The following is a 51007-nucleotide window of genomic DNA, read 5'->3' as shown; positions in this document are numbered from 1 at the left end:
CGAACTGCAGGGCCGGCACCATCGCCATCGCGACGACCGGGACGGCGAGCACCACGGCCGTGACCAGCCGCTGCCGCAGCGGCCGCAGCTCGTCGGCCTCCCCGGTCTTCCCGGCCGGCCCGGCGGGGCGCTCGGGCGGCGCGGGCTCCCGCGCGGTGTACCCGGTCGCCTCGACGGTGGCGATCAGGTCCCGCACGGAGACGTCTTCCCGGTGGCTGATCCTGGCCTTCTCGGTGGCGTAGTTGACGGTGGCGCTGACGCCGTCCATCCGGTTGAGCTTCTTCTCGACGCGCGCCGCGCACGAGGCGCAGGTCATACCGCCGATCTCAAGTTCCGTCTCGGCGGTGGCACCGGTCGTTCGGGGGGTCACGGCTGCTCCTCTGCGTGCGCGAACGGGGTCAGATCCGGCCGGTCGGCCCGTGGCCCGCCGCGTCGACGGTCCCGGCGGCCAGGGTGCCGTCGGGCTCGCCGACGCGGGTGACGGCGACCCGGCCGGCACCGGGGCCGGCGTCGGCCGGGACGGCTCCACCCGGTCCGCCGGGAGCCTGGGCGGGCCTGGTCCTGCGGTGGCCGCAGGACACGCCGGAGACGGCGTGGGCGGTGACGGGCATGGGTGCCTCCCGTGGTTCGGTCACGACCGGTCAAGTATACGGGTCGGGGGTATCCAGGCGCCGATCCCGTTTATACCCTCAGGGGGTATGGGGTGCAAGTGGGGAAGTACTTGACTTCATACCCCCTAGGGGTATGGTGAGCTGCTATGAGGCCTCATTCCGAGCGCGAGGCCCTGTTCTTGAGGGGAAACGGCCATGAACACCGGACTGAAGATCACCGCGTTCGCCGCCGCACTCGCCGCGACCTTCGGCACCGCCTACGGCGTCGGCCAGGGGCTCGACCCGGTCGTCGCCGCCGGCCCGCCGGAGCACGACGGCGGACACGGCGGCCACGCCGGTCACGGGACACCCCCGGCCGGCGGACTGCAGATCTCCGAGCGGGGCTACACCCTGGACCTGCGGACCCCGCGCGTCACGGCGGGCGAACGCGGCGACCTGCGCTTCACCATCCGCGACAGCGAGGGCCGCGCCGTCACCGCCTACCAGCGCGAACACGACAAGGAACTCCACCTCGTCGTGGCCTCACGCGACCTGACCACCTACCGCCACCTGCACCCCACCCGCTCCCCGGACGGCACCTGGAGCACCCCCGTCGACCTGCCCCGCGCGGGCGGCTACCGCGTCTTCGCCGACTTCACCCCGGCGAGGAAGGACACCGGGAACCTCACCCTCGGCGCGGACCTGGCCGTGGCGGGCCGGTACGACCCGAAGGACCTGCCGGCGCCGGAGGCCACGGCCCGGACCGACGGCTACGAGGTCCGGCTGACCGGAGGGCTGCGTCCCGGCAGGCCGAGCGAGCTGAAGCTGCGGGTCTCCCGCGACGGCGAGCCCGTCACGGACCTCCAGCCCTACCTCGGCGCCTACGGCCACCTGGTGGCCCTGCGCTCCGGCGACCTCGCCTACCTGCACGTCCACCCGAACGGCGAACCCGGCGACGGCACCACCGAGCCGGGTCCGGACATCTCGTTCACGGCCACGGCACCCAGCAGTGGCAGCTACCGCCTGTTCCTCGACTTCCGGCACGACGGAGTCGTCCGCACGGCGGCGTTCACGGTCCGGGCCGGGGGAGCGGCACCCGGGACCACCCCCGGGGCCACGGAGACCACCGGGGACACCGAGGACACCGGGGACACCGGGGAGCACTCCTCCGGCGGCCACGGTGACGGCCACGGTCACTGACCACGGCCGCCGGTCACCCCGTCAGCCGAGCACCCGGTCCAGGTTGACGGCGGCGCTGATGAGCGCGAGATGCGTGAACGCCTGCGGGAAGTTGCCCCGCTGCTCCCCGGTGGGGCCGATCTCCTCGGCGTACAGGCCGAGGTGGTTGGCGTACGTCAGCATCTTCTCGAAGGCCAGGCGTGCCTCGTCGAGCCGGCCGGCCCTGGTCAGGGCCTCGACGTACCAGAACGAGCAGATGGAGAACGTGCCCTCGTCGCCGCGCAGCCCGTCGGGGCTGGCCTGCGGGTCGTACCGGTAGACCAGCGAGTCGGAGACCAGCTCCTGGGTGAGCACGTCGAGGGTGGACAGCCACTTGGGATCGGTGGGGGCGATGAACTTGCTCAGCGGCATCATCAGCACGGCCGCGTCCAGCACGTCGCCGCCCTCGTACTGGACGAAGGCCCGGCGCTCCCGCGACCAGCCCCGGTCCATGATCCGCCGGTAGATCGTGTCCCGGCACTCCCGCCAGCGCAGCAGGTCGGCGGGCAGCCCGCGCCGGTTCGCCATCCGGATGGCCCGCTCGATCGCCACCCAGCACATCAGCCGCGAGTACAGGAAGTTCTTGCGGCCGCCCCGGGTCTCCCAGATGCCCTCGTCGGGCTGGTCCCAGTGCGCGCACACCCAGTCCACCAGCGCGCACACGTCGTCCCACTGGCCGCTGGAGACGGGCTCGGCCCACTTGTCGTAGAGGTAGACGGAGTCGACCAGCGCGCCGTAGATGTCGAGCTGGAGCTGGTCGGCCGCCGCGTTGCCGACCCGGACCGGCGCCGAGCCGTGGTGCCCCTCCAGGTGGCCGAGTTCGCGCTCCGACAGGTCGGTGCGGCCGTCGATGCCGTACATGACCTGCAGGGGGCCGGACGCCCGGCCGTCGCCCGGGCTGATGTGCCGGGTCACGAACGTCATGAACGCCGAGGCCTCCTCGGTGAACCCCAGCCGCAGCAGCGCGTACACGCAGAAGGCCGCGTCGCGCACCCACACGTACCGGTAGTCCCAGTTGCGTTCGCCGCCGAGCTGTTCGGGCAGGCTCGTCGTCGGCGCGGCCACGATCGCCCCGGTGGGCGCGTAGGTGAGGAGCTTCAGGGTGAGCGCGGAGCGGTGCACCATCTCCCGCCAGCGGCCCCGGTACCGGGAGGAGGACAGCCAGCGCCGCCAGTACGCCACCGTGGCGGAGAACTGCTCCTGCGCCTCCGCGCGCGGGCAGCCGCGCGGAGGCACCTCCGCGCCGACCTGGTCCAGCGCGAACACCGCCGACTCGCCCTCGGCGAGCTTGAACTCCGCCCGTACGTCCGCGCCGTCGGCCTCCAGCGGCACGGTCGCGGTGAGCGCCAGCGACAGCCCGTCGGACGCGAAGACCGCCACGCCCCCGGTGATGCGGACGGTGTGCGACCGCGCGCCGTAGTCGAAGCGCGGGGCCACCCGTGCCCGGAACGGAAGGGAGCCGCGGACGCACACCACCCGCCGGATCAGCCGGTGCCGGTCGGCTTCGACCGCCTCCCCGCCGACCGGCATGAAGTCCTGCACCTCGCCGACGCCGTCCTCGGTGAAGAACCGGGTGATCAGCACGTTGGTGTCGGGGAAGTAGAACTGCTTGGTCCGGGCCGGCACCGCCGCCGCCAGCTCGTAGCGGCCGCCGCGCTCCGCGTCCAGGACCGAGGCGAAGACACTCGGCGCGTCGAAGGCGGGGCAGCAGTACCAGTCGATCGTGCCGTCGGTCCCCACCAGGGCCACGGTGCGCAGATCACCGATCAGCCCGTGCTCGGCGATCGGCAGATAGGGCGGGGGGTCGGTGACGCCCTCGCCGCGCGGGGCACCGTTCGTACCGCTCATCGCAGCCTCCTCTGCCTCAGCTTAGGCGCAGTCGCGCGCGAAGGGCGGCGCACGGGCCCGGCAGCGGTGCCGCGGCCCGGCCAGGGCGCCCGGACCGGGGCGACGGTGGGGGCCGCCGAGGGGCCGGCTCGGACCAGGACGCCCCTCAGCCCCGCCCCCTCGAACCGCCGCACCGTCTCCGCTCCGGCCCCTCGTGCCCGTGACCAGCGTGTCCACCGCCCCGGCCGCGCAGATCCGGGCGAACGCCCGCCGGCCCGGCTCGGCTCGCCGCAGCCGACGAGCCGCCCGGCCCGCTCGCTCGCGCGGCAGCCGGTCGATCGCGGCCCCCGCCCCGTCGTGGGCGGCGGCCCCGTGCGGGACGCCGAGGGCCACCGCGTCGAGCACGGTGACACCGGGGGCGATCCGGCCCAGCACCCCGTCCGCGGGCCGCCCGACGAGCTCGTGGGACCGGGCGCGCGCCACCCCGCCCGTCACCACGATCTTGAACGGGGGCCGCCCGGCCGGCTCGTCGGCGATGTCCGGCGTGCTGGCCACCACGGTCGGCGCGGGTGAGCCGGACGCCGGGCCGCCGCGCACCGCCGGCGCCCGGGCCGCCTCGGCGGCGGTCGTGCCGCCGGTCAGCCCCGCCGCCTCGCCGGGCGCGACGAGATCCGCGACCGCCCCGGCGATGCGCTACCGTGCGAAAACGGTCAGCCCGGCGAAGGGGTGCGGCATGACACAGGTCGAGGACGAACTGGACAGCCAGCCCGCGTGCTGGACGCGCGCCGCCTCGGAGGCGGCGGGACACGGCCCACTGCTCCCGGCGCCGGGGGAGAGGGTCGCGCTCACCGGCTGCGGAACCTCCTTCTTCATGGCCCAGGCGGCCGCCGCCCTGCGCGAGGGCGCGGGCCACGGCGAGACGGACGCCTTCGCCGCCTCCGAGTTCCCCCGGGCGCGGGCGTACGACCGTGTGGTCGCCCTGACGCGCTCCGGCACGACCACCGAAGTCCTCGACCTGATGGGTCAGTTGAGGGGCCGGACCCGCACCACCGCGATCACGGCCGACCCGGACGCGCCCGTCGTGACGGCCGCCGACGACGTCGTCGTGCTCGACTTCGCCGACGAACGGTCCGTCGTGCAGACCCGGTTCGCCACCACGGCCCTCACCCTGCTCCGCGCCCACCTGGGACTGCACCGCCCCACGGCCGTCGCCGACGCGCACACCGCCCTGACCACCGCGCTGCCCGAAGGGCTGGCCGACTGCACGCAGTTCACCTTCCTCGGCCGCGGCTGGACCGTCGGGCTGGCGCACGAGGCCGCCCTGAAGATGCGCGAGGCCTCCCTGTCCTGGGCGGAGGCCTACCCGGCGATGGAGTACCGGCACGGCCCCATCAGCGTCACCACCCGCGGCACCGCCACCTGGATGCTCGGCCGGGCCCCGGGAGGACTGGCCCGGCAGGTCCGTGACACCGGCGGGGCGTGGATCGAGGGCACGCTCGACCCGCTCGCCGAACTCGTCCGCGTCCAGCGGCTCGCCGTCGCCGTCGCGGCAGCGCGCGGCCTCGACCCGGACCGGCCGCGCCACCTCACCCGCTCGGTGATCCTCGCGCCCTGAGACCGCCGCGGCCCCCGGATCCCGGACCTCGAACGCCGCAGCCCGGGAACACCCGGAGCCCGGCATCCCGGCATCCCGGCGTCCTGACGCCCCGGCGCCCCGGCAGCCCGGAGGTCGGCACCCCGAAATGCCATCACGCCGTCACATCGTCACATCGCCACGTCGTCACGTCGAAAAGGAGAGGCCGTGCCCCTCGCGAGCACCGGCGAACTCGTCACGCGCGCCGCCGCGGCCCGTTCGGCCGTCGCCTCGTTCAACATCATCACGCTGGAGCACGTCGAGGCGGTCGTCGCCGGAGCCGAGTCCGTGAACGCGCCCGTCGTCCTCCAGGTCAGCGAGAACGCGGTCGGATTCCACCGCGGCCGCCTGCTCCCGCTCGCCCGCGCGGCCGTCGCCGCCGCCGAAAGCGCCACCGTCCCGGTCGCGTTGCACCTCGACCACGTCCGGAGCGAGACGCTGCTGCGCCAGGCGCCGGAGGCGGGCTTCAGCTCCGTGATGTACGACGCCTCCCGGCTGCCCTACGAGGCCAACCTCGCCGCGACCCGGGCGGCCGTCCGGTGGGCGCACGCCCGAGGGCTGTGGATCGAGGCCGAGCTGGGCCGGATCGGCGGGAAGGACGGGCGGGACGGTCCCGCCGGGCCGCCGCCGGACGCCCACGCCCCCGGCGCCCGCACCGACCCCGACGAGGCCCGGGCCTTCGTCGCCGGCTCCGGCGTGGACGCCCTGGCCGTGGCCGTCGGCAGCGCGCACGCCATGACCACCCGCACCGCCGCCCTCGACCACACGCTCCTCAGGCGCCTGTCGGGCGTCCTGGACGTGCCGCTCGTCCTGCACGGCTCCTCCGGGGTCCCGGACGGCGAACTGGCCGCGGCGGTCGCCGGCGGCATCGCCAAGGTCAACGTGGGGACGGCCCTCAACATCGCGATGACCGCCGCGATCAGGGAGTTCCTCGGGGCACACCCCGAGGCGGTCGACCCGCGCCGCTACCTGGCGGCGGGCCGGGAGGCCATGGCGGGCACCGTGGCGGCGTTCGTCCGGGTGCTCGCCCCGGGCGCGGCCGGCGGCCCGGCTAGCGCCTGACGGCCCTGAGCACCACGAACTTCGGGTCGCTCGCGACGAGCCGGCTGTTGCCGAACAGGCGCCGCAGCTTGACGTGGTAGGCCAGGTGCCGGTTGCCGACCACCCACAGCTCGCCGCCCGGCCGCAGCACGCGCCGCGCCCCGGTGAACATCCGCCACGCCGTGGCGTCGGTCGTCGCCTGGTGGGAGTGGAACGGCGGGTTGTTCAGCACCAGGTCGACACTGCCGGAGGCCACACCGGCCAGTCCGTCCCCGACCCGGAACTCCGCGTGCCCCGGCACCCCGTTCGCCCGGTACGTCGCCTGCGCCGAGGCCACGGCCTGGAACGACTCGTCGACGAACAGCACCTCGGCCTCGGGGTTCGCGAGCGCCACCGCCGTACCGACCACGCCGTTGCCGCACCCCAGGTCCACCACCCGCCGGGGGCCGCGGGTGTCCGGCAGGTGCCGCAGGAAGAAGCGGGTGCCGATGTCGAGCCGGTCCGCGCAGAAGACGCCCGCGTGGTTGACGACGGTGCGTCCGGAGACCGGGCCGATGCCGTCGGGCAGCGGGTAGCTGTACGGCCACGGGCGGGCGGGCCGCTCCAGCGCGGTGTCCGGCGTGCAGAAGATCAGCCGGGCCTTCTTCTCGGCGAGCGAGGTGCGGGTCGGGCCGAGGATCCGCTCGAACAGCCGCAGCGTCGAGGTGTGGATCTCCTTGACCATCCCGGTGCCGACGACGACCGTGCCCCCGTGCACCGCGGGGGCCAGCCGCAGCAGCTGGTCCTCCAGCAGCGCCAGGCTCTTCGGCACCCGCACCAGCAGCACGTCGATCCGGTCCGGCGGCGGGTCCTGCGTGGTGAGCAGCCGGACCGTGCCGGGCTCGACACCGGCCCGCGCGAGGTTGGCCCGGGTCGCCTCCTGCGTCAGGTACGAGTCGGTGATCTGCGCCGGCCGGTGCGCCGCGAGGGCCGTGGCCAGCGCGCCCCAGCGGTCCCCGAGCACCACGACCGTGCCCGACAGCGGCACCTCCCGGTCCGCGAGGTGCCGGAGGAGGTACTCGTCGGAGGCGTCCCAGGCGCGCAGCCTCTCACGCGGGTCCTCGGGGAAACGGGTCAGCGCGAACTCGCCCCACGGCGTCGTCATACGGTCGTTCATCGTGCGTCAAGGCTAGCCGAGCCGCAGCTCAGGCCCGGTCGGGCAGGATGGGGCCCATGGACGCGGAGCTGTTCCCCAGAACCCGTACCCGGATCGCGCCCGGCGCGGTGCACGTGCCGGACTGGCTGGACGCCGGGGCCCAGCGCGAGCTGCTGGAGGCCTGCCGGGAGTGGGCCCGCCCGCCGGCGGGCCTGCGCACGGTCCGCACCCCCGGCGGTGGCACCATGAGCGTCCGGCAGGTGTGCCTGGGCCGGCACTGGTACCCGTACGGCTACGCCCGCACCGCCGTCGACGGCGACGGAGCACCCGTCAAGCCCTTCCCGGCCCTGCTCGGCGACCTGGGCCGCCGTGCGGTGGCCGACGCGCTCGGCCGGCGGGCGGACGCGGCCTACGACATCGCCCTGATCAACTTCTACGACGGCGACGCCCGCATGGGCATGCACCGCGACAGCGACGAGAAGTCGGACGCGCCCGTGGTCTCCCTGAGCCTCGGCGACACCTGCGTCTTCCGCTTCGGCAACACCGCCACCCGCGGCAGGCCCTACACGGACGTCGAACTGCGCAGCGGTGACCTGTTCGTCTTCGGCGGGCCGTCCCGGTTCGCCCACCACGGAGTGCCCCGGGTGCACGCGGGCACGGCGCCGCCCGGGCTGGGGCTGACCGGGCGGCTCAACATCACGCTGCGGGTCGGCGGCCTGTAGGGCCCCGGGGAACACCGGTGCAGCCGTCGGCGCCGAGACCGATCACGGCCGGCCGGCACGGATACCGGGTGCCGCGCAGAGGTTCCCGTGAGGAGCGTCGACCACTGCCGAGGGCGGCCGGCGTCCGCCGCGCGCCGGTGCAGTTCCTGATCGGCAGGGGGAGCGGCGGCCCTCCTGGAGACCGGCCCGGCTCCTGATCCGCCGGCGGTAGCCGGTTCGTCGGCCGGGCGCAGGGATGCGGAGGGACTCGGGGATCCGCCCGTGGCGGGCGACGGCGCCGCCGAGCGGGGCGGGGCGGCCGTCACGGGACGGCATCCGGATGACGGCGTACGCGCGCACGGCGCCGGTGCGGATGCCTGAGCGGCTCCGGGATCGACCACCGGCGGCTTCCGGGCTCACCCCGGCGGACCGGCGGTGAGAACGCTCAGGCCCATGACCGATCCCGGCGCCAGCGGCTGTACCGATGTTCCCCGAGGCCGCTGCAGGCGGCGGTACCTGCGGATCATGGGAGACTCACCCTCATGAGCGGGAAGGCGGACCCCCGGCCGGCGGGGGAAGAGACCACCTCCAGGACGCGGCTGGACCGGGGGCGCGGCGCGCTCGGGCCCGCGCTGGAGCTCGTGCACACCGGGCGCGCGCCGACCCGCGCCGTGCTCACCGCCGAACTCGGCGTGACGCGCGCCACGGCCGGCGCGGTCGCCGCCGAGCTGGAGGCGCTCGGCCTGATCCGGGTCGACGCCCGGCCCGGAGCGGCGGCCGGTTCGCAGGGGCGGCCCTCGCACCGGCTCGCGGTCGCCGAGGACGGTCCCGTCGCGCTCGCCGCCCAGGTGCACGCCGACGGCTTCCGGGCGGCGCTGGTCGGACTGGGCGGCCGGATCGTGGCGACCGCGCCCGGCTGCGAGGTCGTCGACGCCGATCCGGCGAAGGTGCTCGGCTCCGTCGTCGAGGCGGGCGCCGAACTGCTGCGGCAGACCGGGCGGCGGTGCGTGGGCGCCGGACTCGCCGTGCCCTCCGCGGTCGCGGAGCCGGACGGCCTGGCGCTGAACCCGCTGCACCTGGCCTGGCCCGCGGGCGCGCCCGTGCGGGAGATCTTCGCCGAGCAGGTGCGCGCGGCCGGCATCGAGGGACCGGCCTTCGCGGCCAACGACGTCAACCTCGCCGCGCTCGCCGAGCACCGGCACGGCGCCGGGCGCGGCGCCCGCGACCTGCTGTGCGTGGCCACCGGCCACCGGGGCGTCGGCGGCGCGCTCGTCCTCGACGGCCGCCTGCACAGCGGAAGTTCCGGTCTCGCCCTGGAGGTCGGCCACCTCACCGTCAACCCCGAGGGCCGTCCGTGCCACTGCGGCAGCCGCGGCTGCCTCGACGTGGAGGCCGACCCGCTGGCGTTCCTCACGGCGGCGGGACGCGAGCCGGGCCCCGAGGTGTCCCTGCTCCAGCAGGCCGTCGACCTGGTCCGCGACCACTACGACGACCCGGCCGTCCGCACCGCCACCGAGGTCCTCATCGACCGGCTCGGCCTCGGCCTCGCGGGCCTGGTGAACATCCTCAACCCGGACCGGATCATCCTCGGCGGCCTGCACCGCACCCTCCTGGACGCCGACCCCGACCGGCTGCGCGCGGTCGTCGCCGACCGCAGCCTGTGGGGCCAGAGCGGCGGCGTCCCCATCCTGGCCTGCACCCTGGACCACAACAGCCTGGTCGGCGCGGCGGAACTGGCCTGGCAGCCGGTGCTGGACGACCCGCTGGGGGCACTCGCCCGGTGAGGCGGGACGCCGCGTCCGGCACGGGCGCCGGCGGGCCCGGCCGGACGGGGCTTGTCCGTGCCGCCCGCGGGAAGACGCGCACTCGAGCGGGCAGGCTCAACACGGTGCACTCCCGCACCCCGAGGATCAGGAAGTCGACGTCATGACCGACGAGCTCACCGTCAGCGTTCTGGGCACCGGCATCATGGGCGCGGCGATGGCCCGCAACCTCGCCCGCGCCGGACACACGGTCCGCGCCTGGAACCGCACCCGCGCCAAGGCCGACCCGCTCGCCGCCGACGGCGCGCACGTCGCCGGCACCCCCGCCGAGGCGGTCCGGGACGCCGACGTCGTCCTGACCGTGCTCCACGACGGCGCCGCCGCCCTGGACGTCATGCGCCGGGCCGCGCCCGCCCTGCGTCCCGGCACCGCCTGGGTGCAGTCCACCACGGTGGGCCTGGAGGACGTCGCAGACCTGGCCGCCTTCGCCCGCGAGCACGGCCTGGTCTTCTACGACGCCCCCGTGCTCGGCACCCGCGAGCCCGCGGAGGCCGGCCGGCTGACCGTCCTGGCCGCCGGCCCGGCGCAGGGCCGGGACGGGGTCGCCCCGGTCTTCGAGGCGATCGGCGCCCGCACCGTGTGGACCGGTGAGGACGGGGCGGCGGGCAGCGCCACCCGCCTGAAGCTGGTGGCCAACAGCTGGGTGCTCGCCGCCACCGCCGCCACCGGCGAGGTCCTGGCGCTGGCCGAGGCCCTCGACGTCGACCCCCACGACTTCTTCGACCTCGTCGCGGGCGGCCCGCTCGACATGGGCTACCTGCGCGCCAAGGCCCGGCTGGTGCTCGAGGGCCGGCTGTCCCCCGCCCAGTTCGCGGTGGACACCGCCGCCAAGGACGCCCGCCTGATCGTGCGGGCCGGGGAGGCGAAGGGCGTCCGCCTCGACGTGGCCGCCGCCGGCGCCGCGCGCCTGGAGCGCGCCGCCGCCCAGGGCCACGGCGACGAGGACATGGCCGCCGCCTACTTCGCCAGCTTCGGCGACCGGCCGACCGCCTGACGGCCGCCCGACAACGGAGAACCTCCCGGAAGGAGCCCCCATGTCCAAGCCCCCGCTGCCCCCCGAGGCCGAGGAGCTGCTGCGCCGCCCCAACCCGTGCGTGATGGCGACCCTGCGGTCCGACGGCACGCCCGTGTCCACCGCCACCTGGTACCTGTGGGACAACGGCCGCGTGCTGATCAACCTGGACCAGGGCCGCGTACGCCTGAAGCACCTGCGCCGCGACCCGCGCGTGACCCTCACCGTGCTCGACGGCGACGACTGGTACACGCACGTCACCCTCATCGGCCGCGTCGTCGACCTGCACGACGACGAGGGCCTGGCCGACATCGACCGCCTCGCCCGGCACTACACCGGCCATCCCTACGCCGAGCGGGGCCGCCCCCGGGTCAGCGCCTGGATCGAGGTCGAGCGGTGGCACGGCTGGGGCGAGATGAAGGACAGCGACCAGTCCTCCACCTGAGGGCGGGCGGCCCGGCCGTCAGCGCCGGTCCACGGCGAAGGCCCGGCCGGGGTTCTCCGTGAGGATCCGCCCCACCAGGTCCTCGCCCAGGTCGAGCGCGAGCCGGGGGCGCACCCGGCGCAGCAGGTACGGCATCCCCGGTCCGCCGTTCACCGACCGGGCCGCGGCCGTCGTGGTGTCGCCGCCCAGCAGCAGGCGGTCGCCGAAACCGGCGTCGGCCAGGGCCCGCACCGCCTCCGGCATCCGCCGGTCGGTGGCGTGGTGCGCGCGTGACGGGCCGTCGAAGGCCAGGTAGCAGCCGGCCCCGGCGGCCTGCCGGTGCGCCACGAGGTCGGGGGAGCGGTTGAGGTGCCCGAGCACCACCCGGTGCGGCGGCACCCCCAACCGGCCGCACAGCAGGTCCAGTACGTCCAGGGCGCCGGTGCCCGCCTCCAGGTGCACGGCGATCGGCGCGCCGGTGGCGCGGTGGGCCTCGGCCGCCGCGGTCATGGTCCAGCGGGCGTGCGCCTCGAGCGCGTGGAAACCGCCGGCGACCTTCACGATCCCCGCTCGGACCCCCGACGTCCCGATGCCCTCGGTCAGTTCGGAGACGAAGACGTCGGCGAGCCCGCCGCGCAGCGCGGCGAGCGTCTCCTCGGGGTAGTGCACGGCCTGGTGCAGACCGGTCGCGGCGACCACGTGCACCCCGTCTCCCGGGACAGCGCCGGCAGATCGGCGGCCCGCCGCCCCGGACCGTACGGAGTCCACTGGGCCACGGCCCCGCCGCCCTGCGCCCGGAAGGCGGTCAGCTCGGCCCGCGCCGCAAGGACGTCCCGCAACTCCTGGCCGGCAGCCGGGGACTGCGGAGGAACAGGTGGTCGTGGGCGTCGCACACGCCCAGGCGCCCGGGAGGCACGTCCCCGAGCACGGTACGGACCGCGCTCACCACTGGCGTCCCCGGGGCAGCCGGTCACGCCCCGGTGCCGACAGGTGCAGCACCTGGAACACGTCGCCGTCCGCCCCGGGCGCGTCGTGCTCCCACAGCGAGAAGTGCACCAGCTCCCAGCGGCCGGTGTCCACGGCGACCGCCGCGAACACCGCCCCGTCCTCGCCCGCCAGCCGCCCGGCCTCCCGTACGGCGTCCTGCGCCACCTCCGCCGGCCGCGTCCCGTCCGGCACCGGCTGCCGCCGCCGCACCGCGACCCGCGCGGGCGAACCGGCCGCGCCGCCCTCCTGGCAGGCCAGCCCCGTCCACTGCCGCACCGGGGGCCGCCCGAAGTCGTCGCTCAGCTTCTCGAAGCCGCCGCCCCACAGGAACCGGTTCATGCCCTCCGTGGTGTTCCACAGGTAGAACGGCGCGTACTGGTTGACCGGCGAGCCGTGCGTGCCGCGCTCACGCATCAGGTACGCCTTGAGGCCGAGCCCGTCCCAGGCGTCGAGCAGGTGCCCGACGCGGGCGACACGGCCGCGGACGACGTCCATGTCGTAGTCGGCGGGCAGCGTGATTTCGTACTGCATGGCGTGCACGGGGGGCCTCCTCGGGCCGGTGTCCTACGCGGTGCGGGAGCGGGGCGGGGCGAGCAGGGAGAGCAGCCCCTGCACGCCGGCGTCGAAGGCGGCGGGGGAGCCGGAGGCGCGGGCGAGGACGTAACCGCCCTGGACGGTGGCGAGGACGGCCGCCGCGATCCGGTCGCCGTCCAGGTCCGGCGCGAACTGGCCCTGCTCCTTGCCCTCCTCGACGATCCCCGCGATCCGCCCGCGCAGCCAGGTGAGCGTCTCCTCGACCGGAGCGCGCAGCTCCGCGCTGGCGATCACGTCCGGGTCCATCGTCAGGCGCCCGACCGGGCAGCCGCGCAGCACGTCCCGTTCGCGCCGCAGATAGGCCTCGATGCGCTCGTACGGCGTCCCCGGCCCGGCGAGAACCGCCTCGGCGGTGGCCCGCATCTCCTCGGCGGTCCGCCGGATCGCGGCCAGGGCGAGGTCCGGCTTGCCCTTGAAGTGGTGGTACATGCTGCCCTGCCCGGCGCCCGCGCGCTCCAGGATCGCCTTGGGGCTGGTGCCCACGTAGCCGCGTTCCCAGAGCAGTTCGCGGGTGGACTCGATCAGTCGCTCGGAGGTGCTCACACACTCACTGTACATACCAGTAGTTACAGAAGTCGAGGGCCGGGGGAGCGGTCGCCGCCGCCCGCCCTCGCGGGTGCGCGCACGGCCGTCGCCCGTACGACGAGCCGGGGCCCCGGCCGGACGACGCCGGGAGGCGCCGCGCCGGGACATCGCGGCGAGGGGCCGAACCGGCGTGCGCGCCCGGTCGTACCGCGCGCCGTCGCCGCGGAGCGACACCGCGCCCCGCGGTGGCACCCCGCCCCCGCGGGGCGCGCCGACCACGGCGCGGCGCCTTCGGATGACGGCTGGTCAGGATGCCCTGTCACAAGGGCCCATGACGACGCGTCACGACACGGTGCAGCGCCAGCGCGTGGTGCCCCGCCCCGCGGGGAAGGGGGTCACCGCCCGGTCAGCCGGCAACGGCGGACCGGGCGGGAGCGTGTTCGGGCCTGAGTGCGTCCGCTGCGTGTCCGACCTCCGCGAACCTGCGCGCGGGCTTGTCCTGGGGCGTGTGCCGCGGCCGGCGCGTCGGTGCCGTCAGCGCCGCGGAAGGCGTCGGGAGCGTGAACCAGACGACCTTGCCGGACTCGCCGTCCGGCCGCGCGCCCCAGCTCTCGCTCATCGCGGCCACCATCGCCAGCCCCCGCCCGCAGGTGGAGAGCGGGGCGGGGTCGTCGTCGGCGCCGATGTCGCCGAGGTCCTCCACGACCGGCAGGCGCGGGTCGTGGTCGCGCACCGAGACCTTGAGCCGGTCGAGCAGCAGCTCTATCTCGACGGTGCACGTCTTGTCGGGCTGGGCGTGCCGGTGGACGTTGGACAACAGCTCCGTCACACCGAGCGACGCCCGGTCGATCAGGGAATCCAGATGCCAGTAGCGCAACTGCGCAGATACGATTCTGCGGACCTGGCCGATCCGCGACGGCAGGGCTTGGAGCTCCACCGTGCAGTGCCTGCTTGGGTGACTGATCACGGCTGCGACTCCCCGACGTGAGGTCCGGAAGAACACGGAGTAGGGGTCCAGCAGGGCGTCCGCGTGACGCTGCCGCCTGCTGTCGTGGCCGGCGGGCTGGTTCGCAGCGTTATCGCCGGTAAACCCAGAGTGACGTGAGACCAGCGTGACGCAAGGGGTGGGGTGGCGCAACTCGCGGACATCTCAGTCGTCGCGCCCCGCCGCCTTGCGTACGGCCTCGATGAAACGGCGTGCCGCGGGCGGGCCCGGTTCGCCCGGTGCCGGGTCGTGGTCGCCGAGGGTGAGGACGTAGCGCTTGCCGTTGAGATCCGCCAGCGCCCGGTCCTCGGGGGCGAACCAGGGCTTGGACGCCCGCACCGCCTGTACCGGCGCGCTGTCGATCTCACTGCCGTAGCTGGTGAGCAACTCCAGCCGGCCGTCGTTGATGCGGACCTGTCCGGCCCGGGTGAGCGAACGCAGCCCCTTGCCGATCCGCACCCCCGTGGCCCTGAATTCCGGCTTCGCCAATGCATCCGCCCCCTTGCGCGTGTCGCCGTGCCGGACCGTGCGGGTGATGGGCCGGTACCGGCTGGTGTGTGGTTCAGCGTGCCCCCGTGGGGACCTTGGTTCCGCCCGGTGCAGTCTGCCCCCACCCGGCGCCGAACACCACCCCGGGTGACGGCCCGGCCGGGGGCGCCCGGAGCACGCCCGCGAATGCGCCCCCGGGACCGCGCGCCCCCTGCCCCGACTCTTGCTCCAGGGGGCGCTTTGGGGGGCTCAAAGATGCGTTTATGCAGGTGAGAAGCGTGTGGCAGGTGTCTATGATCGAGGTGTCGGCCGCGCGACGCGCCGGCGGCGCGCAGCGTAAGGAGCACCGTCGTGACCACCCCACAGCAGACCCGGACCGGCGCCACCCTCGACGTCGACCGCACCGACACCGCTTACCGTGCGTGGCTGAAAGAGGCCGTGCGCAAGGTCCAGGCCGACGCCAACCGCTCGGCCGACACGCACCTGCTCCGCTTCCCGCTGCCCGAGCGGTGGGGCATCGACCTGTACCTCAAGGACGAGTCGACCCACCCGACCGGCAGCCTCAAGCACCGTCTCGCCCGTTCCCTCTTCCTCTACGGCCTGTGCAACGGCTGGATCCGGCCGGACCGTCCGGTCATCGAGGCCTCCAGCGGCTCGACGGCCGTCTCCGAGGCGTACTTCGCGAAGCTGATCGGCGTGCCCTTCATCGCCGTCATGCCGCGCACGACGAGCGCCGAGAAGATCCGCCTCATCGAGTTCCACGGCGGCCGGTGCCACTTCGTGGACGACCCCCGCACCATGTACGAGGAGTCCGCCCGCCTCGCGGCCGAGACCGGCGGCCACTACATGGACCAGTTCACCTACGCCGAGCGGGCCACGGACTGGCGCGGCAACAACAACATCGCCGAATCCGTCTTCCGCCAGCTGAAGCTGGAGCGGTTCCCGGAGCCCGCGTGGATCGTCGCCACGGCCGGCACCGGCGGCACCTCCGCGACCATCGCCCGCTACGTCCACTACATGCAGTACGACACCCGCATCTGTGTGGCCGATCCGGAGAACTCGTGCTTCTTCGAGGGCTGGACCACCGGCGATCCGGACGTCACCTGCGACTGCGGATCGCGCATCGAGGGCATCGGCCGGCCCCGTATGGAACCGAGCTTCGTGCCCGGCGCCGTCGACCGGATGATGAAGGTGCCCGACGCGGCCGCCGTCGCCGCCGTACGGGCCCTGGAGCGGGCCATCGGACGCAAGGCGGGCGGTTCGACCGGCACGGGGCTGTGGAGCGCGCTGAAGATCGTCGCCGAGATGGTGGCCGAGGGCCGGCGGGGCAGTGTGGTGACGCTGCTGTGCGACCCGGGGGACCGGTATCTCGACAAGTACTACTCGGACGCGTGGCTGGCGGAACAGGGCCTGGACATCCAGCCGTACACGGTGGCGATCGACTCGCTGCTGCGCACGGGCGTCTGGCCCGACTGAGCCGGGACCCGCCGGGCGCGGACGGCCGGCCGGGAACGGGCGGCGGACCAGGCGCGGCCCCCTCGCCGGCCCCGGCTCCCGGCGGCGCGGCCCAGGCCGGCGGCCCGTCGGGCGTCGCCGCCGCCGGAGTCAGTCACCGCTGTCCGGCTCGCCCGCCACGATCACCCGCAGGTGCTCCGAGATCTCCTCGCGCGCCGCGGCCTCCAGGCCGGCGTCGGTCACGAGGGTGTCGACCTGCTCCAGCTTCGCGAACGAGCTCAGCCCCACGACGCCCCACTTGGTGTGGTCGGCGACCACCACGACCCGCCGGGCCGACTGCACCAGCCGCCGGTTGGTCTCGGCCTCCGCGAGGTTCGGCGTCGACAGGCCGGCCTCGGGCGATATCCCGTGCACGCCGAGGAACAGCAGGTCGAAGTGGAGCGCCGCGATGGCCTGGTCGGCCACCGGCCCCACCAGCGAGTCGGACGGAGTGCGCACCCCTCCGGTCAGCACGACCGTCGCCGCGCCCTGCCGCGGGCCCGAGGTGCGCTGCGCCGCGTGGAAGACGTCGGCCACCCGCACCGAGTTGGTGACCACCGTCAGGTCCGGCACGTCCAGCAGCTGGTGGGCCAGCGCGTACGTCGTGGTGCCGCCCGACAGCGCGATCGCCGCGCCCGGCGCGACCAGCCCGGCCGCCGCCCGCGCGATGTCCTCCTTGGCGCTCAGCTCCAAGCCCGACTTGGCCTCGAAGCCCGGTTCGTGCGTGCTCGCCTCGACCACCGGGACCGCGCCGCCGTGGACCTTCTCCAGCACGCCCTGGCGGGCGAGCGCGTCGAGGTCGCGGCGCACCGTCATGTCCGACACGCCGAGCTTGCGGGTCAGCTCGTTGACCCGCACACCGCCCCGGCGGCGCACCTCGTCGAGGATCAGGGCGCGCCGCTGCTCCGCGAGGAGGTTCTGATTCTCGCTCACGTACGCTCCGGTCCTTTCGCCTCACTGCCGTCCGACACGCCCTGCGCGGCCTCCCCGGCTCTCGGCTCCGCCCGAGCGGGGACCCGCGTCGGCAAGGGCATTCTCCCTGCCTGTGGTGCGGGGACGCCCCATCCTCGCACGCCGTGCGAGGGGCCGCGCCACCGCCTGCTGGCCGTGTGCATGCCACTTGTGTCGCTTTTGTTACCCGTCCGTCACCCGGACCGGGGAGATTCCGCGACAGGAGGAGTACGCCGCCTCCGCGGCGGAGATCCTGGAGCCCGCACCGCACGGAACGCACCGCACGGAACGCACCGCACGGAACGCACCGCACGGAACGCACCGCACGGAACGCACCGCACCGCACAGCACGTCACACACATGACCGACGGCGCATCACGGGGGAAGTGCCCACAGTGGAACACGCTCAGGAACACGCCCCGGCCGGCGGGCCCGACGACCCCGCCGCGCGGCCCGGCGACACCGGAACCGCCCTGGAACTCCTGGTCCACGGGGTGGGCGGCACCACACCGCAGGAGATGCTGAACGATCCGCGCACCGAGCGGATCACCGGCGACGGCACCGCGGCCGTCTTCCGGCGCGCCGACGACGTCGACGCGGAGACCCGGCCCGGGGCCGGCCGCCGCCGGGACGGCCCGGTGCCGGAGGCCTACGTCTGGTGCAACCTGACCTCCGGCAACGGCACGCGCGCCCTGTGGCTGCTGTTACTGCCGTTCATGGTGGTCAATCTCGCCCACTGGATGCGCCCCACCACCCGGGGCCGCAGGCGGACGGTGCGCCTGTACGGGCTGCTGGTCCGGCTCGCGGGGCTGACCCTGACGGTGCTGCTGGTGGCGGGCGCCTGCGAGGTCGCCCTCGACCTCGCGGCGTGGCAGTGCGCCGGCACGCGCGGGTGCGCCGAGCGGCACTCCTGGCTGGGCTTCCTCTCCCCCACGGTCTCGGACGACGGCTGGTGGAGCCGCCCCGGCCGCCGGCTCGCGGTCGCCGCCCTGGTGCCGACCGCGCTGACCGGCCTGCTGTGGTACCTGTCCCTGCGCACCTGGAGCGCGTACGAGTCGCAGCAGCCGCTCACCCGCGCGCCGCAGCCCGAGGAGGACGGCGCGAACACCGCGCTGGGCCGCCCCGGCTTCTGGTACGGGCGCCGCCTGGTGGCCCGGCTGCGCGCCGCGCACACAGCCGCCGGCCTGCTGACGGTGGCCGCCGCGGTCGGCACCGCCGCCGTCCGGTACGACATCGAGGCCGGCGGCCCGCCCACGCGGACGGCGCTGGGACTGCTGCTGGCGGCGGCGCTCGCCGCCGGGGCCGTCGCCGTGGTGTGGGTCGTCTGCCGCCGGGGCCGCACCGAGAACCGCCTGGACCGGGAGCTCGACGAGCACCTCGTACGACGCCTGCCGCTGGCCGCCCTCCTCCTGCTCGCGCTCACCCTGGTGTACGCCGGGTGGGACCGCCCCGGCTGGCGGTCGGCCGGCCGGCTGCCGGGCGACGCGGCCTTCGGCGCCCTCGCCCTGCTCCAGGGACTAGTCGTGGTCGTCCTCGCCGTGGTGGCGCGCGTCCTGTACCGCACCCGGCCCGACCCGCGTGCCGCGCTGCGCGGCCTGGGCGGGCCCGCGGTCGCGATGCTGGCCTGCGCGCTGGGCGGCGTGATGTCCGGCGGCGTGGCCCAGCGGGTGTCCGACTGGCTGGACGGCACCGGGGCGTCCCTGCCCGGGCCGCCGGTCCTGCTGACCTGGCAGGCCTCGGTGATCCCGCCGCTGCTCGGCGTCCTGCTGGTCCTCTGCGCCCTGCTGGCCCGGCGCGCCTGGCGACTGGCCCGCGCCGAGCGCGCCGCCGTGGCACGCGAGTACCCGGACGAGGCCGGGGACCCCGGGCGCACCCGCCGTATCGCGTCCGCGCGCGCCATGGCCACGCTCACCGACCGGGCCCCCCTCCTCCTCGGCGTCACCTCCGCGGCGACCCTGCTGCTGGGCGCCGGGGCGCTGGTGGGCGCCCTCGCCACCGAGCGGACGCCCGGCGAGGCGACGGACGACGCCCACGACGTCCTGCACGGCGCCGCCGAGACCGCCGAGGCCCTCGGCTCCTGGCTGATCGGACTCGGTTTCATACTGTTCGTCACCTGGGGCAGGCGCGCCTACAAGGACGCCTCCGCCCGGCGCACCATCGGCATCCTGTGGGACGTCGGCACCTTCTGGCCGCGCGCCGCCCACCCCTTCGCACCGCCCTGCTACGCCGAGCGCGCGGTGCCCGACCTGACCTGGCGCATGGCGACCTGGACGCGCGTCACCGGCGGGCGGCTGGTCATCTCCGGGCACTCGCAGGGCAGCGTGCTCGCGGCGGCCGCGGCCTGGCAGCTCCCGCCGGCCGCCCGCAAGCGCGTCGCGCTGCTGACGTACGGTTCCCCGCTGGAACGCCTGTACGGCCGCTGGTTCCCCGCCCACTTCGGGCCCGCCGCGCTCATCTCGCTGCACCACGACGTCGACTGCTGGCGCAACCTGTACCGGCTCACCGACCCCATCGGCGGCCCGGTACGGCTGCCCGGCGACTGCGGCCCCGAGGTGGACCACGAGCCCCTGAAGGACCCGCTGGCCTTCGGCCGCACCGAACTGCACCCGCTGCCCGCGCCGATCCTGGGCCACTCCGACTACCAGGCGGACCCGGCGTTCGCCGAGGAGCGCCGGCGGCTGCTGGCGCGGCTGCGGCCGGACGTACCGACCCCACGCCGCGCGCGGCCGGACTGCGGGCCTCAGGGCAGTTCGGGCAGGTCCTCGGCGTAGAGCAGGGTGAGGTCGTCCGTGTCCGGGTCGTCCAGCTGGGCGACCCGGCTCGCGTGCCGCTCCACCATCGCCTCGAACGTCTGCCGCGCGGTACGGCCGTTGCCGAACGCCGGGCCCTTGGGGATCGCCGTGAAGTACTTCACCAGCGCCTCGGCCGCGCCCGGCGCCAGCCGGTACTCGTGCTCCTCGGCCTGCTGCTCCACGATCCGCAGCAGCTCCTCGGGGCCGTAGTCGCCGAAGGTGATGGTGCGTGAGAAGCGGGAGGCGACACCGGGGTTGACCGACAGGAACCGCTCCATCTCGGCCGTGTAGCCCGCGACGATCACCACCACCGCGTCCCGGTGGTCCTCCATCAGCTTCACCAGCGTGTCGATGGCCTCCTTGCCGAAGTCGCGGCCCGCGTCCTCGGGGGACAGCGCGTAGGCCTCGTCGATGAACAGCACGCCGCCGCGCGCCTTCTCGAAGGCCTCCTGGGTGCGGATCGCCGTGGAGCCGATGTGCTCGCCGACCAGGTCGACCCGGGACACCTCGACCAGGTGGCCCTTGTCCAGCACCCCCAGGGAGGCGAGGATCTCGCCGTACAGGCGGGCGACCGTGGTCTTGCCGGTGCCGGGGGAGCCCGTGAAGACCAGGTGCCGCTTGACCGAGGCCGCCTTCAGGCCCGCCTGCTGCCGGCGCCGCCCCACCTCGATCATGTCGATGAGGGCGCGCACCTCGCGCTTGACGCTCTCCAGGCCCACCAGCGCGTCGAGTTCACCGAGGACGTCCTTGGAGGTGCGCACCGGCCCCGCCGGCTCGGGCACCCGGGCGGCCGGCTCCTGCTCGGCGCGCGGCCCGGGGACCGCTCCCAGCAGACCGGGGGAGTGGCCGGTCGTCTGCACGGCCGTCTCGCGCGGGGCCGGCGGCCTGACGCCCCCGCTCTCGTCGCTGGTGCAGTCCTCCACGACGGGGCCCGTCCCGGACGCCGCGTCCGCGCCGCCGTCCGCGAACTCGTACCCGCCGCGCGCGCAGCGCTCGGTACGGCACTTCCTCAGCGTCGTACGACTGCCGTCGATCACGTGGAAGCCGTAGCCGCCGCTGCCCGTCACCCGGCAGTTCAGGAAGCTGCCGCGGCCCCCCGCCGACACGTACACCCCGGCCTCCGCCGGGGCGTCGACCGTGCAGCGCTCGACGGTCGGGTCGGCGCCCTTGGTGACGATCACCCCGGTCTGGGTGCCGTCCAGGGTGCAGTTGCTGAGGGTGCCGCCGCTGCCGTGGTCCCGGAACCAGGCGCCCGTCGCCGCGTCCCGGATCCGGCAGTCGTCGAGCTGCGCGGTGGCGCCGTCGCTCACCGACACGGCCGTGTTGCGCACCTGGGACAGGTCGCTGTCGACGACGTCCGCGCGCGAGCCGCGGTCGAGGACGAACAGGGCGTCCGGAACGTCGTGCACCCGGCAGGAGTCGAGCACCGCCGTGGCGCCGTCGCTGACCCACACCGCCGGGTAGTCGCCCGTGCTGTCGAAGATCTCGCACTGGTTGGCGTCCACGCGCGTGCCCGGGTCCCACACGGACAGGCCGTTGCGCCCGAACTGCCGCACGCTGGTGCGGGTCAGCGTCAGCACGGAGCGCGAGCGCAGGTCGACCGCGTTCTCCGGGATGTCGTGGATGCGGCAGTCGGCGAGCGTCAGCACGGCGTCCGTGTCGAGCGTGACGCCGTCGGCCGTGGTGCGGTGCACGTCGCAGTCGGTGAGGTGGGCGGTGGCCCGGCCGGTCACCTGCACGCCGCTGCCCCGCACCTCGTAGACCTCGCAACCCACCGCCTCCAGGGCGGAGTTCTCACCGGTGGCCGACAGGCCCGAGCCCGAGGTGTGGTGGATCCGGCAGCGGTCCAGACGGGGGTGGGCGCCGCCGCGCACCGCGACCCCGGACTGCCCGGCCGCCACGACCTCGCACTCCTCGAACACCCCGCCCCCGCCGTCCAGGACGGCGATGCCGACGCCCGCCGGATTGTCGACCGTGCAGCGGCGCACCGTCGGCCGGGCACTGCCGCGCACCTCGATCCCGGCCGCGGAGCGGGTGACGACCCGGACGTCCCGCAGCTCCGGCGTGCCCTCCTCGACGAGCACCGCGGGGGCGGCCGCGTCCTGGCCCTCGACGTGCAGGTCCTGCACCACGGCCGAGGCGCGCACGGTCAGCGGCACCCCGTCCACGGGCGCGATCCGCACCGAACCGGGGGAGCCCTCGGGACCCCGCAGGGTCACCGCCCGCTGCACGACGAGGTTCTCCCGGTAGGTGCCGGGAGCGACGGTGAGCACGTCGCCGTCGGCCGCGGCCTCCAGGGCGGCGGCGAGCGATGCGTACTCACCCGTGCGGCGCCGCCACCGCGATGTGCCGGTGTGCGTCACCTGGACCGTGCCCTGTGCCATGGTGTAGCTGTGCCCCCACCTCGTCGTACTGATGGCTCGTTCGCCTTCGGGGCGCCCTGTGGCTCCCTCACGCGCGGGTCGATGCCGATTGGTTCGGCCGGACCACCGTAGCGTGCGCGGGGGCGGCCGGCTGACCGGAGCCGGAACGCCGTCAACTGCCGGCGCCGGTCCTGCCCCAGTCCGGGCCCGCCCTGTCCCACGCCTGGTCCCAACGGACGTACCGGCGGCGGACCATGCGCCAGACGACCAGCCGTCTGCCGCCCTCCACGAGACCCGCGGTCGCCAGGGCCGCGCCGAACCCGGCGAGGACGGCGTGCGTGGTCGCCGTCGCGGGCTCGAGCGGGCGGGCCGCCGGCCGGCCGTGCCGGTCGGTCCACATCCGGAACCGGTCGCCGGGTTGCGGGGACTTGAGGCCCGCCACGACCGGTCCGCGGCGCTCGGTGCCGTCCGGCGCGGTCCACCGCGCGAGGACGCGGTTGCGCACGTCCCCTGCCGTGGAGGTCTCGGGGTCGGCGTCCAGCGGGGAGCCGTCCAGCCTGCGGACGACGGTGGCCGTCACCAGGCGGCGCGCGTGGTGCTGCTCCCGGACGGACCGCTGCAGGGCGTCCTGGGCGGCGCCGCCGGCGACGGAGCCGGCCAGCGGGGCGGCGAGGACGATCACCAGCAGCGCGAACAGGGCCAGCCAGGCCTCGGCCAGATCGGTCGCGCGGCACAGCGGATTGTGCCGCCAGCGCCAGAGTCCGCTGATCGCCCGCACCGCCCGCACCCCCCTTCCCGCTCCGTGGCGGCCCCCGGCGGAGCCGGCCGCGCGAGAGCCCGGTCGAAGGAGGGTGACATCACCTCTCCCCAGGACTCTCATGAACTTCTCATGAAAGACCAACGGCCGGGCCCGGAACGCGGTTCCCGTCCCGGACGGGCCGCCCGCGGAGGCGGGGAACACCCGCCCCGCGGGCGGGAGCCAGGCTCCTCGCGCGAAGCGGCCGTCCTTGCGCGCGAGGCCTACGCGAGGACCGTGACCGGATCCCCGATCCGGACCGTGCCGCGGGCGAGGGGCACCAGGTTCTGCCCGAAGACGAGCTTGCCGTCGAGGCGGCGGTGCCGTCCGAGCGTGTGCAGGGGCTCCCTGCCGCGCTCGGCGGTGCCCTGGTCGGTCGTGGTCACCACACAGCGTCCGCAGGGCTTGGCGACGCGGAAGACGACCTCGCCGACGGCGATGCGCGACCAGCCGTCCTCGGCCCAGGCGGCGGTCCCCGCCACGACCAGGTTCGGCCGGAAGCGGTTCATGGGCACGGGGCCCTCGCCGGCGTGATCGCCCTGCGCCATCAGGGTGTTGAGAGCGTCGAGCGAGGCGAGCGTGGTGAGCAGCAGCGGGTAGCCGTCGGCGAAGGAGACGGTCTCGCCCGGCAGGGCGTACTGCGGGTCGACGGGCCGGCGCACGGCCGGATCGTCCATGTGCACGAGGCGCACGCCGGTGCCGAGGAAGGCGCTGCACCAGGCGTGCGCGGCCGCGTCCTCGGCGGGGACCGCCTCGACCTTGTCGCGGAAGATCTCCACCGGGACCGTGGCGACCGGCCGGGGGACGCCCACCGTCAGCGGTTCCATGCCGGGCGCGGACAGCCGTACGCCGCCGCCGGGCAGGAGCTCGGCGGCGGCGAGGGCGAGACGTGGCTGCTGGCGCTGGGTGAGGACCTTTCCCCCGTCGTCGATCAGCACCCAGCGCCGGTCCCCGGCCAGCCCCCAGGGCTCCACGACGGCCTCCCGGGGCGCCAGGGCCCGGAACGCCTTGACCGGATGGATGTGGACCGAGTGCAGATGCGCGTCGTTCGCCATGGGGTCATCGTGCCAGGCGGCGCCGACGGCCCCGGGCCGGTTCAGTAACCGCGGTACTGCTGGTTGTTGTACGGATCCTGGTAGGGAGCCGGGGCGGGCCGGGGAGCCGCGGGGCGCATCGCCTCGTAGCCCGCGGCGGTCGCCGGGGCGGGCCGGGGCGGCTGCGGCTGCGGTCCGGGGTAGCCGCGCGGCGCGGTGGCCTGCTGCGGGATGTACGCCGCGGGCGCCTGCTGGAGCGGGGCGGGCTGCGGCGCCTGCGGGTAGCCGTAGGCGGGCTGGGCCGGGGCTGCCGGGAGGGCGGGCAGCGCCGCGGGGAGTGCGGGCAGGTGGCTGCCCGGCGTGTCGTACTGCGCGGGGACCCGGATCGGGGCGATCTGCGGGGTGCCTCGCTCCTTCACGAGCGAGTCGTAGATCGGGGTGTCCGGGAAGGGGGCGGAGTAGTAGCCGCCACCATAGGTGGAACCGGGGGAGGTCATGGCACATAAGTTAAGCCCACGATGTGCTGGTTGGGGAGACCGATAAGAGGGTTGTTTTCCGTGCCCGCGGTGACCTGGCATCCCCAATGCGAGCGAATTTGACAAAAAAGGACACCGGCCAATGGCTTGATCGTGTAAAGGCCGAGTTCCGGGCGGGTTACCGGCGGTTGGCCCCGGGGTTCGCGCGCCCCCCATGGGAGCTCGCCGTGGCGGGGAATAGGTTGTCCGCACGGCACCGGACGAACTGCCGGGGCGCGACCCGGCGCGGTGACGCGTGAAGGGGTGGGCATGCACATGCTGAAAGGGTCGAACACTCCGGTGCCGGCCGCGGCGCTGCGGGTCGAACTGGGCTGGCGTTCCGGCCCGGGGGTGCCCGACGCGGACGCCTCGGCGCTGCTGCTGGCCGGCGGAAAGGTCCGCTCCGACGGCGACCTCGTCTTCTACAACCAGCCCGCGCACTCCTCCGGCGCGGTCCGCCACGAGGGCAAACGGGACACCGGCGGCCGGGTGACCGACACGCTCCTGGTCGACCTCGCGCGCCTGGAGCCCGCGGTCCAGACGGTCGTCGTCGCCGCCTCCGCCGACGGCGGCACGTTCGCTCAGGTCCCGGACCTGTACATCGAGGTGCGGGACACCCGCGACACCGTGGTGGCCCGCTTCGACAACCCCGGCGCCACGGCCGAGACGGCCTTCGTGCTCGGCGAGTTCTACCGCCGCCAGGGCGCCTGGAAGTTCCGCGCCGTCGGCCAGGGCTACAGCAGCGGCCTGGAGGGCCTGGCCACGGACTACGGCATCACGGTGGACGAGCCGCAGCGGGCCGCCCCGGCCGCGCCCCCGACGGCCGCGCCGCCGTCCGCGGCGCCCCCGGTCGCGCGACCGGCCGCCGCGCCCCCGCCGCCGGCCCCTCCCGCCGCACCGGTGCGGCTGACCAAGGTGACGCTCACCAAGGCATCCCCCTCGGTCTCCCTGGCCAAGCAGGGCGGCACCTCCGGCGCCCTGCGCGTGAACCTCAACTGGCAGGTGCGCAAGCAGTTCTCCGGATGGAGCGGCAAGTTCGGCCGCCCGGTCGCCCTGCACGCGGACCTCGACCTCGACCTGTGCGCCCTGTACGAGCTCGCCGACGGCAGCAAGGGGGTCGTCCAGGCCCTCGGCAACGCCTTCGGCTCGCTGCACCGGCCGCCGTACATCCACCTCGACGGCGACGACCGCACCGGCGCCGTGGACACCGGTGAGAACCTCACCGTCAACCTGGACCGCAAGGACGCCTTCCGGCGCATCCTCGTCTTCGTCACCATCTACGAGGGCGCCCGCTCCTTCGCCGACCTGCACGCCACCGTCACCCTCACACCGCAGCACGGGGCCGCGGTCGACTTCTCGCTCGACGACTGCACCCTGCCCTCACCGGTGTGCGCCCTCGCCCTGATCACCAACACCGGCGGCGACCTGGTCGTCCGGCGCGAGGCCCGGTACCTGGTGCCCGAGCGGGGGGTGAGCCCGCAGCGGACCGTCGACCACGCCTACGGGTGGGGCATGAACTGGACCCCGGGCAGGAAGTGACCCGGGCGCCGCGCCCGGCGCGGCTCAGCCCTCGTCGGGCGCGGCACCCGGCCGCGCGTAGGTGCGGCCCTTCCAGGCCGCGCCGCGCCCCCGGTGGTGCCGCACGGCGGAGTCGACCGTCATCAGGAGGTAGAGGAACGCCGTGAACGGCAGCAGGGGAGCGAGCCACAGCGGCTGCCGGTAGTAACGCAGCATCGGGACGTACGTCCCCGTCATCACGAGCCACGCCGACGCGCCGGCGGCCGCGGCGGACGCACTCCCCGCGGCCAGGCCCACGACGACCGCCGCGGGCGGCACCAGATACACCAGCACCAGCCCGGCGACCGTGCCGGCCAGCAGCACCGGATCGTGCCGGAGCTGCGCGTACGCGCTGCGCGCGACCATCCGCCACAGGTCGCGCAGCCGCGGGTAGGGGCGCACGCTGTCCACCCGGTCGGCCAGTCCCAGCCAGACGCGGCCGCCGCCGCGCTTGACGGCCCGCGCGAGCGCCACGTCGTCGATGACGGCGTGCCGGATGGCGTCCGGGATCCGCGCCCGCCCGGCGGCGTCCGCGCGCAGCAGCACACAGCCGCCCGCGGCCGCCGCCGTACGCGTCCCGTCCCTCCCGATCCGGCGGAACGGGTACAGCTGCGCGAAGAAGTACACGAAGGCCGGCACCACGAGCCGCTCCCACGGGCTCGCCACCCGCAGCCGGGCCATCTGGGACACGAGGTCGAACCCTCCCGAGCGCGCCGCCGCCACCAGCTGCCGCAGACTGTCCGGCGCGTGCGCGATGTCGGCGTCGGTCAGGAGCAGGTACTCGGGGGTACGCGCGCGTGCCAGGCCGATCCCGTGGCGCACCGCCCAGAGCTTGCCGGTCCAGCCGGCGGGCGGCTCACCGGGCGAGTCCACGGTGAGCGGCAGCCCGCCGTGCCGGCGCGCCAGCTCGCGCGCGAGCTCCGCGGTGCCGTCGGAGCTGCCGTCGTCGACCAGGAAGACCTCCGCCCGCCCCGGATAGTCCTGGGCGAGCAGCGACGGCAGGGCGGCGGGCAGCACCGCCGCCTCGTCGCGCGCCGGGACGACGACGCACACGGACGGCCACGCGTCCGGCTCCCGACGCGGCGGCAGCCGGACGTCCGTACGCCAGAAGAAGCCCTGGCCCAGCAGCAGCCACAGCCAGGCGGCGAGTGATCCGGCGGCGGTCCACACAACGGCGCTCACGCGCGCAGTCTGCCCCACCCGGCGGGCTCCGGGCGGCTCATCGTCTATCGTGATCGGGTGAAGATCGCGCTCATGGACTCCGGAATCGGTCTGCTGGCGGCCACCGCCGCGGTACGGCGTCTGCGTCCCGACGCCGATCTCGTCCTCTCCCTCGACCCCGACGGCATGCCCTGGGGACCCAGGACCCCGGAAGACGTGACCGAGCGCGCCCTCGCCGTCGCCGAGGCGGCGGCCGGGCACCGGCCCGACGCCCTGATCGTCGGCTGCAACACCGCCAGCGTGCACGCCCTCACCGCCCTGCGCGCCCGCCACGAACCGCACCTGCCGGTCATCGGCACGGTCCCGGCGATCAAACCGGCCGCGGCGGGCGGCGGACCCCTCGCCATCTGGGCCACGCCGGCCACCACCGGCAGCCCCTACCAGCGCGGGCTGATCCGGGAATTCGCCGACGGGGTGCCCGTCACCGAGGTGCCCTGCCGGGGTCTCGCCGAGGCCGTGGAACGCGCGGACCAGGCGGCCATCGACGCCGCCGTCGCCGCGGCGGCCGAGCTCACCCCCGACGACGTGACGACCGTCGTCCTGGGCTGCACCCACTACGAACTGGTCGCCGAGCGCATCCGGGCCGCCGTGCAGCGCCCCGGCCGCCCGCCCCTCGTCCTGCACGGCTCGGCCGGAGCGGTGGCCGCCCAGGCGCTGCGCCGCCTCGGCGAGCGGCCCGCCCCGCAGGCCCGGGCGGAGGGCACCCTGACGGTGCTGCTGAGCGGCCGCGAGGGCGCGCTGCCCGCGCCAGCCCTGGCCTACGAGGAAGGCCGTCTGCTGCGGACGGCCGCCTCCGCCCGGTGACCGCCGCGCCGTCCGCCCGGCCGGCCCAGTGACGCCCGCGACGAGGTACCCGCGCAGCGGAAGCTGAGTAACCTCGTAGGCATGAGGGACCACGGCCACGGCGAGAACGCCCCCCATCCCGACGTCTGGACCGGACGCGCCACCAACCGGTTCCAGTGGGTACTGGCGCTCGCGGGGGCCGCCTGCATGGCGCTCGGCATCCAGCTGGCCGTCGACGCCCCGTGGACCTCCGGCACCGCCGCGCTCGTCATGGCCGTCGTCGGATGCATCGCCGCCGGGCTGCTGGTCCTGTTCGGCACCCTCGCGTTCGTGCACGTCGCCCTGCGGGTCGACGAGGAATGCCTCGAGGTGCGCTGCGGCCACATGGGCGTGCCGCGTCGCCGCATCCCGCTCTCGCAGGTCGCCGGGGCCGAGTACGCCTCGCACGTCACCCCGCGCCACTGGGGCGGCTGGGGCTACCGCTGGCGGCCCGAGAAGGGCACCGCGGTCGTCGTCCGGCGCGGTGAGGGGGTCGTCCTGCAAATGTGGGACGGCCACACGTTCACGATCACCGTGGACGACGCGGAGGCGGCCGTGCGGGTGATCAGGGACCGGCTGCGGCCGACCAGGCCCGGCGCCGCCGCGCACTGAGCCACCGGGCCGGCCCCTCGGCCCGTGCGCGTGCCCCGGCTTTTTGGTCCGTGCGCGTGCCCCGGCTTTTTGGTCTGTGCGCGTGCCCCGGCTTTTTGGTCCGTGCGCGTGCTCCGGCCTTTCAGCTCGCGCGCGCCCCGGCCCCTCGGACCGTGCGGCGTGCCCCGCCGCACCCCGCGCCGGCTCGTGGGCTCGTCGGCGGGCGGACGCGCCGTGGCCGCCCCTCGCTGGCGGAACCGCACCCGTCGGCACCGCGGTAAAGCCCGGCGCGTCGCCGACCGCGGCGGGCCCGGTGCCGGACCCGGCTCCGGTGGCGGCGCGGCCGCCGGTCACCCCGTGGACCGCGCTGTCGGCGCCGAGGTCACGCGCCGTACACTCCCGGAGTGACCGCCACCGCAACCCCCGTCGGCGAGCCGGGCCGGCTGGAGCCGCAGACCGCGCCCACGGCGCGGGGCCGCCGGCTCCGGCGTCTCGTTCCCGCCGTCGCGGCCGGGCTCTCCGGCCTCCTGCTCTACGCCAGTTTCCCGCCGCGCACCCTGTGGTGGCTGGCCCTGCCGGCCTTCGCCGTCCTCGGCCGGGTGCTGCACGGCCGGGGCTGGAAGGCGGGTCTCGGCCTCGGCTACCTCTTCGGTCTCGGGTTCCTGCTGCCGCTGCTGGTGTGGACGGGGGTGGAGGTCGGTCCGGGACCGTGGATCGCCCTGGTGGTGATCGAGGCGGTCTTCGTCGCGCTGGTCGGAGCGGGTGTCGCCGCGGTGTCCGGGCGGCCCGCCTGGCCCGTGTGGGCGGCGGCGCTGTGGACCGCCGGGGAGGCGGCACGCGCACGCGTGCCGTTCCACGGCTTCCCCTGGGGCAAGATCGCGTTCGGGCAGGCGGACGGCGTCTTCCTGCCGCTCGCCGCGGTGGGCGGCACCCCGGTGCTCGGCTTCGCGGTCGTCCTGTGCGGCTTCGGCCTGTACGAGGCCGTGCGCGTGGCCGTGGAAGCCCGGCGCACCGGCACCGTACGGCGGGCCGCGGCGGTCGCGGCCCTGCTCGGTGTCGCCGTCCCGGTCGCGGGCGCCGTGGCCGCCCGGCCCCTGGTCGACGACCGGGCCGAGGACGGCACCGTGACCGTCGCGGTGATCCAGGGCAACGTCCCGCGGCTGGGGCTCGATTTCAACTCCCAGCGCCGGGCCGTGCTCGACCACCACGCGCGGGAGACGGAGCGGCTGGCCGCCGAGGTCGAGGCCGGCAGGGTCGCCAGGCCCGACATCGTGCTGTGGCCGGAGAACTCCTCCGACATCGACCCGTTCACCAACCCCGACGCGCGGGCCGTCATCGACACGGCGGCCAGGGCGATCGGCGCGCCCGTCTCCGTCGGCGGCGTCGTCGAGCGAGACGGCGAGCTGTTCAACGAGCAGATCCTGTGGGATCCGGCCAAGGGACCCGTCGACACCTACGACAAGCGGCAGATCCAGCCGTTCGGCGAGTACCTTCCGCTGCGCTCGCTCATCGGCGCGATCAACGAGGACTGGACGGCGATGGTCCGCCAGGACTTCAGCCGGGGCGGCGAGCCGGGCGTGTTCCGCATGAACGGTGCCGAGGTCGGACTCGTCACCTGCTACGAGGCGGCCTTCGACTGGGCCGTGCGCGACACGGTCGCCGACGGCGCCCGGATGATCTCCGTGCCCAGCAACAACGCGACCTTCGACCGCAGCGAGATGACCTACCAGCAGCTCGCGATGTCGCGGGTCCGCGCCGTCGAACACAGCCGGACCGTCACGGTGCCGGTCACCAGCGGCGTCAGCGCGATCATCATGCCGGACGGGACCGTCACCCGGAGGACCGGCATGTTCGTGGCCGACTCCCTGGTCCAGGAGGTGCCGCTGCGCTCCTCGCGGACGCCCGCCACGCAGCTGGGCGTCCTGCCGGAGATCGCCCTCCTGCTGGTCGCGGCGGGCGGGCTGGGCCGGGCGGTCGGTGCCGGGCTGCGCGGACGACGCGCCGGTGACACGTAGCCGTACGCCCCTCGCACACCCGCTGAACGCGGCCGGGGCGACCGGACCGGCCCGTTAGGGTCGGGGTCATGGCCACTCCCGACTTCATCCGCACGCTCCGCGCCTTTGCCGGCCGGCAGCTGCTGTGGCTCCCCGGAGTCACCGCCATCGTCTTCGACGACGAGGACAGAGTGCTGCTGCACCGCCGGTCCGACACCGGCAGGTGGTCGGTGATCGGCGGCATCCCCGAGCCGGGGGAGCAGCCCGCGGCCTGCGCCGTGCGCGAGGTCGAGGAGGAGACGGGGGTGCGGTGCGTCGCCGAGCGGATCGTCCTCGTCCAGGCGCTGCCGCCGATCACCTACGTGAACGGGGACACCTGCCAGTACATGGACATCACCCTGCGCTGCCGGGCCGTCGGCGGCCGAGCTCGGGTCAACGACGACGAGTCGCTGGAGGTCGGCTGGTTCGCCGTGGACGCCCTGCCCGACCTGAACGAGCACGGGGTCTTCCGGATCAAGCAGGCCCTGTCGGACGCACCCACATGGTTCGAGCCCATGGGTTCCTGATGAACTATGGGGCGTGACCACATGGGGTGGGGTGCTGGTGCTGCCTAGGGTCGGGGCATGACCGTGCCCCCCGCCCTCCCGGCCCCCTTCGCCCCTCCGCTCGACCTCGGCGGCCGCACCGCCCTCGTCACCGGCGCCGCCGGCGGCATCGGCCGCGCCTGCGCGCTGCGGCTCGCGGCCGCCGGGGCCGAGGTCAGAGCCGTCGACCGGGACGCCGCCGGCCTGGAGGCGCTGACGGAGCGGGCCCGTGACCTGCCGGGCGCCGTCGAGCCGCAGGTCCTCGACCTCACCGATCTCGACGCCGCCGAACTCGCCGCCGCGGGCACCGACGTCCTGGTCAACAACGCCGGGCTGCAGCTGGTGCGGCCCATCGAGGAGTTCCCGCCAGACGTCTTCCACACGGTGCTCACCGTGATGCTGGAGGCACCGTTCCGGCTCGTCCGCGGCGCCCTGCCCCACATGTACGGACAGGGCTGGGGCCGCATCGTCAACGTGTCGTCCGTGCACGGTCTGCGCGCCTCGGCCTACAAGTCGGCCTACGTGGCCGCGAAACACGGGCTGGAGGGCCTGTCCAAGACCGTCGCCCTGGAAGGCGCGCCCCACGGTGTCACCTCCAACTGTGTGAACCCCGCCTATGTGCGCACCCCCCTGGTCGAGAAGCAGCTCGCCGACCAGGCCCGGGCCCACGGCATCCCCGAGGAGCGCGTCCTGTCCGAGGTGCTGCTGCAGGACAGCGCCGTCAAGCGGCTCATCGAACCGGAGGAGGTCGCCGAGGCCGTGGCGTACCTGTGCAGCCCGCAGGCGTCCTTCGTCACCGGCGTCTCGCTCGTGCTCGACGGCGGCTGGACCGCACATTGACCGCGCCGGTGTCCGAGGGCGGCCGGGTTGTCCACAGGGCTGACGGGACGGCCGTGCGATACGGAATCCTGTGACCATGCCTCGCGACCACGTGCAGTCCGCCGAGCGCTCCGCCACCGGTGCCGGAGCGCCGGCCGGCCGTACCGCGGGGCCCGGCCCCGCGGCCGGGGACGCGCAGACGCCGTTCCTGGAGCTGCTGGCGAGAGGGGCGTCCGCCGACGCCTACGAGCAGCCGGTGCTGCTCGCCCGCGCCGAGGGACAGCCGGCCGAGCGGATCGCCGCACTCGAACACGCCAAGCTGCTCGCCCTGCGCGTGCGGTCCGAGCTGGAGGGGCGCCGCCGCCGGGAGGCCGAGCTGTCCGCCCTGTTCGAGACCGCGCACGACCTGGCCGGACTGCGCGACCTGGACGCCGTCCTGCGGGCCATCGTGCAGCGCGCCCGCTCGCTGCTCGGCACGGACGTCGCCTACCTCAGCCTGAACGACCCGGTCCGGGGCGACACCTACATGCGGGTCACCGAGGGCTCGGTCGCGGCCCGCTTCCAGCAGCTGCGCCTCGGCATGGGGGAGGGGCTCGGCGGCCTGGTCGCCCAGACCGCCCGGCCCTACGTCACCGACGACTACTTCGAGGACGACCGCTTCCAGCACACCCCGGCCATCGACGCGGGCGTGCGGGACGAGGGGCTGGTGGCCATCCTCGGCGTGCCCCTGATGCTCGGGCACCACGTCATCGGCGTGCTGTTCGCGGCCGACCGCCGCGCCCGTGTCTTCGAGCGGGAGCAGATCGCGCTCCTCGGTTCCTTCGCCGCCCTCGCCGCCGCCGCCATCGACACCGCCAACCTGCTGGCCGAGACACGCTCGGCCCTCGCCGGCCTGGAGCGGGCCAACGAGATCATCCAGGACCGCAGCGCGGTCATCGAGCGCGCCTCCGACGTCCACGACCGGCTCGCCGAACTCGTCCTGCGCGGCGGCGGGGTGCACGACGTGGCCGCCGCGGTCTCCCAGGTGCTGGGCGGCAGGGTCGAGTTCGCCGAGGCGGCCGCCGCACCGGCCCGCGCTCTGCAGGCGTCCTGTGCGCAGGGGCACGCGGTGGCGCACGAGGACGGCTGGATCGCCGCCGTCACCGCCGGCGGCGAACTGCTCGGCGCGCTCGTGCTGCACGGCCCCCCCGGGCTCGACCCCGTCGACCAGCGCACGCTGGAACGCGCCGCGATGGTCACCTCCCTGCTGCTGCTCGCCCGGCGCTCCGCCGCCGAGGCCGAACAGCGCGTCCGCGGCGAGCTGCTGGACGACCTGCTCGACGCCCGCGTCCGCGACCCGCGCCTGCTGCGCGACCGCGCCGCCCGGCTGCACGCCGACCTCGACGCCACCCATGTCGTCCTCGCGGCACGGCTGGAGGGCGCCGCCGACGCCGACCGGGAGGCGGACGCCCGCAGACGCCTGTGGGCCGCGGCCTCGCACCTCGCGGCGACCCGGCACGGCCTGGCCGCCGCACGCGACGGCGGAACCGTCCTGCTGCTGCCGCTCGCCCCCGGCGACACCGCCACCGACCTGGCCCGCCGCACCGCCCGGCAGCTGGCCGCCGCCGTCCACGAGCCGGTCACCGTCGGCGCCTCCGCTCCACTGGAGGACCTCACCGCCCGGCCCGACGCCGTGGCCGCCGCCTACGCGGAGGGCCGCCGCTGTCTCGACGCCCTGCGGCTGCTGGGCCGCCGCGGCGACGGCGCCGCCGCCGAGGACTTCGGCTTCCTGGGGCTGCTGCTGGCCGGGGAGCGGGACATCGCGGGCTTCGTCGACCGCACCATCGGCCGGGTCGTGGCCTACGACGAACGGCGCGGCACCGAGCTGCTGCGCACCCTGGACGCGTACTTCGCCTGCGGCATGAGCCCCGCCCGCACCAAGGACGTCCTGCACGTCCACGTCAACACGGTCGCCCAGCGCCTGGAACGCGTCGGCCGCCTCCTCGGCGACGACTGGCAGGCCCCCTCCCGCGCCCTGGAGATCCAGCTCGCCCTGCGGCTGCACCGGTTGTCGGCACCCGTACGGCGCTGACCCCCGTGCGCGGGCGCACGGGGGGCCGGGGCGGGCGGGGGAGTCAGACGGGGCGGGCGTCCGCCGACCGGTCCGCCGCCGGCCGCGCGCCGGCGTCGGGCGTGACGTCGGCCAGGTCCCGGTGGCGGGTCTCCTCGGCCGCCGCGACGGCGACGATCGTCAGCAGGGCTGCCGCGATGACGTACAGGGCGATCGGGGTGGAGCTGCCGTAGTCGGACAGCAGCGCGGTGGCGATCAGCGGCGCGGGCGCGCCCGCCGCGACGGAGGCGAACTGGGCACCGATGGAGGCACCGGAGTAGCGCATCCGGGTCGCGAACATCTCGGAGAAGAAGGCGGCCTGGGGCGCGTACATCGCGCCGTGCAGCACCAGCCCCACGGTCACGGCGAGGATCAGGCTGCCGAAACCGCCGGTGTCGACGAGCGCGAAGAACGGGAACATCCACAGCCCCACACCAACGGCGCCCAGCAGGTACACGGGACGGCGGCCGATCCGGTCCGACAGCGCGCCCCAGGCCGGGATCACCGCGAAGTGCACCGCCGAGGCGATCAGCACCGCGTTGAGCGCGGTCTGCTTGGAGACGTCGGCCGAGGTGGTGGCGTAGACGAGGACGAACGCGGTGATCACGTAGTAGCTGATGTTCTCCGCCATGCGCGCACCCATGGCGACCAGCACGTCGCGCCAGTGGTGGCGCAGGACGGAGACCAGCGGCAGCCGTTCGGCGTCCGCCTTGCGGGCCTGGGCCTGGGCGAGCGCCTGCTTGAACACGGGCGACTCGTCGACGGACAGGCGGATCCACAGACCGACGATCACCAGTACGCCGGAGAGCAGGAACGGGATCCGCCAGCCCCAGTCGGTGAACGCGGCGTCGGACAGCAGGGCGGTCAGCAGCGACAGCACCCCGGTCGCCAGCAGCTGGCCGGCGGGCGCGCCGGTCTGCGGCCAGGAGGCCCAGAACCCGCGCCGCCGCGGGTCGCCGTGCTCGGACACCAGCAGGACGGCACCGCCCCACTCGCCGCCGAGCGCGAAGCCCTGGACGAGCCGCAGCGCGGTCAGCAGCACCGGCGCGGCGGTCCCGACGGTGGCGTGCGTGGGCAGCAGCCCGATGGCGAACGTCGCCCCGCCCATCAGCAGCAGACTCAGCACCAGCAGTTTCTTGCGCCCGAGCCGGTCCCCGTAGTGCCCGAACACCAGCGCGCCCAGCGGCCGGGCCGCGAATCCGACGGCGTACGTCAGGAAGGACAGCAGGGTGCCCACCAGCGGGTCGGAGTCCGGGAAGAACAGCTTGTTGAAGACCAGGGCGGCGGCGGAGCCGTAGAGGAAGAAGTCGTACCACTCGATGGTGGTGCCGATGAGGCTGGCGGTGACGATGCGCTTGAGCGAGTTCGGCGTCGGTGGAGCGGCTGCGGGCGACGACATCGGCACCACTTCCTGGGGTGTGACGGGGACGTTTGCGTGTCGCCACACCGTAGGAATCCGCAGGTCAGGCGCACATGTGGCGGGGCAACATAGTTCGAGGGTCGGCTATGCGTGCGGCCACCATGCCAGCTCGTGGAAAAGCGGTTCAGGGGATCGATGGTGGCCGAAACGAGTGCCGTCCAGGACGCGTAGTTCAGGGTGATTTGACGGTGCGGTGCTGACTCCCGTGCTGGTTTGGTGCTGACTAAAAGCCCACGTCATCACCCGTCCTCACCTGTCCCGTGCTGACTTGGTGCTGACTGCACTCCGTTGAACTCGGGCAGCTGGGATTGATCGACTCAGAGGGCGGTTCGTGAGCCTTTGAGTGGTTCCGATGTCGTCTGATGGTGTGGGTGCGGGGCGGGATCTACCGGTCCGCAGCCGGTGGTCTGCTGGTGTGGCGGGGTGAGTGAACGCAAGCCGTACCCGAGCGACTTATCGGACGAGCAGTGGTCGTTGATCGAGCCGGTGATCGCCGCGTGGAAGGACCGGCACCGCTCGGTCAGCGGCCACCAGGGCGCCTACGACATGCGGGAGATCGTGAACGCGATCCTCCACCAGGGGCGGACCGGCTGCCAGTGGGCCTGTCTCCCGCACGACCTGCCGCAGAAGAGCGCGACCTCCTACTACTTCGCCGCCTGGCGGGACGACGGGACCGACCAGGTCATCCATGAACTCCTGCGATGCCGGGTCCGGGAGAGGGCCCGCCGATCAGAGGACCCGACCGTGGTGGTGCTGGACACGCAGAGTGTCCACGTGGCCGCCGGGGTCCCCGTCCCCACGACCGGCCTCGACCCGGCGAAACGGCTGGCTGGCCGCAAGCGGGGACTGGCCGTGGACGTGCTCTGGCTGGTCATCGCCGTCATCGTGCTGGCCGCGAACACCCACGACAACGCCGCGGGCACCGTCCTGCTGGACCAGGCCGCCGAGCACGCCAGCGGCACCGTCCGCAAAGCCTTTGTCGACCAGGGCTTCAAGAACCAGGTCGCCCTGCACGGCGCCGGCCTGGGCATCGACGTCGAGATCGTCGAGCGCAACCCGCAGGAGACGGGGTTCGTCCCGCAGCCGAAGCGGTGGAGGGTCGAGCAGACCTACGGGATCCTGATACTGCACCGGCGACTGGTCCGCGACTACGAGCACCGCCCGTCCTCCTCCGCCTCCCGCGTCTACTGGGCGATGACCCACGTCATGGCCCGTCGGCTCACCGGCGCGAACACCCCGACCTGGCGCGACCCGCAGGCAGTGGCCGCGTGAACATCCAGCCTCTGCTCGATGCGCTCAACCTCCAGGAAGATGCCGCCCAGGCCCTGGCCGACGAACTCCGCACACAGATCGGCGAACTGCAGGCCCGGCTGCGGAGGCCGAGACCCACCTCGAGCACCTCGCGATCACCCGGAAGACCGTCACCGCCCTCGCCGACCGGATGCCGCCCCAGACCGCCTCACCCGACCTGCCCGAGCATCCGGACCACCCCCGCATCCTCACCGTCTTCAACGAGGCCACCGGCCCGCTGAGGGCCCGCGACGTCTGCCGGGCTCTCGACCACGAACTGCTGCCGGAGAACATCGGGGGCACCCGCGCCAAGCTGAAACGCCTGGTCAAGCTCGGCATCCTCACCGAGATCGACACCGGCAGCTTCACCAGGCAGCAATAACCGACCAAGCCCCCGGCCAGCAGCCCTGCTGCAGCTGGCCGGAAAGAGACGTCAACTCAGGGAGTGTGCTCTCAGGTGAAGGCGATGGCTGCTCCGGTCGCGATCGAGAGTTTCGCAGCCTGGAGGAGTTGCAGGCAGACATAGGATTCGACACCGTAACGCTGCCATCCCTCGCTGGCCGGCTCTTCGGCATCGGTGGCCTCGAAGACCTCTTCGGAGTGCGGATCGAGGTCTTCTGGGAGACCAAGGGCTTCAGCGAGTCGACGGGTTTCCGCCAGCAGTCGCACCGAGGAACCGAGGTAGCCGCCCGGTGCCCTTCTGTCGACGATGACGTGGGTGAAGTCGACAGGGACGTAGTACCCCTCGCAGTCCGAATGATGGATCAGGTGGTCGAACGGTCCCGGGGTATCGCCTGGGAGAGCCTTGTAGACCTTGCTCAACAGCGGGTCGTCAGTCGCACGCTGGGCCTCATGCAAGGGATCGGGCAGGCGCCCACCCGCCGCAAGGTGGACGGCGAGACGACGAACGGCATGCAAGCCCGAGTAACCCCACATCTCGAACTCCGCGTCCTCCGCCTCAACCGGATCGGGCTCGGTCCACTGCCGCGCTCCCGCCCGCTCCAGTAGCTCGCCGATTGCAACGAAGTCAGCGCGGAGCATCTCGGTGTAGTCGTCCTCGGCATCGCTGAGCACACCGACGACCATGTTCAAACCCATGGCCCGATCTTGCCAGCACGACCACATCGTGCCCGGCCGCTTCGCCAAGAAGCAGTACTTCCCGGAGACCCCGCGGCCAGCAGCCCTGCCCCCAACCTCCTCCGGGAACGGACATCAGCCCACGAACCGCCCTCCAAGACGCAGTCGGCTGACTGCAGTGATCAAACCGGACAACCGAGGAACACTCCGGGGCTCCGCCTCATCGCGATGCGGCATACGGTCAGTTGCCAAGATCGTCTAAAGTCGGGCAGGCGACTATGGGCCAGAGGGACGGCATTGTTAACCTTTGCAAGTCGCCGCCTCCTGGCCGCTGCCGCGTTGGGGTGCGGCGTCGGTCGGTGTAACCACTCGGTTTGACAAGGGTGCAGCAAGGGGGGCCTGTGCGCTATCCGGCTGCGGCGCGGTTTCTGCGCACCGCAATTCCTGCCGTCATCCACTCCTACCAGACGGCGTTGCGGGCGGTCCGAAGTCCTTTGGTGATGGACAGGCAGGCGTGGCCGAAATGCCGCGATCAGGCGCAAGCGATCGTAGAGGACTGCATCACGACGCTGAACGGAGACCAGCCGCCGGAGCCGGTCGAAGTTTGGCGGTATTCGCGCCTCGTAGGCGCCGACCGCGCCGACCAGGGAATCGCGGTGGCCGAGTCGATTCGCGCGGTGGAAGTCCTGTGGAATGCCATGCAGCCGATCATCCGTACTGCAGTGCAGTACGAGGCGCCCGCGCGACGAGCGTCTGCGCTGCTGCTGATTAGTTCCGCCTTCCGCTACAGCTCCGGAAGCCGTCTCTACGCTGGGGCCGTCGGCTACGGGGAGGCCACCGCCCGGGCGTCCGACGGCGTCCTGAACGACGACGCCGAAGCGGGCGCCTCGGAGGTGGCGCCGGCGCACGCCGCGGCCTGCTCGGCGCTGTCCCGGCGTGAGAGGGAGGTGCTCGAGATGGTCGCGAAGGCGATGAGCAACAGTCAGATAGCCCGCCGGCTCGGCATAACGACGGCGACCGTGAAGCGGCATCTCAACAACATCTACGGAAAGCTGGACGCCGTCTCCCGTATCGACGCCGTCAACAAGGCCTTCGGACGCTACTGAACTCTTCTCATCCTGCGCTCAGGGGTGATGGTGGCCGGTGAGTGAAGTCATAACGGGACGAGGCTCCTGGCCGGTGTGCTGGTGATCTCACCCATCAGCACTTCACGCAGGATCCTCGCTGGTCCCGTATCGAGCCAATGCTCGACGTCCCGCAGGAGGTGGTCGAGCACATCTCCTGCCCGAGTAGTACGCCCGGTTCAACAAAAACCACGCTCGCCTGCGGGCACCGGGCGAGCGCGCCTTCGCCCGCCTCAAGCAATGGCGGATCCTGCGCAGAGCCCGGTGCAGCACCAATCGCATCGGCCGAACCGTTGCGACGGCCTGCTGGCCGGTGGAGAGGCTCTCCCATCGGCCGCGGTAAGGGAGACGGACCGCGCCGCCTGCGCCCTGGTAGCCCTTGTCTGCCCAGCAGGTGATGCCGACCGCGGCGAGTGCCTCGATGATGCCGTGCTCGCGCGCGGCCCGGACGTCGTGGATGGCGCCGGCCAAGGCTGGTGAAGCCCACATCAGACGCCCCTGCTGATCGGCTATGAGCTGCACGTTCATGCCGTGCTTCTTGTGCTTGCCTGAGTAGAAGGGGCGGTCGGCGACGATTCGGTCGATGGGCAGGAGTGTCCCGTCCAGGATCACGTACGCCTTCATCGACGCCGCTCGTGCGGCTTCGGTGAGGGTGGGGCGAGGGTGGCCAAGAGGTTGACGGCCTCGGTGATGTATCGGTAGGCGGTGGTGGTGCCGATCCCGAATCCGGCCGCGAGCCGGGCGTAGGGCTGCCCGTTGCGCAAGTGGGCGAAGGCAAGCAGAGCTTGTCGGCCTGCGTTCAGGCGGCGCCATCGGGTTCCGAGAGCGCGGCGGTGTTCCCTCAGACGGGCGGCGAGGAAGCCCAGGGCGGAGCTGGACACGTCGACGCCGGACGGGGAGACAAGCATGCGAAGCCTCTGGTGGAGACGGTTCTTTTGGTCGAAAACCCATCTACCAAGGGCTTCGCCTGTCTGTCAGCCCAACTGACCTGCTGTTACGGGAGGTTGGAAAAGGCTCACTGACACGCACCGGCACACGGGCAGCCGTCACGCAGGTCCGTGCAGCAACAGCGCGAGCATCATGGCGATGTTCGCCGCGTACTGGGTGCGCATGAACACGCGGTACGCGCTGCGGCGGGTTCTCTTGTCCCCGTCCGTGCCCCCGGCCGTACGGACGATCTGCGCCACCACGCAAACGGCTCCGATCGTCAGGGGAACCGTTCCGGCCAGCGTCAGCGGGGCCCAGGCCAGTGCCGCCAGAACGGCGCCCGCGCCGACGAGGAGGGCACCCGCCGCCGCGACCGCGCGGGCCCGGCCGGCGCCGTACCGCACGGCCATGGTGCGGCGCCCGCCGACGGCGTCCCCGTCGATGTCGCCGAGATCCTTGACGACCGCGCCCACCAAGGCCATCCAGGCGCTCATCACTGCGGCGAAGACCAGTCCGGCCGGGCCCAGTTCTCCTCCCACGGCAGCGGCACCTGACGCGAACGAGGTCCATCCGAGACCGAACACCACCACCGCGCAAGTGCTGCTCCAGCGCTTCGCGGGAAACGGCGGTGCCGAATAGAGCCAGCCCAGCAGCAGAAACAGCGCCACCCATACGGTGAGTCCGGGAACGAACAGCGACAGCAGTAGCGACCCCGCGGCCGCGACCGCGGTGAGCAACGCGGCCGTCCGCTCCGGCAGATCGCCCCGGGCGATCGGACGGGCGGACCCGTTGGCTCGGTCCTCCTTGACGTCCAGCACACCGTTGACGAGGTAGGCGGTCACCACGGCCAGCCACCATGCGAGGCCTCCGGCGGCCAACTTCGGCGCGTCCGCCAGATCCTGAGCGGAAAAGGCGGCGCCCACCGCGAACCGCATGAGGAACACGATCTGGACGACAGGCCGTGCCTCGACCAGGCCCAGACGCGCGTAGCGGAGCCCGCGGCAAAGCGAGACACGAGGCTGTGATGCAGTGGTGAGAACTCTGCCGGTGGTCATGGTCACGGCGCCAGGGTACGAGGATCGTATCGTCCCAGGCCGTGACTGCATCCAAGGGTGCATCCAGGCCCTCGTCTCCTGATCGCGATCACCTGCGCTGGTGGGCGGCAGGAACCGGGGGGTGGGACACCGCTTGCGGCAACCGGGGGTGTCCCACCGGCCGACCTCAGTAGACGCTGTTCATGGCTGCACGCACCTCGGCGAGCGTGGCGTCGGCAACCACCCGGGCCCGCTCGTTGCCCTCACGCAGCGTCTGGCGGAGGTAGCCGCGGTCCTCCGCGTACTCGGCCCGCAGGGCCCTGATCGGGGCCAGGTACTCGTTGACGGACTCGGTCACCGTCCTCTTCAGCGCGGCGGCCCCGGCGGAGCCGATCTCGGCGGCCACCTCCTCGGGGGACCGGTTCTGGCAGAGCGCCGCCAGCAGGAGGAGCGACGACACCTCCGGGCGGTTGGCCGGGTCGTAGGTGATGCGGCGCTCGGAGTCGGTCTTGGCCCCCTTAAGCAGACGGGCGGTCTCGTCGGCGTCGGCGGACAGCAGGATGGCATTGCCGCGGCTCTTGCTCATCTTGGTGCCGTCAGTGCCCAGCAGCAGCGGTGCACTCGACAGCAGGGCGTCGGGCTGGGGGAAGACGGGGGTGCCGTTGCCGTAGCGGTCGTTGAAGCGACGCGCGATGGTGCGGGTGATCTCCAGGTGAGGGAGCTGGTCCTGGCCGACCGGGACCAGATTGCCCTTGCAGAAGAGGATGTCGGCCGCCTGGTGGACGGGGTAGGTGAACATCAGGCCGCTGACGGCCGATTGGCGCGAGTGGGCGATCTCGTCCTTGACCGTGGGGTTGCGGTTCAGCTCGGAGACGGAGACGAGGCTGAGGAAGGGCAGCATCAACTGGTTGAGGGCGGGCACGGCGCTGTGCGTGAAGATCGTGCTGCGGGCCGGGTCCACCCCGACAGCGAGGTAGTCCAGTACCAGGTTCTCCACGTGCTCGGTCAGGTTGTCTGCTACGTCGCGGTCGGTCAGGACCTGGTAGTCCGCGATGATCACGAACATCTCCACGCCGAGGTTCTGCAGACGTACGCGGTTGTGCAGCGTGCCGAAGTAGTGGCCGAGGTGTAGGCGACCGGTGGGGCGGTCGCCCGTCAGCACCCGGAACTGTTTGGGGTGCTTGACGATCTGCTCCTCCAGTACCGCGCTGCGGGCCTGAACGGCGGACATGCCGAGCATGTCGCCGGAGGTGCCAGAGGTGGTGGCGTCGGGGGCGATGGTCTGGGGTGCGGCGTTCACGAGGTCTCCTTGGGGTCGATGCCGCCGTGAGGATGGCACGATCCCTGGTCCAGGAGACGCGGAAGGGCCGTCCATCCATTCGAACGGCCCTGTCATGCATCAGAGGCGGCCGCTCCTATGAGGAGCGCCACCAGCACAGAGATGACGAGAGATGCATGGGCACATCATAACGACAGGCCGGCCCTCGGTCAGCCGGAATGCGGGCCCGGTGCATCCTTGGTTGTAGTTCGGCTTGCTCGGTACTCCTGGTTGGCATCGTATGGGTCGACCGAGGAAATCGGAGGAGTCACAAGTGACAAGCTTTGAGAGCGCTCGGCGTGTGACTGCCGATCTACCGAGGACCGCCTGCTTCGAAAGCGAACCCCTCAGGCGTTTCATCGACAATGCCGTCCAGGAGTGTCGGAAGTGTCTGGACAGCCGTGACGCGGACGGGGTCCCCTCTCATCTCCCGCGTACCTCGGGACTGCTGTTCGGACGGTCGGACGGATCCGAGATAACGATCAGCGACATTCAATTCGTGCAGAACGTCCGCGACCGCGACGAGAGTGTGATGGCCGAGTTCGAGGAAATCATCGCCCCGCAGTTCGGCGAGGTGTACCGGAACCCGGGGCGAGGATTCTGGAGCGACGACAAGGGTGTCTTCCAGGCGATCCGGCGGCAGTCCGCGAAGGGACTGGACCTACTGGGATCCATTCACTCGCACCCGAACTGGCACGAGATCGGCCCACCGCACGAGCGGTTTCAGAAGCTCAGTGAAAATCCGACTCGGATGGATGAGTACCTCTTCCGTCAGTCATCCTGGCCGGTCAATGTGATCTGGTACATCCGTGCGATCGACGGCCTCCTGGAGCACCGGGCGGCGGGCTGGCGGCCCGGCCCTGAGCAATGCGAGAGGCTTGACATCCACATTCCTTCGGCCATTCGCGATGAATTCAGTTTCGCAGGCCTGCCCAAAGAGTAACGGCCCACCCAAGGAAAAATGGCGGTACCCAAGGAGTGATGGCGCATGTCTGACGTGGTCTCACAAACCGTTGGCAAGAGTCTCCCGGCACCGGTCGTCACCATCAAGCTTCCCGCGGCATTCCACGTGCTGACCGGCGGTCGGCGGCAGTTGCCCGCCGAAGGGGACACCGTCCGGGAGGTGCTCGCCGCTCTTGAACGAGTGTGTCCCGGTGCCCAGGAGCGGCTCATGGACCAGGAGGGGGCGGTGAAACGTTACGTCAACATCTATCGCAACGACAGCGACATTCGATGTCTCGACGGCCTCGAAACGAAAGTCGCGGACAATGACGTCATCTGGATAGTGCCAGCGGTGGCGGGCGGCAGCGAAACGGTACGAGTCCAGGAGGCGTGATGTCCGACATTCTTCCCTCGGAATTCTTCACCCATCCCGGACCGAATCCGCACGCGGTCACCGCGGAACTAAGGGCCCAGTGCCCGGTCCATCGCATCGACGTTCCCTCCGGCGCCGAGGCCTACGCGGTGCTCGGGAACAAGATCGTCGAGGAGGCGCTCGGTGACTCGCGCCTGTCCAAGCAGGTCGAGAACCTGCCCGCCCCGTACCGGGACAAGGCCGTGGCCAACAGCCTCCTCGTGGTCGGCAATCTGGGGTTCGCCGACCCGCCCAAGCACACCCGCCTCAAGAAGCCGATCAGCCGGGCCTTCCTGCCCAACGCAGTCGCCCGGCTCCGCCCCCGCATCCAGGACATCGTCGACGAACTCATCGACGCCTTCCCACAGTCCGATGACATCGACCTGCTGACCGCGTTCGCCCTGCCGCTTCCGCTCACCGTCATCTGCGAGTACCTCGGGATACCTGTCGAGGACAGGCCGCTGTTCCTGCACTGGAGTTACATCCTCAGCCAGGATCCGCTGCAGCACGCCGAGGCGGAACTCAAGGCGGCAGGCCAGGAGTTCACGGACTACTTCACCCGGCTGGTGGCCGAACGCCGCGGCGATCTGCGGGACGACCTGCTGAGCGAACTCATCAGGGCCCGGGACGCCGACGTGTACAGCGAGCAGGAGCTGCTGTCGTCGCTCCTTCTGCTCATCATCGCCGGCCACAAGACGGTGGCCAACATGGTCGCGAACGGAACACTGCTGCTGCTCCGCCACCCCGAGCAACTGGACATGCTCCGCGCGAACCCCGAGCTGATCCCCACGGCGATCGAGGAAATCCTGCGCTACGAGGGGTCGGCCGCCTGGGCCTCGCTGCGGGTCGCGGCGGAGGACATGCAGCTCGGGGGAGTGGACATACCCAAGGGAAGCTTCGTCCACCTATCCCTGTCCAGCGCGGGCCACGACCCCGAGGCGTACGACGACCCGGAACGCTTCGACATCACCCGCTCCCCGAATCGCCACCTCTCCTTCGGGCACGGTGTGCACTTCTGCATCGGCGCTCCCCTGGCCCGGCTCCAGGGCGAAATCGCCTTCTCCACGTTGCTACGCCGACTGCCGCGGTTCGAACTCGCAGTGCCCGAGGAGGAGGTCGTCTGGCTCGCCGACAGTTCGCTCAGCCGGGGCCTGGAGTCCCTTCCCATCCGAGTGCGGGAGCGGCTGCCCCGATGACGACGACACATGAACCGGGCGGCCCGAGCATCGCTGTGCTGGGCGCTGGCGGAGTGGGCGGGTATCTCGGCGGGCGGCTCGCCGCCGCCGGGTGCGATGTGCGGTTCCTGGCCCGCGGTGAGGCCCTCGCCGCGCTCAGGCGGGACGGGCTGCGCGTCACCAGCGGCAAGCACGAGTGGTCCGTGCCCCAGGTGCGTGCGTCGGACGACCCGAAGGACATCGGCGAGGTCGATTTCGTACTGCTCTGCGTCAAGACGCCGCAACTGTCGGCCGCCGTCGACGCCCTGCCCCCGATGCTCGGCGAGGACACCGCCGTGGTCACGGTACAGAACGGGGTGGAGGCCCCTGAGCAGGTCGCCGCCGGCATCGGCCGCGATCGGGTGCTCCCCGGCACCGTCAGGATCGTGGCCACGACGGCCGGTCCCGGCGAGATCAGGCACATGGGTCCCCCCGGTGCCCTGGGCTTCGCGGAGTGGGACGGCAGTGCGTCCCCCAGGGTGAAACGGCTGCGCGAGGCGCTGCGCGACGCCTCGGTGGCGGCTCCCGAGCCGAGTGACATCTGGGCCGACCTGTGGGCGAAGTTCCTACTGGTGGTGCCGATCGGCAGCCTTGGCGCCGCCACCGGCGGGGCAACCGTCGGCGAGCTGCGGTCGCGCGCCGGCATCCGAAAGATGCTCATCGCCGGAATGCGGGAGATGTACGAGACCGGCGTCGAGCTGGGCATCGCGCTCCCGGACGACGCCGTGGACACGGCGACCGCGCTTATGGACCGGCAGCCGCCCGACGTCACGTCCTCGCTGCAACGGGACATCCTCGCGGGCAGGCCGTCGGAACTCGAGGCTTGGACCGGCGCCGCGGTCCGCCTCGCCGGCCGGGCGGGCCGGGCCGCCCCGGTCCACGACATGCTGTACGAGCTGCTCGCCCTGCGCGTGTCACGGACGGCGAGGACTGCGTGAAACCGACCGACCGATGCCTCCGCGCAAGGGGTGTTCAGCGGTGAACGTGAGATTCGTGGAACGCGGCATGCTGCGGGACCTGACGGCCTACCGGAGCACCGAGCCCTCTAGCGCCGGAAAGAACGCGGCCATCGCCTACGACCTGTCCAGCAACGAACTGGCCCTTCCCCCGCTGCCCACCGTGCTACCCGTCATCGAGGAGGGCTTCGCACGGCTCGCCCGCTACCCTGACCCGGCCGCACGCGCCCTGACCGGGGAGATCGCCGCCCATATATGCGTCTCCGCGGACGAGGTGGCCGTCGGCCCCGGGAGCGCGGGCGTGCTCCAGCAGATCCTCCTCGCCCTGTGCGGCGAGGGCGACGAAGTCCTCTACGCATGGCCCGGATTCGATGCCTATCCGCTGCTGGTCGCCATGTGCGGCGCCACCGGCGTCCGCCTGCCGCTGACCGCGTCCGGCGGCCACGATCTCGACGCATTCCGCGACCGCGTGAGCACGCGAACCAGGGTGGTAATCCTCTGCTCCCCACACAACCCCACGGGAACCGTCATCGATCGCGAGCAACTGCACGGTTTCCTGGATGCGCTGCCGGATCACGTGGTCGCGGTCCTCGACGAGGCATATGTGGAGTTCGAACGGGGCGGCGACCCGCCAGGCCTGCCGGAGGTGTTGCGCAACCACGGCAACACGGTGATGCTGCGGACCTTCTCCAAGGCCTACGGGCTGGCCGGGCTGCGGGTGGGCTACGCGGTCGGACCGCGCCAGGTCATGGCCACCGTCCGCAAGACGGCACTGCCGTTCGGCGTGACGCACATGGCCGAACAAGCGGCCATCCGGTCCCTGCGCAGCGAGGCTGAACTACGCGGGCGGCTGGCCGCGGTGGCTGCGGCACGGGAAGAACTGACCCTCGGCCTCAGGGAACTTGGACTGCCCGTCCTGCCCTCCCAAGCCAACTTTGTCTGGCTCCCTCTCACCTCGGCCACCGAGCCCTTCGCCCGGGCTGCGGCCACGGCAGGGGTCAAGGTCCGCGCCTGTCCGGAGCACGGAGTGCGGATCTCAGTGGGCGAGGCCGAGGCACACAAGGTACTGATCACGGCACTCGGTCGGACGGACCGCACGCAGTGGTCCTGAGACGCGCGGTCCGCACACACCCGTCCGCCGCTCGGCCGCTGCCCGTGCCCGTCCTCCGTCATCGTCACCGACTCCTGGGTAGGCATCTGTGAAACTCCTGTTGATCGCCATGCCGTGGCAAGGGCTCGACACCCCGTCCAGCGCACTGGGCATTCTGGGGCAGTGTGTCCGTAAGAACGCCGCCGACTGGGCCGTCGACGAGCTGTACGTCAACCTCCGATGGGCCGAACACCTGATGCGGGAGAGTAACGGCTCCATCACAACGGCGGATTACGGCAACGTCGCGGATCAGGTCTTTCACGGCGTGGGCGACTGGGTGTTCACGCCGGCGCTGTACGACGTCGACAGCTATCAAGTCGATGAGTACTCGGATTTCCTCGAGCAGCGGGGCATGGACCCGACGCTTCCCGTCGCGATGCAGAAGCACGCCCGGGAGTTCATCCGGAATATGGCGGCCGAGATCGCCGCCGATCCACCCGACGTGGTCGGGTTCACGAGCACCTTCATGCAGAACGTGCCGTCTCTCGCAATGGCCCGGGAGCTGAAGAAACTCGTGCCGGGCATCCTCACGGTGCTCGGCGGCAGCAACTGCGACGGAGTCCAAGGTCCTGCCCTGCATCGGAATTTCGAGCAACTCGATTTCGTGGTGAGCGGTGAGGGCGAGCGGGCACTGCCCGCGTTGCTGAACTGCATCGCCAAGGGTGAGTCTCCCGCCTGCGTTCCGGGGCTCAGCTGGAAGGGGGGCGGCGGGCAGACGGTGGTGAATCCGCAGGCCAAGGCGGCACTGCCGTTCGCCATGGTGCCCGCACCCGATTACGACAGCTACTTCCGGGCACTCGAAACGTCACCCGTCCGGCATCACGTCCGTCCGATGCTGGTGCTGGAGACCTCCCGCGGCTGCTGGTGGGGAGAAGCCCATCAGTGCACGTTCTGCGGCCTGAACGGATCGAACATCGATTTTCGGAGCAAAGCCCCTGAGCGCATCGCCCAGGAAGTCAGGGATCTCGCCGCTCGTTACCAGGTTCTCGATCTGGTCATGGTGGACAACATTCTCGACATGAAGTATCTCAATACGGCCATGCCTGAGATAGCTGCCCTCGACTGCGATCTGAGAATCCACTACGAAATCAAGTCCAACATGAACCGGACGCAATTGCGTAAACTGAAAGAGGCGAACGTCCTGTTCGTGCAACCCGGTATCGAAAGTCTGAGCAGCCATGTGCTGCGCCTTATGGACAAGGGCGTCAGCGCCGCGCACAATGTGCGGATGCTGCGTGACGGGCAGGATCTCGGTCTCAACGTGACATGGAGCATCCTCTACGGTTTCCCCGGTGAGACCGAGGACGACTACCGCAGGCTGCTCAAGAAAATGGCTGCGCTCGAACATCTGGAGCCGCCGAGCGGGGCTTGGCGCATAGCGCTTGAGCGGTTCAGTCCGTACTTCGAGGATCCCACCCAGGGGTTTATGTTCCGCCGTCCGTCAGAGATATACGACTTCATCTACCAGGTTCCACGGGATCAGCTGTACGACATGGTTTTCTTCTTCGACACCAGCGTCCAGGGAATCTCGGGTCCCATCGAGGACGAGATGAAGCAGGCATGCGAGGAATGGGCCAAGGCATATCCGCAGAGCACCCTCTCCTATTGGACCGACGACCGAGGCCGGGTCGTCATCGAAGATCGCCGTGCCAGCTGGCCGGAGGAAATGATCGAGCTGGACGACCTCCAGAGCAATGCGTACCTCGGCATGTTCCAGGTGGCTGGCCGGGAGGGCATACGCCGACGGCTCGCCGAAGGCGGACACGCCGTCGGGGAGGGGGACATCGAGGAGATGCTCCACTACTTCGTCGACCGGGGCCTGGCCTTCGAGGACGAGGGACGCTACGTGAGCGTCGCACTCGAGGTCGACCCGTACCGACGCAAGCTGATCAACGGCAAGGAGGTCGCGGCGTCGTGATGAGCGCGATGATGGACATCGGTGAACTCAGGGCGCGGGCTTCCGGCGAGGGCGGCGCCTCGCCCGATGGCCGGCCCGCGACCGCGACGCTCATCCTCGGCACCGGCGGGGCCGAGCTCCCGGCTGCCACCGAGCTGGCGGCGCTGCTGCTCCGGGTGCCCGTCGCCGGGGTGCGGCTGACGGAGCCTGCGGACTTCTCGGCCCTCCCCGGCCACGTGATCGTGCGGATCATCGCGCTGATTCGCGAGTGCTCCTCGGTCGGCGCCCGGGTCACCTGGTCACTGACGCTGGGCCCGGAACAGCTCGACCTGATCCCGCGGCTCGACCACCTGCCCGCACCCAACCGGATTACCGTACGGGAGGAGGGGACCATCCCCGTCGACCGGTGGCGGTCCTCCCGCCGGTTCGGCCTCCTCTACTTCCGCAAGGGGCCGGCGTTCCTGTCCGTCGTCGACCAGCGCCCCGAATTCGGCAGCCGGATCCTCGTGGACGACCCCGTCCTGATGGATGTCTTCCGTCGAGGCCTGGAAGGATGCACATGGGCCGGGCTGACCCGGGACCCGCGATGCGCCACCGCCGCGCGGGACCTGGTGGGCAGGGGCCTGCTCCTGCGCATCGGGGAGCACTGCGTGACCCTTCCGGTGCACATGCGCTCATGGCCCTTGGGGGTGGCACTACTGGGCGGAACCTTGGCCTCGGCGGGGAAGAGATCGGACGATGGTACGGAGTAGTCGAGGGGTTGCCGGGGATGGGGTTCCTGTCGTAAGGGGTGTGGGGCTCGTACTCCTCGGCCTACCGTCACCAGTCCCCGTGCTCCTCCACCACGGTGGCGAGCAGTGCGTCGGCCCGGTGCCGGTCCTCGCTCCGGGTGCACAGCACCTGGTGGACCTCCTGGAGCCGGGCCGGGCCGGGGCGGCCGGGTCGCGGTCCTCCACCGCGTGGATCATCGGCGCGGCGATCAGGTCCGGGCACCCGGTGAGCGGCCGGCGGGTGGCAGGGGGCACGCCGGCGGGGTCTCAACTCCGGCCGGCGGGGGCGGAGCCGAAGGGGCCGTCCGTGCCGAAGGCGAGGGGGAGGAAGCGCTCGGCCATGCGCGCGTAGCCCTCGGCGCTGGGGTGCAGCCCGTCGGGGAGGTCGTCCACGTCGTCCTCGCCGAAGAGGGAGAGCCCGTCGATGACGTGCAGGTGGCGGTCGCCCTCCTCGCGGCGGACGCCGACGTGCTCGTGGAGCAGTTCGCGGATGCGGCTCAGGGTGAGCGCGCCGGGGGCGAGGTCGTCGGGCCGGTCGACGGTGCGGGTCCGCAGGTCCGGTCCGGGGAACGTGGGGCCCGGGTGCCGCTCGGCGGCGGGGCAGACGATCGGTGTGATCACCGCGATCGGCGTCTCGGGGTGCCCTTCGCGCACGGTGTCGAGAAAGCCGTGGAAGGCCGGTACGAACGCGCGTTCGCGCATGGTGTCGGCATTGAGGACGTTGATGCCCAGCTCCAGGCTGATCGCCGTGGCGGGGAGGTCCCGGACGGCACGGGCCATGAACGGGTCGAGGTGGCACTGGCCGCCGATGGCGAGGTTGACCAGCGAGCGGCCCGCGGCCCGGGCCACGATGGCCGGCCACGTCCCGGT

Annotated in this window: 46 protein-coding genes and 5 pseudogenes (1 of these 51 cut by a window edge); 27 read left to right on the top strand and 24 right to left on the bottom strand. The window is 72.8% G+C overall.

Annotated features, from left to right (window positions below; translation table 11 throughout):
* Both AB0L29_RS21015 and AB0L29_RS21010 read right to left on the bottom strand, forming a co-directional pair.
* On the bottom strand, positions 1 to 316 hold a 316-nt coding region (locus AB0L29_RS21015; RefSeq protein ID WP_365829224.1), incomplete at its 3' end, for a heavy metal-associated domain-containing protein.
* Positions 317 to 398: 82 nt separating this feature from the next.
* Positions 399 to 635: a copper-transporting ATPase gene (locus tag AB0L29_RS21010; RefSeq protein ID WP_365829209.1), complete on the bottom strand. Its 237-nt coding sequence runs from the start codon at positions 633 to 635 to the stop codon at positions 399 to 401.
* Positions 636 to 806: 171 nt separating this feature from the next.
* On the opposite strand from AB0L29_RS21010, the gene AB0L29_RS21005 reads away from it, so the two are divergent.
* The gene (locus AB0L29_RS21005) at positions 807 to 1790 is read left to right on the top strand and encodes a hypothetical protein (protein ID WP_365829208.1); all 984 of its coding nucleotides are present in this window, start codon (positions 807 to 809) and stop codon (positions 1788 to 1790) included.
* A gap of 21 nt (positions 1791 to 1811) precedes the next feature.
* Here AB0L29_RS21005 and AB0L29_RS21000 read toward each other — a convergent pair whose 3' ends face one another.
* On the bottom strand, positions 1812 to 3656 hold the full coding sequence (locus tag AB0L29_RS21000) for a glycoside hydrolase family 15 protein (protein ID WP_365829207.1): 1845 nt from the start codon (positions 3654 to 3656) through the stop codon (positions 1812 to 1814).
* A gap of 131 nt (positions 3657 to 3787) precedes the next feature.
* Positions 3788 to 4334, bottom strand: a pseudogene (locus AB0L29_RS20995) (alkaline phosphatase); the annotation flags it as partial.
* 34 nt (positions 4335 to 4368) lie between these two features.
* Between AB0L29_RS20995 and AB0L29_RS20990 the strand changes: the two are divergent.
* On the top strand, positions 4369 to 5250 hold the full coding sequence (locus AB0L29_RS20990) for a sugar isomerase (protein WP_365829206.1): 882 nt from the start codon (positions 4369 to 4371) through the stop codon (positions 5248 to 5250).
* A 186-nt stretch (positions 5251 to 5436) separates the two neighbouring features.
* Positions 5437 to 6330: a class II fructose-bisphosphate aldolase gene (locus tag AB0L29_RS20985; RefSeq protein ID WP_365829205.1), complete on the top strand. Its 894-nt coding sequence runs from the start codon at positions 5437 to 5439 to the stop codon at positions 6328 to 6330.
* On the opposite strand, the gene AB0L29_RS20980 is transcribed toward AB0L29_RS20985, so the two are convergent.
* Positions 6320 to 7453 carry a methyltransferase gene (locus tag AB0L29_RS20980; RefSeq protein ID WP_365829223.1) on the bottom strand — a complete coding sequence of 378 codons (1134 nt, stop codon included), beginning with the start codon at positions 7451 to 7453 and terminating at the stop codon, positions 6320 to 6322. The two genes, AB0L29_RS20985 and AB0L29_RS20980, sit on opposite strands and share 11 nt — an antisense overlap.
* Positions 7454 to 7521: 68 nt before the next feature.
* On the opposite strand from AB0L29_RS20980, the gene AB0L29_RS20975 reads away from it, so the two are divergent.
* Positions 7522 to 8166 (top strand): alpha-ketoglutarate-dependent dioxygenase AlkB, encoded by a 645-nt coding sequence (locus tag AB0L29_RS20975; protein ID WP_365829204.1) that lies wholly within the window; start codon positions 7522 to 7524, stop codon positions 8164 to 8166.
* Positions 8167 to 8325: 159 nt separating this feature from the next.
* Here the strand turns inward: AB0L29_RS20975 and AB0L29_RS20970 are convergent.
* Positions 8326 to 8520: pseudogene (locus AB0L29_RS20970) on the bottom strand (hypothetical protein); the annotation flags it as partial.
* A gap of 167 nt (positions 8521 to 8687) precedes the next feature.
* On the opposite strand from AB0L29_RS20970, the gene AB0L29_RS20965 reads away from it, so the two are divergent.
* The 3 genes from AB0L29_RS20965 (at position 8688) to AB0L29_RS20955 (ending at position 11425) form a co-directional block, all read left to right on the top strand.
* Positions 8688 to 9929 (top strand): ROK family protein, encoded by a 1242-nt coding sequence (locus tag AB0L29_RS20965; RefSeq protein ID WP_365829203.1) that lies wholly within the window; start codon positions 8688 to 8690, stop codon positions 9927 to 9929.
* Positions 9930 to 10071: 142 nt separating this feature from the next.
* Positions 10072 to 10962 carry an NAD(P)-dependent oxidoreductase gene (locus AB0L29_RS20960; RefSeq protein ID WP_365829202.1) on the top strand — a complete coding sequence of 297 codons (891 nt, stop codon included), beginning with the start codon at positions 10072 to 10074 and terminating at the stop codon, positions 10960 to 10962.
* Between the two features lie 40 nt (positions 10963 to 11002).
* Positions 11003 to 11425, top strand: a complete 423-nt coding sequence (locus AB0L29_RS20955; protein ID WP_365829201.1) for a PPOX class F420-dependent oxidoreductase — start codon at positions 11003 to 11005, stop codon at positions 11423 to 11425.
* 18 nt (positions 11426 to 11443) lie between these two features.
* Here AB0L29_RS20955 and AB0L29_RS20950 read toward each other — a convergent pair.
* From AB0L29_RS20950 to AB0L29_RS20930, 5 genes and pseudogenes are all read right to left on the bottom strand, one after another.
* Positions 11444 to 12350, bottom strand: a pseudogene (locus AB0L29_RS20950) (phosphotriesterase).
* Positions 12347 to 12931 carry a DUF4865 family protein gene (locus AB0L29_RS20945; RefSeq protein WP_365829200.1) on the bottom strand — a complete coding sequence of 195 codons (585 nt, stop codon included), beginning with the start codon at positions 12929 to 12931 and terminating at the stop codon, positions 12347 to 12349. Before AB0L29_RS20945 ends, AB0L29_RS20950 begins: the two are co-directional and overlap by 4 nt.
* 24 nt (positions 12932 to 12955) lie before the next feature.
* Positions 12956 to 13543 (bottom strand): TetR/AcrR family transcriptional regulator, encoded by a 588-nt coding sequence (locus AB0L29_RS20940; protein ID WP_365829199.1) that lies wholly within the window; start codon positions 13541 to 13543, stop codon positions 12956 to 12958.
* A gap of 373 nt (positions 13544 to 13916) precedes the next feature.
* Positions 13917 to 14477: an ATP-binding protein gene (locus AB0L29_RS20935; protein ID WP_365829198.1), complete on the bottom strand. Its 561-nt coding sequence runs from the start codon at positions 14475 to 14477 to the stop codon at positions 13917 to 13919.
* Between the two features lie 183 nt (positions 14478 to 14660).
* A complete protein-coding gene (locus tag AB0L29_RS20930) occupies positions 14661 to 14984 on the bottom strand; it encodes a hypothetical protein (RefSeq protein WP_365829197.1) in 324 nt (107 codons plus the stop codon).
* A gap of 351 nt (positions 14985 to 15335) precedes the next feature.
* On the opposite strand from AB0L29_RS20930, the gene AB0L29_RS20925 reads away from it, so the two are divergent.
* Positions 15336 to 16460: a PLP-dependent cysteine synthase family protein gene (locus tag AB0L29_RS20925; protein WP_365829196.1), complete on the top strand. Its 1125-nt coding sequence runs from the start codon at positions 15336 to 15338 to the stop codon at positions 16458 to 16460.
* 129 nt (positions 16461 to 16589) lie between these two features.
* Here AB0L29_RS20925 and AB0L29_RS20920 read toward each other — a convergent pair whose 3' ends face one another.
* Positions 16590 to 17411, bottom strand: a complete 822-nt coding sequence (locus tag AB0L29_RS20920) for a DeoR/GlpR family DNA-binding transcription regulator (protein ID WP_365829195.1) — start codon at positions 17409 to 17411, stop codon at positions 16590 to 16592.
* 413 nt (positions 17412 to 17824) lie between these two features.
* Between AB0L29_RS20920 and AB0L29_RS20915 the strand changes: the two genes are divergently transcribed.
* Positions 17825 to 20200, top strand: coding sequence for a hypothetical protein (locus AB0L29_RS20915; RefSeq protein ID WP_365829194.1), 2376 nt, complete (start codon positions 17825 to 17827; stop codon positions 20198 to 20200).
* Here the strand turns inward: AB0L29_RS20915 and AB0L29_RS20910 are convergent.
* The 4 genes from AB0L29_RS20910 to AB0L29_RS20895 all read right to left on the bottom strand — a co-directional run bounded on the left by AB0L29_RS20910 (position 20170) and on the right by AB0L29_RS20895 (position 24911).
* Positions 20170 to 22605, bottom strand: coding sequence for a right-handed parallel beta-helix repeat-containing protein (locus tag AB0L29_RS20910; RefSeq protein WP_365829193.1), 2436 nt, complete (start codon positions 22603 to 22605; stop codon positions 20170 to 20172). The genes AB0L29_RS20915 and AB0L29_RS20910 overlap by 31 nt on opposite strands.
* 151 nt (positions 22606 to 22756) lie before the next feature.
* Positions 22757 to 23362 (bottom strand): hypothetical protein, encoded by a 606-nt coding sequence (locus AB0L29_RS20905; protein WP_365829192.1) that lies wholly within the window; start codon positions 23360 to 23362, stop codon positions 22757 to 22759.
* Positions 23363 to 23604: 242 nt separating this feature from the next.
* Positions 23605 to 24435, bottom strand: a complete 831-nt coding sequence (locus tag AB0L29_RS20900) for an MOSC N-terminal beta barrel domain-containing protein (RefSeq protein WP_365829191.1) — start codon at positions 24433 to 24435, stop codon at positions 23605 to 23607.
* 41 nt (positions 24436 to 24476) lie between these two features.
* On the bottom strand, positions 24477 to 24911 hold the full coding sequence (locus AB0L29_RS20895; protein ID WP_365829190.1) for a DUF6643 family protein: 435 nt from the start codon (positions 24909 to 24911) through the stop codon (positions 24477 to 24479).
* A 294-nt stretch (positions 24912 to 25205) separates the two neighbouring features.
* Between AB0L29_RS20895 and AB0L29_RS20890 the strand changes: the two genes are divergently transcribed.
* Positions 25206 to 26468, top strand: a complete 1263-nt coding sequence (locus tag AB0L29_RS20890; RefSeq protein ID WP_365829222.1) for a TerD family protein — start codon at positions 25206 to 25208, stop codon at positions 26466 to 26468.
* A 24-nt stretch (positions 26469 to 26492) separates the two neighbouring features.
* On the opposite strand, the gene AB0L29_RS20885 is transcribed toward AB0L29_RS20890, so the two are convergent.
* Positions 26493 to 27686 (bottom strand): glycosyltransferase, encoded by a 1194-nt coding sequence (locus AB0L29_RS20885; RefSeq protein ID WP_365829189.1) that lies wholly within the window; start codon positions 27684 to 27686, stop codon positions 26493 to 26495.
* Positions 27687 to 27725: 39 nt separating this feature from the next.
* Here AB0L29_RS20885 and AB0L29_RS20880 point away from each other — a divergent pair, with 39 nt between their 5' ends.
* The 6 genes from AB0L29_RS20880 to AB0L29_RS20855 all read left to right on the top strand — a co-directional run bounded on the left by AB0L29_RS20880 (position 27726) and on the right by AB0L29_RS20855 (position 34588).
* Positions 27726 to 28511 carry an aspartate/glutamate racemase family protein gene (locus AB0L29_RS20880; RefSeq protein ID WP_365829188.1) on the top strand — a complete coding sequence of 262 codons (786 nt, stop codon included), beginning with the start codon at positions 27726 to 27728 and terminating at the stop codon, positions 28509 to 28511.
* A gap of 81 nt (positions 28512 to 28592) precedes the next feature.
* A complete protein-coding gene (locus AB0L29_RS20875) occupies positions 28593 to 29141 on the top strand; it encodes a hypothetical protein (RefSeq protein WP_365829187.1) in 549 nt (182 codons plus the stop codon).
* A gap of 383 nt (positions 29142 to 29524) precedes the next feature.
* The gene (gene lnt / locus AB0L29_RS20870; protein ID WP_365829186.1) at positions 29525 to 31135 is read left to right on the top strand and encodes an apolipoprotein N-acyltransferase; all 1611 of its coding nucleotides are present in this window, start codon (positions 29525 to 29527) and stop codon (positions 31133 to 31135) included.
* Between the two features lie 68 nt (positions 31136 to 31203).
* Positions 31204 to 31680 (top strand): NUDIX domain-containing protein, encoded by a 477-nt coding sequence (locus AB0L29_RS20865; RefSeq protein ID WP_365829185.1) that lies wholly within the window; start codon positions 31204 to 31206, stop codon positions 31678 to 31680.
* Between the two features lie 57 nt (positions 31681 to 31737).
* On the top strand, positions 31738 to 32538 hold the full coding sequence (locus tag AB0L29_RS20860) for a 3-hydroxybutyrate dehydrogenase (RefSeq protein WP_365829184.1): 801 nt from the start codon (positions 31738 to 31740) through the stop codon (positions 32536 to 32538).
* Between the two features lie 76 nt (positions 32539 to 32614).
* Positions 32615 to 34588 (top strand): GAF domain-containing protein, encoded by a 1974-nt coding sequence (locus tag AB0L29_RS20855; protein WP_365829183.1) that lies wholly within the window; start codon positions 32615 to 32617, stop codon positions 34586 to 34588.
* A gap of 43 nt (positions 34589 to 34631) precedes the next feature.
* Here the strand turns inward: AB0L29_RS20855 and AB0L29_RS20850 are convergent, their stop codons facing one another.
* Positions 34632 to 36005: an MFS transporter gene (locus AB0L29_RS20850; protein ID WP_365829182.1), complete on the bottom strand. Its 1374-nt coding sequence runs from the start codon at positions 36003 to 36005 to the stop codon at positions 34632 to 34634.
* 444 nt (positions 36006 to 36449) lie between these two features.
* Between AB0L29_RS20850 and AB0L29_RS20845 the strand changes: the two genes are divergently transcribed.
* Together AB0L29_RS20845 and AB0L29_RS20840 are read left to right on the top strand one after the other, a co-directional pair.
* Complete coding sequence (locus AB0L29_RS20845; RefSeq protein WP_365829181.1) at positions 36450 to 37298, top strand: IS5 family transposase; 849 nt, start codon at positions 36450 to 36452, stop codon at positions 37296 to 37298.
* 169 nt (positions 37299 to 37467) lie between these two features.
* Positions 37468 to 37698, top strand: a complete 231-nt coding sequence (locus tag AB0L29_RS20840; protein WP_365829180.1) for a hypothetical protein — start codon at positions 37468 to 37470, stop codon at positions 37696 to 37698.
* Positions 37699 to 37769: 71 nt separating this feature from the next.
* Here AB0L29_RS20840 and AB0L29_RS20835 read toward each other — a convergent pair whose 3' ends face one another.
* Positions 37770 to 38414, bottom strand: coding sequence for a hypothetical protein (locus AB0L29_RS20835; protein WP_365829179.1), 645 nt, complete (start codon positions 38412 to 38414; stop codon positions 37770 to 37772).
* A gap of 380 nt (positions 38415 to 38794) precedes the next feature.
* On the opposite strand from AB0L29_RS20835, the gene AB0L29_RS20830 reads away from it, so the two are divergent.
* On the top strand, positions 38795 to 39499 hold the full coding sequence (locus tag AB0L29_RS20830; RefSeq protein ID WP_365829178.1) for a LuxR C-terminal-related transcriptional regulator: 705 nt from the start codon (positions 38795 to 38797) through the stop codon (positions 39497 to 39499).
* A gap of 199 nt (positions 39500 to 39698) precedes the next feature.
* Positions 39699 to 39803: pseudogene (locus tag AB0L29_RS20825) on the top strand (IS5/IS1182 family transposase); the annotation flags it as partial.
* On the opposite strand, the pseudogene AB0L29_RS20820 reads toward AB0L29_RS20825, so the two are convergent.
* From AB0L29_RS20820 to trpS, 3 genes and pseudogenes are all read right to left on the bottom strand, one after another.
* Positions 39761 to 40425 (bottom strand): annotated as a pseudogene (locus tag AB0L29_RS20820) (transposase family protein); the annotation flags it as partial. The pseudogenes AB0L29_RS20825 and AB0L29_RS20820 sit on opposite strands and share 43 nt — an antisense overlap.
* A 138-nt stretch (positions 40426 to 40563) precedes the next feature.
* Complete coding sequence (locus AB0L29_RS20815; protein WP_365829221.1) at positions 40564 to 41499, bottom strand: UbiA family prenyltransferase; 936 nt, start codon at positions 41497 to 41499, stop codon at positions 40564 to 40566.
* A 166-nt stretch (positions 41500 to 41665) separates the two neighbouring features.
* Positions 41666 to 42718: a tryptophan--tRNA ligase gene (trpS, locus tag AB0L29_RS20810; protein WP_365829220.1), complete on the bottom strand. Its 1053-nt coding sequence runs from the start codon at positions 42716 to 42718 to the stop codon at positions 41666 to 41668.
* Between the two features lie 577 nt (positions 42719 to 43295).
* Here trpS and AB0L29_RS20805 point away from each other — a divergent pair.
* The 7 genes from AB0L29_RS20805 to AB0L29_RS20775 all read left to right on the top strand — a co-directional run bounded on the left by AB0L29_RS20805 (position 43296) and on the right by AB0L29_RS20775 (position 50119).
* A complete protein-coding gene (locus AB0L29_RS20805) occupies positions 43296 to 43739 on the top strand; it encodes a hypothetical protein (protein WP_365829176.1) in 444 nt (147 codons plus the stop codon).
* A 45-nt stretch (positions 43740 to 43784) separates the two neighbouring features.
* Positions 43785 to 44132 carry a MoaD/ThiS family protein gene (locus tag AB0L29_RS20800; RefSeq protein WP_365829174.1) on the top strand — a complete coding sequence of 116 codons (348 nt, stop codon included), beginning with the start codon at positions 43785 to 43787 and terminating at the stop codon, positions 44130 to 44132.
* Positions 44132 to 45346 carry a cytochrome P450 gene (locus AB0L29_RS20795; RefSeq protein WP_365829172.1) on the top strand — a complete coding sequence of 405 codons (1215 nt, stop codon included), beginning with the start codon at positions 44132 to 44134 and terminating at the stop codon, positions 45344 to 45346. Before AB0L29_RS20800 ends, AB0L29_RS20795 begins: the two co-directional genes overlap by 1 nt.
* Entirely contained in the window at positions 45343 to 46302 is a 960-nt protein-coding gene (locus tag AB0L29_RS20790; RefSeq protein ID WP_365829170.1) for a 2-dehydropantoate 2-reductase, read from the top strand. The genes AB0L29_RS20795 and AB0L29_RS20790 overlap by 4 nt, the downstream gene beginning before the upstream one ends.
* Before the next feature lie 40 nt (positions 46303 to 46342).
* Positions 46343 to 47431: a histidinol-phosphate transaminase gene (locus AB0L29_RS20785; RefSeq protein ID WP_365829168.1), complete on the top strand. Its 1089-nt coding sequence runs from the start codon at positions 46343 to 46345 to the stop codon at positions 47429 to 47431.
* An 88-nt stretch (positions 47432 to 47519) separates the two neighbouring features.
* The gene (locus tag AB0L29_RS20780) at positions 47520 to 49388 is read left to right on the top strand and encodes a RiPP maturation radical SAM C-methyltransferase (protein ID WP_365829166.1); all 1869 of its coding nucleotides are present in this window, start codon (positions 47520 to 47522) and stop codon (positions 49386 to 49388) included.
* Positions 49388 to 50119: a DUF5825 family protein gene (locus tag AB0L29_RS20775; protein WP_365829164.1), complete on the top strand. Its 732-nt coding sequence runs from the start codon at positions 49388 to 49390 to the stop codon at positions 50117 to 50119. Before AB0L29_RS20780 ends, AB0L29_RS20775 begins: the two co-directional genes overlap by 1 nt.
* Positions 50120 to 50186: 67 nt before the next feature.
* Here the strand turns inward: AB0L29_RS20775 and AB0L29_RS20770 are convergent, their stop codons facing one another.
* Positions 50187 to 50360 (bottom strand): hypothetical protein, encoded by a 174-nt coding sequence (locus AB0L29_RS20770; RefSeq protein ID WP_365829162.1) that lies wholly within the window; start codon positions 50358 to 50360, stop codon positions 50187 to 50189.
* Between the two features lie 44 nt (positions 50361 to 50404).
* Positions 50405 to 51007, bottom strand: partial view of an SGNH/GDSL hydrolase family protein gene (locus tag AB0L29_RS20765; RefSeq protein WP_365829161.1) — the 3' portion only. Its footprint extends 558 nt past the window's final position; only the last 603 of its 1161 coding nucleotides appear in the window; its start codon lies off the right edge, out of view; the stop codon is at positions 50405 to 50407.

This window comes from Streptomyces sp. NPDC052701 (assembly GCF_040678355.1).
Lineage (GTDB): Bacteria > Actinomycetota > Actinomycetes > Streptomycetales > Streptomycetaceae > Streptomyces.
This window is presented reverse-complemented; position numbering and strand designations above follow the sequence as displayed.

Bases quoted from the DNA above. Each gene is read 5' to 3' on its own strand.
- AB0L29_RS21005 (WP_365829208.1), top strand. From the start codon at position 807: ATGAACACCGGACTGAAGATCACCGCGTTCGCCGCCGCACTCGCCGCG.
- AB0L29_RS21000 (WP_365829207.1), bottom strand. From the start codon at position 3,656: ATGAGCGGTACGAACGGTGCCCCGCGCGGCGAGGGCGTCACCGACCCC.
- AB0L29_RS20990 (WP_365829206.1), top strand. From the start codon at position 4,369: ATGACACAGGTCGAGGACGAACTGGACAGCCAGCCCGCGTGCTGGACG.
- AB0L29_RS20980 (WP_365829223.1), bottom strand. From the start codon at position 7,453: ATGACGACGCCGTGGGGCGAGTTCGCGCTGACCCGTTTCCCCGAGGAC.
- AB0L29_RS20975 (WP_365829204.1), top strand. From the start codon at position 7,522: ATGGACGCGGAGCTGTTCCCCAGAACCCGTACCCGGATCGCGCCCGGC.
- AB0L29_RS20965 (WP_365829203.1), top strand. From the start codon at position 8,688: ATGAGCGGGAAGGCGGACCCCCGGCCGGCGGGGGAAGAGACCACCTCC.
- AB0L29_RS20960 (WP_365829202.1), top strand. From the start codon at position 10,072: ATGACCGACGAGCTCACCGTCAGCGTTCTGGGCACCGGCATCATGGGC.
- AB0L29_RS20955 (WP_365829201.1), top strand. From the start codon at position 11,003: ATGTCCAAGCCCCCGCTGCCCCCCGAGGCCGAGGAGCTGCTGCGCCGC.
- AB0L29_RS20940 (WP_365829199.1), bottom strand. From the start codon at position 13,543: ATGTACAGTGAGTGTGTGAGCACCTCCGAGCGACTGATCGAGTCCACC.
- AB0L29_RS20910 (WP_365829193.1), bottom strand. From the start codon at position 22,605: ATGGCACAGGGCACGGTCCAGGTGACGCACACCGGCACATCGCGGTGG.
- AB0L29_RS20900 (WP_365829191.1), bottom strand. From the start codon at position 24,435: ATGGCGAACGACGCGCATCTGCACTCGGTCCACATCCATCCGGTCAAG.
- AB0L29_RS20895 (WP_365829190.1), bottom strand. From the start codon at position 24,911: ATGACCTCCCCCGGTTCCACCTATGGTGGCGGCTACTACTCCGCCCCC.
- AB0L29_RS20890 (WP_365829222.1), top strand. From the start codon at position 25,206: ATGCTGAAAGGGTCGAACACTCCGGTGCCGGCCGCGGCGCTGCGGGTC.
- AB0L29_RS20875 (WP_365829187.1), top strand. From the start codon at position 28,593: ATGAGGGACCACGGCCACGGCGAGAACGCCCCCCATCCCGACGTCTGG.
- AB0L29_RS20865 (WP_365829185.1), top strand. From the start codon at position 31,204: ATGGCCACTCCCGACTTCATCCGCACGCTCCGCGCCTTTGCCGGCCGG.
- AB0L29_RS20860 (WP_365829184.1), top strand. From the start codon at position 31,738: ATGACCGTGCCCCCCGCCCTCCCGGCCCCCTTCGCCCCTCCGCTCGAC.
- AB0L29_RS20855 (WP_365829183.1), top strand. From the start codon at position 32,615: ATGCCTCGCGACCACGTGCAGTCCGCCGAGCGCTCCGCCACCGGTGCC.
- AB0L29_RS20850 (WP_365829182.1), bottom strand. From the start codon at position 36,005: ATGTCGTCGCCCGCAGCCGCTCCACCGACGCCGAACTCGCTCAAGCGC.
- AB0L29_RS20840 (WP_365829180.1), top strand. From the start codon at position 37,468: ATGCCGCCCCAGACCGCCTCACCCGACCTGCCCGAGCATCCGGACCAC.
- AB0L29_RS20835 (WP_365829179.1), bottom strand. From the start codon at position 38,414: ATGGGTTTGAACATGGTCGTCGGTGTGCTCAGCGATGCCGAGGACGAC.
- AB0L29_RS20815 (WP_365829221.1), bottom strand. From the start codon at position 41,499: ATGACCACCGGCAGAGTTCTCACCACTGCATCACAGCCTCGTGTCTCG.
- trpS (WP_365829220.1), bottom strand. From the start codon at position 42,718: ATGCTCGGCATGTCCGCCGTTCAGGCCCGCAGCGCGGTACTGGAGGAG.
- AB0L29_RS20800 (WP_365829174.1), top strand. From the start codon at position 43,785: ATGTCTGACGTGGTCTCACAAACCGTTGGCAAGAGTCTCCCGGCACCG.
- AB0L29_RS20795 (WP_365829172.1), top strand. From the start codon at position 44,132: ATGTCCGACATTCTTCCCTCGGAATTCTTCACCCATCCCGGACCGAAT.
- AB0L29_RS20790 (WP_365829170.1), top strand. From the start codon at position 45,343: ATGACGACGACACATGAACCGGGCGGCCCGAGCATCGCTGTGCTGGGC.
- AB0L29_RS20775 (WP_365829164.1), top strand. From the start codon at position 49,388: ATGAGCGCGATGATGGACATCGGTGAACTCAGGGCGCGGGCTTCCGGC.